Genomic DNA, 55099 nt, shown 5'->3' with positions numbered 1-55099 from the left:
TCAGCTTACAGGTCAAGGAGCTGGAGTCGGTGCTGGGTCTCGCGCTGTTTTTGCGCCGCCCCCGGCGCTTGATCCTGACCGCGGCTGGTGAGGAGTACTTCGCGACCTTGCGCACGGCCTTTCGGATGATGCGCGAGGCCACGGCGCAGATGGTCGGGCGTGGGCGTCTGGAGGTATTGGTGCTCAGTTGCACGCCGAGTTTCGCCACACAGTGGCTGGTGCCACGGCTCTCGGGATTCGAAGCGCAGGCACCTGGGGTGGATGTGCGGATCAGCGCCTGCAACCGCCAGGTAGACCTGGCCCGCGATGGCGTCGATCTGGCGGTGCGCCACGGCTTTGGCCGCTATGAGGGGCTGCTCAGCGAACGCTTGCTCGATGACCAGTTGACCCCGGTGTGCAGCCCGCAGTTGCTGGGGCAGGACGCCGGCCTGACGGTCGCCGAGCTGGCAGGGCTGCCGTTGTTGCATGATGAGCATCGTCACGACTGGGCGCTGTGGCTGGCGGCGGCCGGGGCCGGGCAGATCGACGGCGGCCGGGGCCGGGTGTTCGTCGACAGCAATGGCGCCATAGAAGCTGCCAAGGCGGGTCTGGGGGTTGCCCTGGTGCGCCGCTCGCTGGTCCGCCGGGAACTGGCCGAGGGCTCCCTGCTGGCGCCGCTTGCCCAGGGTGTGGCCAGTGATCTGGCTTACTATCTGGTCTATCCGGCAGCGGCCCTGGAGCGACCCAATGTCGCGCTGTTGCGCCAGTGGTTGCTGGCCGAAGCCGGGCGCGGCGAGCCGCTGGCATAGTGCGTTGCGCCTGTACCGCATGACTGGCCAGCAGTGGCAGGCACTTTGCCTTGATCGATAAGGCAATCTGCTGGCCCCGCACTGGCCAAGGTGTCGGCAAAATCACTTTATTTTCAGGTGGTTAGGTGACCGATAAATGCGCCATGTGTTGATAACGCTGACTTCCTGCGCCCTGCTGGGCGGGGCCGGGATGGCCCAGGCCAGAGAGCTGCAGGCCAATGACCGTTATGTTTGCAGTTGGGGCGCAGGCACTGCTGCCCGGGCTCAGGAGCTGAAGTTGTCCGGGGTGTCGCTGTACGCGGCGCGGCAGAAGATCCAGACCTACAAGTTCAGCAAGGGCTGGATGCGCATGATGGCCCTGGGGATCACCGAGCAGACCTACGACAGCCCGTCGCGGATCAGGCCCGAAGCCTTGCGCAAAAGCTTTTACGACGACTGTGTGCGGTATAAGTTGGCCCGTCGATAGTCCACCGAGGCCTTTATGTCCACCCCCGTTTACTTCATGCAACAGGCCCTGCTTGCCGGGCGCCAGGCCTTGCCCGGCTGCCTGCCCAACCCGCCTGTGGGCTGTGTGCTGGTCAAGGACCGGCACATCGTCGGCCAGGGCTTCACCCAGCGCCCGGGCGAGCCTCACGCCGAGGCCATGGCACTCGCCCAGTGGCCCGGCGACTGCATCGGGCTCACGGCCTACGTCACCCTTGAACCCTGTTCCTTCCAGGGCCGCACGCCATCCTGTGCGCGAACCCTGGTGCAACGGGGCGTGGGCCGCGTCGTGGTGGCAATGCTCGACCCCGATTCGCGCAACGCCGGGGCCGGTGTGCAGATCCTGCGGCAGGCGGGGATCGAGGTGCAGGTCGGGCTGCTGGCTGAAGAGGCCGCGCAGGACCTGTCGGCTTATCTGCTGGCGGACGGGTATTGAGCCCGGCTGAGGTCCGCCCGTCCCGGGAGCCGCAGGAGCAACAGGCGGGCCGGGTCGGGGCGATCATCGCTGCCGATCCGCTGCGCTGGCAGTTGCTGCAGCAGGTGCAGGCCCTGGGGCTTGACGATTGCTGGATCGGCGCCGGTTTTGTCCGCAATGCGGTGTGGGATCACCTGCACGGCCGGGCCTGTTCGCCCCTGGACAGCGACGTGGATGTCATCTGGTTCGATCGCCAGCGCTGTTCTGCCGAGCTCGATCGACAACTGGAAGAGCAACTGCGGGCGAGCCATCCGGGGGTCGACTGGTCGGTGAAGAACCAGGCCCGGATGCACTTGAAGAACGGCGACCGGCCCTACCTGTCCAGCGCCGATGCCATGACCTACTGGCCGGAAACCGCCACCGCGGTCGCCGTCAGGCTGGGGGCCGAAGGGGCCTGTGAAGTGTGCGCGCCGTTGGGCCTCGATGATCTCTTGCGCTTGTTGATTCGGCCGACGACAGGTTTTGTCGAATCCAAGCGCCCGGTCTTCCTGGAACGGCTGCGGTCGAAGAACTGGCAGGGCAAATGGCCGTTGCTTAGGCTGGAGCAGGGCTGATCACTCCCGTCGTGTACTGGGTCCTTCCAGGGTGTTGAACCCGGCGGCCCTGGTGGTGAGGAGTAGGCCGCGATTCCCCGGGCAGTGCTTCTGATCCGTATTTTTCTCGCGTAACTGCGTCTGTTATCAGAACAGCCGAGGTTTGAAAATGGCGCGCCCGTCCGGCCTCCCGGCTGGAAACCGGGCCCGCTGCACCGCACACCTACTGTTCAGGAGGCCTGATGACTAAGATGGCGTTTTTCTTGTTTGGATTTTTAGCCTTGACCATCGCGATCGGTGCGCTTGCCACTATCTCTCCGACCTAGACCCCAAGCCGTTTGCAGCACCCGTCGCCAGGTAAGGCGCAAGCAGTGGCAGGCCTCTTGAGCCTGCCACTGTCGTTTCTGTCACTTGGCCCAACGCTTCGCTCCGGCCACGCACAGGATCACTGCCACTGTGACCCCGAGCATGCCCAGGCTGACCTGTTCATGCAGCAGGCCGGCGGCCAGGGCCAGGCCGAAGAATGGCTGCAACAACTGCAGCTGGCCGACGGCAGCGATCCCGCCTTGAGCCAGGCCGCGGTACCAGAAGACAAACCCGATCAGCATGCTGAACAGCGAGACGTAGCCCAGGCTGAACCAGGCCGGCAGGCTGATGCCGCTAAAGGAGGCCGGAGCGCTGAACAGGGTCAGGACCGCCATGACCGGCAACGATAAAACCAGGGCCCAGGAAATCACCTGCCAGCCTCCCAGGGTCCGGGACAGTTGCGCGCCCTCGGCGTAACCCAAGCCGCACACCAGCACCGCCAGGAGCATGAGCAAATCGCCCTGGGGCGACGCCGACAGTCCCTGGGACAGGGCATAACCCATTACCAGCAGGCTGCCCAGCACCGAGAACAGCCAGAACACCGGACGTGGCCGTTCACCGCCGCGCAATACGCCGAATACCGCGGTGGCCAGGGGTAGCAGGCCGAGAAACACGATGGAGTGAGCCGAGGTCACGTACTGCAGGGCCAGGGCGGTCAGCAAGGGAAAGCCCAGCACTACGCCCAGGGCGACGATGGTCAGGGGCAGCAATTGCTGCCTGCTGGGGCGTCGTTCCTTGAACAGCAACAGGATGCACAGGGCCAGGACCGCAGCGAGGGTGGCGCGGGCAACGGTAAGGAACAGCGGATCGAACTCCAGCACCGCGACCCGGGTCGCCGGTAGTGAGCCGCTGAAGATCAGTACCCCGATAAAGCCGTTCAGCCAGCCGCCGGCGGTATTTTCCAGCGGGGGGGATTGCAGGTGCGATGTCCGTTGCATTCAACAAGTGCTCACTACGGTTGGCAGGGGCAGGCCCGGGGTGGGGCTTGCGTCCAGCTCATCCTAGGATTGAAAATCAGCACAATCAAAAAATTGTCATGGATACAGCGCCAATGGCCCGCGCCCGCTACAAGCAGTTAGTCGATGTGTTTGCCGCCGATATCCGTCGCGGCGTGCTGGCCCCTGGCACCCGCCTGCCCACCCATCGAGAGCTGGCGGCCAGGGAAGGGCTGGCGTTGGTAACCGCCTCGCGGGTGTATGCCGAGCTGGAAGCCATGGGCTTGATCAGCGGCGAAACCGGGCGTGGCACCTTTGTCCGTGAAACCGCGCTACCGCCCGGACAGGGTGTAGATCAGCAGGCCACGGCGGCCGGAACCCTGGACTTGAACTTCAACTACCCGTCCTTGCCCGGGCAGGCAGAGTTACTGCGCGCAGCCTTGCGTCAGTTGGCGTCCTGCGGCGATCTGGAGGCCCTGCTGCGTTATCAACCCCACGCCGGCCGCAGCCATGAGCGGGCCACGGTGGCGCAGCATTTGGCGGGTCGCGGTCTGGCAGTGAAGGGCGAGCAGGTGCTGATTGTCAGTGGGGCCCAGCACGGCCTGGCGACCACGGTCATGGCCCTGCTCAAGCCCGGCGACGTGGTGGCCACCGATGCCCTGACCTACCCGGGGTTCAAGGTGGTGGCGGATGCGCACGGATTGGAGTTGCTGGCCATCCCATTGACGGCAGAAGGTCCGGACCTCGATGCCTTCGAGCGCTTGTGCCAGCGTCGGCGGGTAAGGGCGGTGTACGCCATGCCGACTTTGCACAACCCCATGGGCTGGGTGCTTGACCTGACCTGGCGCCAGCGTCTGGTGGCCCTGGCCCGCCAGCATGGGTTGCTGATCATTGAGGACGCGGCCTACGCCTATCTGGCGGACGATCCACCTGCACCCCTGGCGGCCCTGGCTCCGGAAAGCACGGTGTACATCTCGGGTTTTTCCAAGAGTGTGGCCGCCGGGCTGCGGGTCGGCTACGTGGTGGCTTCCGCAGACCGAGCGCCCTTGCTCGAACGCGCGATCCGCGCCACCACCTGGAACACCCCCGGGGTGATGACCGCCATGGCCTGTGCCTGGATCGAGGACGGCACCGTGGCGCGCCTGGAGCAGGAAAAACGTCAGGACGCCCAGGCCCGTCAGCATCTGGCTCGGGAGCTGTTGGCAGGGCTGGAGCATATCGGCCACCCCAACTCGTACTTCCTCTGGCTGCCTTTGCCCGAGGAAGTACGCGCCGATCAGGTGGCCATGGCGTTGCTGCGCGAGAACGTCTCGGTGTCTACCGCCGAGCCCTTTGTCTGCGCCGGGCCGGTGCCCCACGCCATTCGCCTAGCCCTGGGCTCGGTGGACCTGGCCGATTTGCCCGAGGCGCTGGCCAAGGTCCGGCAGGTGATCGCCCGTTACGCGTTCTGAAGCGGCACGTTCGACGCTTCGAACGTGCCGCTGACAACTGCTTTTTTAGAGCTTGAACTGGGTCACCAGCCCGTTCAGGTCCACCGCCAGCCGCGACAGTTCCTGGCTGGCGGCGTTGCTCTGGTTGGCCCCGGCCGAGGTCTGGGTCGACAGGTCGCGGATGTTGATCAGGTTGCGATCCACTTCCCGGGCCACCTGGGCCTGTTCTTCGCTGGCGCTGGCGATCACCAGGTTGCGCTCGTTGATCATGGTGATGGCCTGGGTGATCTGGTCCAGGGCCAGCCCCGAGGCGCGGGCCGCCTCCAGGGTCAGGTGTGCCCGCTCGTTGCTGTTGCGCATGGCGCTGACCGCACCTTCGGTGCCTTCTTCGATGGTGTTGATCATGCTTTCGATTTCCTGGGTCGACTGCTGGGTGCGATGGGCCAGGGCCCGCACTTCGTCGGCGACTACGGCAAACCCCCGTCCGGCATCCCCGGCCCGGGCCGCTTCGATGGCCGCATTCAGGGCCAGCAGGTTGGTCTGTTCGGCAATCGAACGGATCACTTCCAGCACCTGGCCGATATTGCGCACGTCCACTGCCAGGTGCTCGACCTGTTCGCAGGTCTGGGTCACGTCTGCCGCCAGTTGGCCGATGGAGTCCACGGTGTGTTGCACCTGCTCGCGTCCGTGGTGGGCGGTGCGGTCGGTTTCCTGGGAGGCTTCGGAGGTGCTCACCGCATTGCGCGCTACTTCCTCCACGGCGGCGGTCATCTCGTTGACTGCCGTGGCAGCCTGCTCCACTTCATTGCTTTGCTGGTGCAGGGTTTGACTGGAGTGTTCGGTGACCGCATGCAGTTCCTCGGCGGCGGAGGCCAGTTGGTTGGAGGAATCGGCGATCCGCTGCAGGGTGCCCCGCAGGCTGGCCTGCATGGTTTGCAGGGCTTGCAGCAGGCGTGCCGGTTCGTCCTTGCCGCTGACCGTGATGCTCTGGCCGAGGTCGCCGCTGGCGATGGTTTCCGCCACGGCCACGGCCTGGCCCAGTGGGCGCACGATGCTGCGGGTCAGCAGCAGGGCGAGGGCGATGGTCAGGGCCACCACGATCAGCATGATCAGCACGACCATGGCAATGGCGCCCTGGAACACCTCACTGCTCAGCTGCGCGGCGGCGACGCCACCCCGAGTGTTGGTGTCGATGATGTCCAGCAGCTCCTTGAGCATGGCGTCGGCCTGGGTCAGGAACGAACCGCCGTCGACGACATCGATGGCCGCTTCCTTGTGCCCCTGGCGCACCAGTTCCACCACCCGGTGCTGATCCTTGATGTAGGCCGCCTTGGCGCTGAGAAAGCGTTCATAGGCCGAGCGCTCCTCGGCCTCGGTGATCAGTTTCTCGTAAACGCCTTGCTGGCGATTGAGTTGCTCGTCGAGTTCGCCGACGCGCTTGAGCAGGGCCTGTACATCGTCGTGGTCACGGACCACCAGCATGCGCAGGGTGATGGTACGGATCTGGGTGCTGGTCAGGGCCAGGGCGTTGGCGGCGACAATCGATGGCTGCCAGTTCTGGTCGACCTCAAGGGATTGCTGGTTCATGCGCCGCATTTCCAGCAACGAGAAGCCCCCCAGGCCCAGTGCCAGCAGGGCGATCAGGGCGAAGCTGAACCCTGCGCGGCGGGAAATATTCATCGTTCTCAAGAGCATGACTGTGTTCCTTGTGGCGGCAAAAAGTACAACCGGCGAAGCGAGTCGCGGTTTGCATCTGTGCGGTGCGCTGTGGAGCGAGGCTTCACGGCACCGTCGGTTTTTGCACACAAGGTCGGCGGTAGGCGCATCTGATCGGCGCCTTTGCCAGGGTTTTCCAGGGGGGACAGGAGGCACGGCCGGCCTGGAAAACCCGCCGATGATATCACGATGACATCTATTTGCGGGCGCCCGGCCCGCAGCTTTCAATGGGCTTCGGTGTGCAGGAAGCCTGCGATGGAGCGGGCACTGGTCACTGGGTCGACTTGCATGAAACAGTGCTGGCCGTCGATCACCTGGGTGCTCAGGTGCCGGTTGAGGGCGGCCCAGCGTTTGATCGAGCGGGCGACGTAGGGGTAGCTGTCGCGCCCGTGGATCACCAGGGTCGGGGTCTGCACCCGGCGCAGGGATCGCCACAGGCGCCGCGGGAAGCTGCTGAAAATGTCCACCTCGCGTTCAGGGGAGCATTTGAGCGCTACGCCTTGACCGTCGTCTTTCAGACCGTGCTCGACATAGGCGTTCAGGGCCTCGTCGCTCCAGCCCTTGAAGATCCCCCGGTTGGCCAGGGCGGCCTTGGCCGAGGCGCGGTCCGGCCAATGCTGGCGGCGGGCAGCGGCCTTGCGAGCCAGGGTATGGCGACGGTTGAGGCCCAGGGCCGAGAGCAGCCTCAGGGAGCTGATCATCGACGGGCTGAAAATCACCGGGTCGAGCATCACTGCCTTGGCAAACAGCTGGGGGCGTTCGGCCACGATCAGACTGGTGAGCACGCCGCCAAAGCTGTGGCCGACGGCGTAGCGGGGCACGTCACCGTAGGCCTTGAGCCCGGCCTCGAAGGCTTCGGCCGCCAGTTCTGCGGTGCGGTTCCAACCCACAAACGGGCCGCCATGATCGCTATCGCCATGGCCCTGGACGTCGCTGAGCCACAGGTCGAAGGATTCGGCCAGCAAGGCCAGCAGCGGACGATAGGCCATGGAGCAGAAGCCGTTGCCGTGGAGGAAGTGCAGCAACGGTTTGCCCGAAGGTTCGGAGCGCAGGCCGCGCAGGGTGAAGCCTTCGGGGCAGGGGTAGGACCAGGGGAGCAACTGCATGGGGCCTCTATTCGAGCGGTGATCACAGCCGGGCATTGTCGATGGCGCGGCCCTTGAGTCAAGGGCCGATCCTGACCGAGTCCAGCACTACGCGGTCTTGAGCTGGCGAAACGACAGGCTGATGCGTTCACCGGCATTCGGGGCCTTGGGGATCGCGTGCAGCCAGTGTTTCTGCAGTTCGTCCGACATGTGCAGCAGCGAGCCGCTGGCCAGGCTGTAGTCGAAGGTGGCGCCGCTTTCCTTGTGGCGAAAGACCATGGCCCGGGCGTGACCCAGGGAGACGATCACCACCCCGGTACCTTCCACCAGTTGCTCGTTGGCATCGGAGTGGAAGCCCATGGAGGATTGGCCGTCCGGATAGAAGTTGAGCAGGCAGTTGTTGGGGCGAAAGCCCAGCAACTGCTCGATCGGCCCGCACAGCTGCTCCAGCGCCTGGGGCATCGGCACCGCCGGGTAGGTGATCTGCGAGTAGTCGTAGGGCGCGCCGAAGCTGGCGGTCTTGCGTGCGCGCATGCGTTCATCCCAGAGCACGCTGTCCTTGAGGTGGTTGAACAGGGCGTCGGGGGCCGGGATGAAGTCAGGGAACAGATCGATTGCAGGTGGCGTCATGGGGCGGCTTCAAGTGCTAGAGGGACGAGCAGCGAGTCTAACCCGGTTACGGGCGCCCTCGCTGATCGGCATTGCGCCACCGAGCAATCAGCCGCCGTTGCTGCTCAGGATGCTCGCCACCTGACGCGGCTGGCAATTGAGGTAGGCCGAGGATTTCAGCCAGCGCTGGTCCGGATACCAGGAAAACATGAACTGGCCATCCTTGAGCTTGTCTATCACCTGGCGCGCCACTTGCGGGCGTACCGCCGGGCAGCCCTGGCTGCGGCCGATGCGGCCCTGGCGCTGGCTCCACAAGGGGTTCACGTAGTCGGCGGCATGGATCACGATGGCCCGGTCCCGGGCCCGATCATTGAAGCCGGGCTCCAGGCCGTCCATGCGCAAGGAGTAGCCGTGGCTGCCTTCGTAGCTCTCCTGGGTGCGGAACAGGCCCAGGCTGGATTGATAGCTGCCCAGGCGGTTGGAGAACTGGGTGGCAAAGTTTTCCCCGGACTTCTGTCCGTGGGCAACCAGGTCGCGCAGCACCAGTTTTTTGCTGCGCAGGTCGAAGATCCACAGGCGCCGCGCGGTGGACGGTTGCGAGTAGTCGATCACCGCCAGGTGCCGGGCCTGTCGGGCACCACTGTTGACCGCGCATTGCATGGCGTTCAGGGCACTTTTCAGGGCCTGGGGATTGAGTTCCGGTGCGGCGTGAGCGAGGCTGCTGTACAGCGCGGGAGCGGGTTTGCTGGCGGCGAAGGAAGGACTGCAAAAGGCGCCCAGGGCGATAGTCGCCAGGCAGATTCGGCACAAGAAGTTCAACATGTTTAGAGCATCCCCATGATCACTTTGGCTCCTGACGTCCTGTCGTTCCCCCGGCAGTCTGGTCTATATGTTTAGATCCCAGGCCTGATTGTTCCCCATCTGCCGTAACGGTTGGCCAACGCACTGAAGGCCACGGATTGGAGTAAAGCAGTTGTTCAAAAAAACCGCATGTTACTTGAGCCTGTGCCTGCTCGCTGCGCCATTGGTCGCGCTGGCCGAGGACCCTGCGCTGGCGCCGCCCAGTGCGCTGCAACTGACGTTGACCCAGGTGGGGGTGGCTTGCCCGGCACTGAGTCCACGCCTGGATGCTTCCGCGCAACTGCTGTTGCAGGCGTTCTACCGCCAGAACGGCGAGCAGCCGGTGTGGTCCGCCGAGCATCGGCTGGCCAGCTTGCAGGCGCAATTGGCCCAGGTGATCGATGACGGCCTGGATCCGGAGCACTATCGGCTGCCGGTGAGCAGCGCAGCAGGGGATGAGCTGTGCACCGATATCGCGATCAGTCATCAGTACCTGCAAGCCTTGCAGGACCTGCACTACGGTCGCCTGTCACAGAGCCGCTTCGAGCCCTTGTGGCGGGCCCAGCCGCTGGCGGACGATCGCCAGGCGGCGTTGCTGGCGATGGCCGTGCCCGGCCTGGAAAACCTCGCCGGCGCCTTCGATCAGGCCCGTCCGGATCTTGAGCAATATCGCAACCTGCGCCAGGTTTATGCCCGTGAACGCCAGCAACCATTACCCCGTTGGCAGGCGGTAGCCGGTGGCCCGCTGTTGCGTCCGGACATGCAGGACAAGCGAGTCCCGGAACTGGCCCAGCGCCTGTACCTGGGCGGCTTTCTGCCAAGCCCCGAGGTCAGTGACGATAATACCTACAGCAGTGACCTGGTAAACGCGGTGAAAAATTTCCAGCTCAGTCATTCGCTGCAGGCTGATGGCGTGATGGGGGCGGGCACCCTCAAGGAGCTGAATATCAGCCCGGCCCAGCGCCGTGAGCAACTGCGCATCAACCTTGAACGCCTGCGCTGGCTGGCCCAGGATTTCGAACCCAATATCGTGTTGGTCAACGTTGCGGCCGCGCAACTGACCTTCTATCAGGACGATGCGGTGGTGTGGCAGACCCGCACCCAGGTCGGCCGTGCCGAGCGTCAGACCCCGCTGTTGAAGTCCCAGGTCACGCGCTTGACCCTGAACCCCACCTGGACGGTGCCGCCGACCATTCTCAAGGAAGACAAACTGCCGGAAATCCGCCGTGACCAGGGCTTCCTCAATCGTCAGAACCTGCAGGTGCTGGACGCCAATGGCCAGCCCCTGGCGCCCGAGGATGTCGATTGGGAGCGTCCCGGCAATATTCTTCTGCGCCAGGGGGCGGGCCCGCGCAACCCCTTGGGGCGCATCGCCATCCGTTTTCCCAATCCGTTCTCCGTGTACCTGCACGACACCCCGAGCCAGGCGCTGTTCAGCAAGGGGCCCCGTGCCTTCAGTTCCGGCTGCGTGCGGGTCGAACAGGCGCTGCAACTGCGCGACTGGTTGCTGAGCCCGGCAGAGCGACTGCGCACCAACGAACTGCTGGCCACCGGCCTGACCCATGAATTCCGCCTGGCCAGGCCGGTGCCGATTCTGCTCAGCTACTGGACGGTGCAGGCCGACAGCCATGGGCAACTGCTGTATGCGCCGGACATATATGGGCACGACGACGTCCTGTCCAGCGCCTTGGGTAGCAAGCTTCTGTAGGTGCTAGCCCAGGTGCAACGCGCCGCCGCGAGTGGCGGGTTTGAGGTATCTTGTGCGGCCTTTTTTCCCTTGCTCAAGGTCCTTCATGCCACTCGACAAACGCCGGCAAGCCGCCATGGAACGCCAGCTGGCCGCCACCCTGACCGAAGCCTGCGAGGCCGCCAAGGCAGAGATCGTCGGCTTTTCCTGGTTGACCCACGAAGTGAATTACGCCGCCTTTCCGGCAAGCCTGGTGGTGGCCTGGATCTTCGACACCCAGGCCCACAAGGAGCAGGCCCTGGCGGCGGGCCAGGGCTCACGGATGATTGAACTGACAGCCCGCGCCTTGGGCGAGGCCGATGTGCGCCTTGAGTCATTGGCGGCCCATGTGTTCTTCGACAGCGAGGAACAATGCCGGCGGATCAATGGCGGCGATTGGGCGCAACGCCTCAAGCGCCTGCGTCCGGGGCGGGGTTGAGCCATGGCCAAGGAAATCGACAACCCCTGCATCGCCCTGTGCCAGCTCAGCGGCGACCTGTGCGTGAGTTGCGGAAGGACCAAGGACGACATCCGCAAATGGAAGCGCATGAAGCGCCCGGAAAAGATGGCCGCCGTGCAGCGGGCCAGTGCGCGGCTCAAGGCCTTGCAGAAAAAGAAGGGTTGAAGGCCGCTTCACTCCCCGCAAGGCAGATCAGGTGCCCGGTCAGGCGTCTGATCAGACCGTTTGCCGACGCATCGCCAGGATGGTGGTGCCGAAGAAGATGAAGGTCGAACCCACCACGCGATTGACCCACTTTGACAGCGTCGGCCGGGTCAGCACGCCCTTGGCTCGGGAAGCGAGCACGGCATAGACGCTGAGGGAGATCAGCGACAGGGCCATGAAGATCAGGGTCAGGATGAAGAACTGCGGCAGCAGCGCGGCGTGCTGGTCGATGAACTGCGGGAACAGCGCGGTGAAGAAGATCGTCGCCTTGGGGTTGGTGGCGGCGGTCAGGAAGGCCGACTTGAACAACTTCAGACGCGGCGGGGGCGCGAGCTTGCCGTTGTCGGCGCTGCTGGCGCTCAGTAGCTGGCTTTTACTGAACAGCTGCTTGGCACCGAGGTAGAACAGATAGCCGGCGCCGACGATCTTCACCGCATTGAAAACCCACTCGGAACTGGCGATCAGCGCGCCGAGGCCGAGCATGGCCGCGGCAGACATGCAGAACAGCCCGCTGATATTGCCCAGTGACGACCACAGGGTCGACTTGGCACCGTAGGCCACACTGTTGTGCAGCGCCACCAGGGTGGCAGGGCCGGGGCTGGCGATGGCGATCGCCGCCACCAGGGTGTAGGTCAATATCGAGTGAGCATCCATGGTTCGGACTCGTGTTGCAGAAAAAGGGGGCTTGATTCTATAGCGGCGGTGGCCAGCTGTATGCCAGAAAATGAGGGTCTTGCAGGTCGTGGCGGGTGATCGAGGTTGCACCTTCGCAGGCGAATCGGTGCCTATTGTCAACCATTGCTGCAATCGATAGTTATCATCAAAAAGTGCAGGTTCCGTTTTTCCAGCAAAGGAGGAAGATGGCGCTTACACCGTGCTGGCTGCAGAAGGAAACACCCGATGAGAATCTCGACTCTATTGACCCTTGTGGTTGTCTTGATCGCGGGAACCGGTGCTTCTGCGACAGCCTTCGCCGCCGATGACATGTCCTGCCACTTCTTGCCCATGGCCGACAGCAGCGCCGATCTGCGGCACGCCCAGTCGGTAGGGTTGCTGTACAGCGAAAACACCCTCAATACCCTTGAATACCTGGAGCACTACCACTCGGTGGCGCTGAACGGGGCGAAAAATGCCGGGCTCGACCCGCGCATCAGTGCCGCCTTTGTCGACAGCTCCGACCCGCAACGGGCGATCAACTGGTTGACGGCGTCGTTGCAGAAACACTTTGGTAGCGTGACCCTGTATGACAGCCTCGATGCCGTGGTCCAGGCCCGGCCTGACGTGGTGGTCATGCTCGATACCTACAACCAACTGGTGACCAAGGCCAACCGCAAGGTGGAGGCGCGGTTCATCGCCAAGTTCTATGACGCCAACCTGCAATACATCGGCAAGGCCGAAGGCATTCAGGCCAAGGAGCTGCCTTCGGTCTGGGTCCGGGGCAAGGCGGCACCGGAAATTGCCGCGCAGATCAACCAGCAGACCGAGCTGCAGGTCAATGCGCTGAAGCAGTTCGACGCATCCCTCAAGGCGCTGGTGAGCCAGGGTGATGCTGGGCAGGTGGCGACCAACCAGTAAGGTCACCATTGGCTGAAAAAAAACGCCCCGGTTGATCGGGGCGTTTGCGTTCATGGCCGGGCTCGAACCCTGCCCAGGGGTTGCCGGCAGCTGTGGTTGGCAGGTCACATCTGGAGCCGGCGCCTCAAGGCGCGCCGAACATTGCAGTCCAGTAGATGCCCGCATCGCTTTTCGGGTCCACTGCATAAGCTGCACCCAGCTCGCGGTAGGCCGGATTCATCAGGTTGGCGCAGTGCCCGGGGCTGGCCAGCCAGCCGTCCAGCACCTTGCGCGCGCTGTCCTGGCCGGCGGCGATGTTCTCGCCCACTTGTTGCCCGGCATAACCGGCCAGTTCGGCGCGATCGCCCGGGGTGCGGCCGTCATGGTCCTTGTGATCGAAATAGTTCTGGTTGGCCATGGCCCGGCTGTGTGCTTCGGCGGTGCTGCCCAGGGTGGCGTTCCAGGCCAGCGGCGCGCTGGCGGCGAAGCTCTGGCCACCGCACTGCCGGGGCTGGCTGCGGGCGCTGTTGATCTGTGCCAGCAATTGCTGGCCCTCGGCTTGCCAATCCCCGAGGCGGGCGGCCAGCAACGGCCGGGCGAGGACGATGCGCCACTGGTTGGCCTGGCGATTGACGCCGATATCGACGAACTGCGGGTCCAGCACCACCTGGCAGAAGCTCTCGCGCACCGCTTGCATCGCCGCCTGGGCGTCCCGGGGGCCGGAGAGGCTGATGGCCTGCACATTGACCATGGGATAGGCCGCCCGTGCCAAGGCCTGTTGCAGGTCACCGACGTTGTCCACGGGCAGGATCAGCCGCGGATCGCTGGCCAGCGGTGGCAGCTCCGAGGAGGCCTGGTTGGCGCAACGTTGCGGCTGGCTGCGGTAGGCGTTGATCGATTCGATCAACTGCGACCGATCATCGGCCATGGCGCTGGCCGAACCCAGCAGGCCCAGCGCCAGAGCGGCGGCGGGCAAGAGCAATGGACGCAGGGGCATGAAGGTCTCCCGAGAAATGACAGCGCTCATGATGCACCCGGCGTCCGGGCTTTTCATCCGTTGGAGCATGAAATCGCTATTCACAGGCCGGTCTCAATAGAAGTCGAAGTACAGCGCCCATTCGCCCGTGTCGCGATGCTTCCAGAACATCAACTTGCCGCCGTCCACCACGTTGAGTCCGATCTTGGCGTCGGAGGCAATCTGCATCACGAATTCGAAACCGTCTCCGACATCGATCCCTGATTGGCAGTAGGACGGATAGCCCCCCAGCTTGTGTTCATAGCAGTGGCTGATCAGGTCGTAGTAACACTCGATGCGGCCGCTGCGTTCCAGGTCGAGAATGGCCTGCTCCACCTCATCGGGGATGCCGCCACCGTCCCACAGCGGAAAGTCCTCGGCCACGGCTTCGGCTTTGATCGGCATGGGTTTAAGGAAGGCTCCGGGAGCCACCAGCTCCTTGCGCACCAGCACCTCGTCGTCGCGGTATTCGCGGATCAGCCAACGTTCGCCCATGGGCTCCAGGGGTTCGGGAAAGGGGTTGGCGACAAACACGCTCAGCACCCGCACGCCTTCCAGCAGCGGGCTGTGAAAGGGCAGGGCCGGGAGATAGAGCTGTGCGAAGGGCAACAGGGTTTCACCGGCGCCGTTGCGCGGCCACTCTTCGTCTTCGCGAAACAGAAAGACTCGGCCCAGCCAGCTTTCATCCATGGCCTGGGTGGGGCGAAAGCCGCCGGCGACGAGTTTTAGCGCGGGTCTTGCCAGGCTGCGCTGGATGTCTTGAATGTCCATGCTCAAATGAAACGTCCTCAGGAAGGGGCGGGGCGAGGGCGGATCATACAAAAGCCCGGCGCTGTCTGCAGCGCCCGCAGGGGGGGGCGCTGCGACAAGGCCGATTCAGAACTGCGGTGTGTACTTCACGCTGAGCATGAAGTTGCGTGGATCACCGAAGTTGTTGTTGCCATTCAACTGGTTGTAGCCAGAGATGTAGTAGTGCTTGTCGAACAGGTTGTAGGCGTTCAGTGCCAGGCTCACCTCGTCGTTCAACTGATAGGCGATGCGGGCGTTCCAGACGGTGTAGCCCGGCACCTTGTAGCTGCGTTCATAGCCCAGGGTGTGGCTCTGGCTGGTGAAGCCCAGGCCGGTGCTGACCCGGCTCAAGGCACCGTCCAGCTGGTAGTCGCTCCACACCCGCAGCATGTGCTTGGGGGTCCATTGGCTGAATGTCCGACCCTGATCCTGCGGATCTTCAAGGAAGGTGGTGGTGTTGTAGGTGTAGCCGGCGAACAACTGCAGACGATCCACCACTTCGCCGCTGACTTCGGCTTCCAGCCCCTGGCTGCGCACCTTGCCCGAGGCGGTGGAGCAGTACCAGCCGTCACAGGCGTAGCCCGAGGCGGTGTCCTGTACGGCACGGTTTTTCTGGTCGTAGCGGAACAGTGCCAGGGAGGTGTTGACCCGGCCTTCGAGCAGCTCGCCCTTGAGGCCGACTTCATAGTTGCTGCCAATCACCGGTTGCAGTATCGAGCCGCTGGCGGTGCGCGCGGTCTGCGGCTCGAACACATCGGTGTAGCTGGCATACACCGACCATTCGCGACTCAGGTCGTAGACGATGCCGGCGTAAGGCGTGACTTCGCCGCTGTCGGTCATGGTGGACGGATCGTCCGCGGTACCCTTGTAGCTGATGGCCTGGTAGTTGGTAGCGTCGTAGCGGTAGTCATACCAGCTGACCCGGGAACCCAGCACCAGGGTCAGGTCGTCCATGGGCTTGATCCGCCAACTGCCATACAGGCCTTTCTGGCGGACATCGTACTGACTGTGGGTGCCGCGTCCGCCGGGAGTGTTGAGCAGGCTGTCGTAGCTGACCTTCGGCCGGTCGTGATCGATGGCGAAGATGTTGCCGCCATTGTTGAAGGTGCGGGCGAAGACATCGTCAGTGGTCAGTTTCGAATAGTTGCCGCCCAGGGTGATTTCCTGATCCATGGACAGGCCCTCGAAGCGCCCGGTGAGGTTCATGTCGAGGCCGATCTTGGTGTTGTCGAAGTCGGTGACCCAGTCGGCGTACTGCAGGCCGCTGCCGTCGGCGTTGACGCCCTGGAGGGTGGTCTGGATGCGTTGCTGGATCGAGTCGTTGCTTTCGCTCATGCGCACTGCACCGAGCTTGAAGGTCCAATCCTGGTTGAAGCGGTGCTCCAGGTCGGCGTAGAGCGTGGTGACGTTGATCTGCGAATGATTCCAGCGCGCGCCGCTGTAGGTCGAGCGCGGCAGATTCACCGTGCTGCCGTCGGTATAGCGCGGCAGGCCGCGGAGCATCGGCCGCGATTCGGCCTCGGAGCGACTGGCGGCCAGGCCCAGGGTGGTGTCGTCGCTCAGATCGAAGTCCAGGGACCCGTACAGCGAGTGGGTCTTGCTCCATTGCTTGTCGATGAACGAATCGCTCTGGTCCTCGTCGGCCACCATGCGCCCGCGTACCGTACCGGCGGCATTCAGTGGGCCGCCGGCGTCCAGTTGCAGGCCATAGTGGTCCCACGAGCCGGCCTTGCCGGTCAGGGTCACGGTCGGGGTGTTCTGGCCGCGCTTGCGCACCAGGTTGATCGCGCCCCCCGGGCTGCCGGTGCCCTGCAGCAGCCCCGAGGCACCGCGCAGCACTTCCAGGCGGTCGAAGAAGATCAGGTCCTGGGTCGCCCAGTTGCCCAGAGAGTAGGTGTTGCGCGGGATCGGCACGCCATCGTATTGCCAATCGTCGATCTGGAAGCCGCGGGAGGAGAGGATCATGCCTTTGCCCACCCCTTGCACCCCCACCAGGCCGGTGGTCTGGTTGGCGGCGGCCTTGAGGTCGGTCAGGCCCTGATCATCCATCTGCTTACGGGTCATGACCGTGATCGATTGGGGAATCTCCCGCAGGCTGTGGGTGCCCTTGCCGATGGTCACTGCACGTGCGGCGTAGGAGCCGGAGCCTTCAGTGGTGGTGTCGAGCCCGCTCTCGATGATGCTGGTCATGCCCAGTTGCACGGGGGCACCGTCGGCCGGGAGCGGCTCGACGCTGTAGTGGCCGCTGACGGTGAGCTTCAATTGCAGGCCGCTGCCGACCAGCGCGCTGTGCATGGCCTGCAGCGCAGTCATCCGGCCAATCACCGCCGGGGCCTGCTTGCCCTGGACCAGCGCCGGTTCCAGGGCCAGCACGGCGCCGCTCTGGCCAGCGATGGCGTTGAGCGTCACGGCCAGGGGGGCCGCCGGCAAGTTGAACGACTGGAGCTGCTCCTGGGCCTGAGCCTGGCTGTTCAGGGCAGCCACGGCGAAGGCAGCGGGAAGGACATGGAACCAAGGGTTGCGCACGGAATTCTCCTGATTGTGTTGGCGTGTCAGGAGATAGGTGGGACAAGAAATGAAAACCGGACACAAATAAGAGTGATTTTCAAAAAATATTCATTCTTGGTTGCGGGGGCGGATCAGTGTGAGCCAGGGGCTGTAGCGATCGATCCTGATCGGCAGGGTCTCCGCCAGGGCGCTGAGGGCCCGTTCCGGCTGATCCAGAGGGAACACGCCCTGCACCCGTAGATGGCTGACCGAAGGGGCTACCCGCACGTAGCCCCGACAGTAAGGGCGTAGGGCTGCGACCACCTGCTCCAGGGAGTCATTCAGCACGTTGAGGCGACCGTTGAGCCAATCGCCGCGATACCGCTGATCCTGCTCCAGCAGTTCGATACGTTCGGGGTGCAGCAGGGCGGCCTGCCCCTGTTGCAGATCGCGTTCATCGCCCGTCAGCAGGCGCAGCCGCACCGAGTGCTCCAGCACGACGACCCGGGTGGCGCTGGCTTCCTGGCTCACCAGGAAACGGGTGCCCAGGGCCTGGACCTGGCCCTGGGCGCTGCGCACTCGCAGTGGTCGCCGCGGGTCGGCGGCAACCTGAATCAGCAACTGGCCATGGCGCAGGATCACCAGCCGTTGCTGGTCGTCGAAGCGCAGGTCCACGGCGCTGTCGGCGTTCAGGCTCAGGTGGCTGCCGTCGGCCAGGGTGACGTCCCGACGCTGGCCGCGGCCGGTGCTGACATCCGCCAGCAGGGTTTCGCCATACCGAGTCTGGGCGCCCAGCCACAGGCCGCCGCCCAGCAGGCCGAGTCCGGCCAGGCCGCGCAACAGTTGGCGCCGAGAGCGGCGGGGGCTGAGCAGCAGTTGTCGGGCTTCGCCAGCCTGCCCGGGCACGCGTCGATCAAGAGCACGCAAGGTATTGAATGATGTGCCAAGCCGTTCTTGCAGGTGATTCCAGGCCTGGGCGTGGGCCGGATCGCTGGCCAGCCAGGTGGCCAGGGCTTGTTCCAGGCGCGGGTCCGGATCACCGGCGCGCAGCCGCACCATCCAGTCGATGGCCTGCTCGGTCAACGGGTCCAGGGGTTGCCGGCTCACAGGGCCAGCTCACTCAGGTAGCACTGGCGCAAGGCCTGCTTCATGTAGCGGCTGACGGTGCGTTCGGACAACTCCAGCTTGCGGGCGATGGCCACGTAGCTCAGGCCATCGAGCTGGCTGTAGAGAAACGCGGTCTTAACGATCAGTGGCAGGCCGTCCAGCGCCCGGTCGATGGCCACCAGGGCCTCGACCAGCAGCAACTGCTCTTCGGGGGAGGGTGCCAGCAGTTCCGGCAGGGCAGACAAGCGCTGCAGGTAGGCCTGCTCCAACTGGCGTCGGCGATGGCGATCGAACATCAAACGCCTGGCGATGGTGGACAAGTAGGCCCGTGGCTGCTCGATGCTGTCCGGGTCGACCTCTGCCGCGAGCAACTGGCAGAAGGTGTCGGCGGCGGTGTCTTCGGCGTCGGCGCGATTGCCCAGGCGCCTGTGAATATGCTGCAGCAGCCAACGGTGATGGTCGCTGAAAAAGAAGCCCAGCTTGTTGCTCGAAGATGAATGCACCGTTGCCTGCCGAGATGTGAGTGTGAATCGTTCTCAATACTACAGGGGCGCGCCGGAGGATCGCAATCGTTGTATGTGAGTGCTGAAGTCCTCGCCGGTCATGGCGCTCTGGAGGGGCAGGAGTGGCGGGGCACGCCTGCCAATTTCAGGGGCGAGGCTGCTGTCCGATCAGCTTTCACGACCATGAGCGGCGGCGGCCAGCTGTCCGGTATCGACCCGAACAAACACCGAGTCGCCAATGGCGGTCAGTACATCGCCGGCATACACCTCACAGATCACCCGGCTCTTGCGGCCCACGTCGCCGTCGACCCGGGCCCGCAGGGTCAGCGGCACGCCCATGGGCGTGGGCTTGATGAACTTGATGCCCAGGTTGCCGGTGACGCAGTCGATGCGCGGCAGGCTGCCCGGTTCCCGTTGTTCGTTACGGTAGTGGTAGGCCATGGCGGTCCAGTTGGAGTGGCAGTCCACCAGCATGGCGATCAGGCCGCCGTAGACCAGGTCCGGCCAGCCGCAGTACTGGGATTGCGGCAGGTGCTCGGCGATCACATGCACGCCGTCTTCATGCCAGTGGCTCTTGATCTGCAGGCCGTGGTGGTTGCTGCTGCCGCAGCCGAAACAGACGCCCTCGGGGGCGGTGGTGTCTTGCAGGGAAGTCTCGTGCATGGTTGTTCTTCTTGTCCTTGACGATGGTCTGGCAGGTCTTGCGGCCGGTCATGATGCCTGTGCCATTGCTGACCGCCAAGGCTCAGTGCAGTGCCGAGGCGTAGCGACCGGCCAGCGGCTTTGTGACGCATTGATTGTGGCGAGTGTCGTAGTGCGTCGCGGTTTTTTCGAGGGCCAGGGCAGCCGCTCCGGCCAAGACAGGCTGATGCCGTAATGATATTCTTGCGCTGAATCGGTTCATCGTTTGTGCAGAAATACCTCCCCTATGCTTTGCTTCAAGTGGCCTGTTCGGGTCCTTGCAAGCGCGTGGGAGTGTCTGGGCAAACTCGCCGAATGCAATGTCAGGCAGTGTTCGTCTACCTCCTTTGGTTGACCCCGACCCTTCTTTGTCCTGCTGGCCCCGTGTAGACGGGTGTCAGTGTTGTGCGTCGAATCGAGTCCGGTGTCGGTGAAAGGAGTGGGGCGTCATTGCCCGTTGGTCTACGTCCCGTGACGTGTCCTGAGAAACAAGTGTCACTCAAGTAGCTGAAGCCAAAAACGACAAGAAGTCAGCGCCGGAGCGATATAAAACTGAGGTCGAGCCAGTCTCGTCGGCCTTGTGTGCCCACCCTCCAGTTCTTTTGAATGCGCTCATCCAGGGCCTGCGAAATGCCTGTTTCGCAATGCACTGAGTTCGCAGGATCGAGGATGGGGCGGCGGATGGCGTTCTATCGTAGGTACTACAGAATGTTGAAGAAAGTGAACACGGCCCTGATCGGGCTGGCGATGTCGATAGGCCTCACGTCCGCGCACGCGGCTGAGCCGAAGAAAGTGGATGTGCTGCTGATCGGTGGCGGCATCATGAGTTCGACCCTCGGGGTCTGGCTCAATGAGCTGCAGCCCGATTGGTCCATGGAGATGGTCGAGCGCCTGGATGGCGTGGCTGAAGAAAGCTCCAACGGCTGGAACAACGCCGGTACCGGTCACTCCGCCCTGGCTGAGCTGAACTACACCCCGGAAGGCAAGGACGGCAAGATCGAGATCGCCAAGGCCATCGAGATCAACGAAGCGTTCCAGATTTCCCGCCAGTTCTGGTCGTGGCAGGTCAAGAACGGTGTGCTGAAGAACCCGCGTTCGTTCATCAACTCCACGCCGCACATGAGCTTTGTCTGGGGCGATGACAACATCAAGTTCCTCAAGGCACGCTACGAGGCCCTGCAGGCCAGCCCGCTGTTCAGCGGCATGCAGTACTCCGAAGACGCCGAGCAGATCAAGAAGTGGGTGCCACTGATGATGGAAGGTCGTGATCCGGCGCAGAAGATCGCTGCGACCTGGAGCCCGATCGGCACCGACGTCAACTTCGGCGAGATCACTCGCCAGTTCGTCGCTCACCTGCAAGCCCAGCCGAACTTTGCCCTCAAGCTGTCCAGCGAAGTGCAGGACATCGAGCGCAATGAAGACGGTTCGTGGCGCGTGACCTACAAGAACCTCAAGGACGGTTCGAAAACCGAAACCGACGCCAAATTCGTGTTCATCGGCGCCGGCGGCGGTGCCCTGCACCTGCTGCAGAAGTCGGGCATTCCTGAGGCCAACGAATACGCCGGCTTCCCGGTGGGTGGCTCGTTCCTGGTGACCGAGAACGCCAGCGTTGCCGAGCAGCATCTGGCCAAGGCCTACGGCAAGGCTTCGGTGGGCGCTCCGCCGATGTCGGTTCCGCACCTGGACACTCGCGTACTGGACGGCAAGCGGGTCATCCTGTTTGGCCCATTCGCTACCTTCTCCACCAAGTTCCTCAAGGAAGGTTCGTACTTCGACCTGCTGACCAGCACCACCACCCACAACTTCTGGCCGATGACCAAAGTCGGTATCGAACAGTACCCGTTGGTGGAATACCTGGCCGGCCAACTGATGCTGTCGGATGACGACCGCTTCAACGCCCTGAAGGAATACTTCCCCAACGCCAAGCAAGAAGACTGGCGCCTGTGGCAGGCCGGTCAGCGCGTGCAGATCATCAAGCGTGACGAAGAGAAGGGCGGCGTGCTGAAACTGGGCACCGAGATCGTCGCTTCCCAGGACGGCAGCATCGCCGGTCTGCTGGGCGCCTCCCCAGGTGCCTCGACCGCCGCGCCGATCATGCTCAGCGTGCTGCAGAAAGTCTTCAAGGACCAGGTCGCGACGCCAGCCTGGCAAGAGAAGCTGAAGCAGATCGTACCGAGCTACGGCACCGCCCTGAACGACAGCCCCGAGCGTGTGGCCAAAGAGTGGGCCTACACCGCCGAAGTGCTGCAACTGACCCCGCCACCAGCGGTCAAGGGCGCTGCACCTCAGGCTCCGGCCAGCATGGCCAAGCCAGAGAGCAACCCAGCGGCCGACATGGCGCTGTAAGCCTCGGCCCCGTCCGCGTTCGTCGGATGGGGCGCAGCGGCTGCCACCGTGCAGCCGTATCTTGCATGGGTTGCGGCGATATCCCTGATGTCGTCGCAACTGGCCGGTCTTGCCGGTACCTCTGAAACAGCATCTCCGTATCTTTCTCAACGAGGCTTGAGCCCGACTCAAGCATCTTGTTGGCTGCCTGTGCCTTGCCGTGACGCGGTATGATTGCCGCGCCCGCCGTTGCGGGCACGCCTCAACCCTCGGAGTCACTGTCTCGATGTCCAGCATCACCCTGTTCCAAGCCCCGCCGCCCGAAGCCATCCAGAGCCAGATCCAGCAAATGGTCGTGGACTACATCACCGACATCAGCGCGGTGGCCATTGCCCCGAGCAATCCGCTGTACAACCTGTACCAGTACGGCGTCGGCTACGAAGTGCACCTGTACCTGCAGGCCATGGACGGTTCCCGGGGGATCGCGGTAGAGCTGGTGGTGGCCACCGACACTCAGGACCCTGAGCAGGTGCTGGGCTTCACCCTGTACCTGCCGCTCAAGGACGATCCCCAGGCCTGTGCCGTGGCCTATATGGCGGTGCGGCAAAACCATCGGCGCCAGGGCATTGCCCGGCAGATGCTGGAGGCGCTGCGTGCCCGCTATCCCCATGCCGAGCTGGCCTGTCACGTGACCAAAGTGGAGTGTTTCGAGGCCCTGGGCTTTCAGCTGCTGGGCGCCCGCGGTCCGCAAGTGCTGATGAATACCCGAGACCATGGCAGCGATGGCCTGCTGGCGGTACTGGACGTGGCGCCGATCTACCAATCGGTGGAAGTGCGGCAGATTCACAGCTACCTGCTGGCCCAGCACGGGCGCAAGGCCATGCTGGAAGCGGAGAAGAAGCGCGACCGGCACCTGGACCAGATGACCCGGCAGGCCCAGGCCCTGGTGCGCGAGCGCCTGGGTGAGGCGGCGCTGTACAACGCACGGCCCCCACAATTGATCTCCTGAGCGCGGCTGCTTGTTTTCGCGAGAGGGCTTGGCTAATCTCGCGAAAACACGCAAAAACGGGCAAGAACATGCAAAACCTGCACCCGGCAGCCGAACTGCCCTCCCTGCGTCGACAAAAGATCCTTCTACTGCTGGAGCGCGACGGCAAGGTCATGGCCGCTGAGCTGAGCCGGCACTTCGCGGTTTCAGAAGACACCATCCGCCGCGACCTCGCCGAGCTGGATGCCAATGGCCTGGTGCAGCGGGTGCATGGCGGTGCGCTGCCGCGACCCAAGGACAGCGGCAAGGACTACTTCACGCGGGTCGGCGAAACCAACGAGGCGAAACTGCGTCTGGCGCAGTTTGCCGTGCAATGGGTGCGGGACGGCCAGACGGTGCTGTTCGATTCCGGCTCTACCACCTTGCATATCGCCCAGTCCCTGCCGGCCGATATCCGCCTGACCGCAGTCACCGCTTCGCCAATGATTGCCGTGGCCCTGGCCGAATACCCCGGGGTCAAGGTGATTCTCGTGGGCGGCCAGCTCAACCCGGCCACCCTGTCCGCCAGCGGCCATGAAGCACTGCGGATGATCCAGGGGATCAAGGCCGACCTGATGTTCACCGGGGTCTGTGCGATTCATCCGGAGATCGGCATCAGCTCCCTGCATTTCGATGAAGTGCCGATCAAGCAGGCGATGTTCGACAGCGCCGCCGAAGTCATCGCCGTGACCACCGCCGACAAACTCGGCGCCATGGAGCCCTTTGTGGTCGCACCGTGCAACCGCCTGCAGCGGCTGGTGACCGAGCAGGAAGTGCCAGAGGTGGATATCGAAGGTTATCGCCAGTTGGGGATTGAGGTGCTGCTGGCCTGAGCCGCCCCTGGGTGACTCAACGGGTTGTCAGTTCTTGAACGCCGAGTGCTTGCGCCCCTGGTCGAAGAGGGCAAACACCATCACCAGCACGGCGGCGACCGCGAGGATGATCACCACGCCGTCGGTGGAGTGAGTGGTCGAGGCGGTCACCAGGGATAGGGCGCCCAGTGGCGCCAGGCCGCCGGCAATCGCGGTGCCGATCTCGCGCCCTGTGCCAAAGCCCGAGGAGCGGGTCGCGGTGGGGAACTGGCGGCTGAGGAATGAACCCTGAGGTGCGAACATCATCGGTGCCAGGATGCCGGTGCCGACACCGATGGCGATGTAGATCATCAGGCTCTCGCCGGTATTGAGCAGGGCCAGGAACGGGTAGGCGAACAGCAGCGAGAACACCCCGCCCAGAATCAGCACGGTCTTGCTGCTCCACTTGTCGCAGAGCCAGCCGAAGAAGGGCACGGCGACGATGGCAATCAGGCTGGCGATGGTCACCGACAGCGAAGTGACGTGCACATCGACGTTCTTGTACTGGGTCAGGTAGGCCAGGGAGAAGGTCTTGAAGATGTAGCTCAGGGCGTTGTAGCCGATGGCGACGAAGAACACCACCGCCAGGCCCTTGAGGTCGTTCTTGAACAGTGCCTTGAGGGGCGAGGCCTTGGCCTTCTGGCTTTCCTTGCTCAGCTCCTTGAACTCCGGGGTTTCCGGAATGCTGTTGCGCACCCACAGGCCCACCGCCACCAGGACGATGCTGCAGACGAACGGAATGCGCCAGCCGCCGGCCAGCAGGAACTCGTTGCCGTTGATGGTCAACAGGTAAATGGTCAGCGACGACAGCAGCAGGCCCAGGTTCAGCCCCAGCGCCGGCCAGGCACCTTGGCTGCCGCGTTTGCCTTCGCTGGCGTGTTCATAGGAGGTGACCGCCGCGCCCGACAGTTCGGCGCCGGCCCCCAGGCCTTGGATGATGCGGATCGCCACCAGCAGGATCGGTGCCCAGATGCCGATGGAGGCGTAGCTGGGGATCAGGCCAATCAGTGCGGTGCACACGCCCATCAGGCAGAAGGTCAGCACCAGCACCTGCTTGCGGCCGAACTTGTCCCCCAGGTAGCCGAACAGGATGCCGCCGAAGGGACGGGCGATAAAGCCGATGGCAAAGGTGGAGAAGGCCATCAGCGTGGCGCTTTTCGGGTTGCTGTTATCGAAGAAGATCTTCGAGAAGACGATGGCCGCCATGGTGGCGTAGAGGTAGAAGTCGTACCACTCCAGCATCGAGCCGAAGATGGTGGCCGCCGCGACCTTGCGCAGGCGTTTCTGGGTTTGTTGTGGGGTTTCCGCTGCAGTAATGCCGGTTTCAACTGCGGTCATTGTGTACATCCTCTTGGATCATTGTATTTATTGTCGAGTTGACGCGGGTCTTGCTCGGTGTGCCCCAAAGGGACTGCCGAGGGGTATTCCGGCGGCACGGGGCCCCGCAGACAGCGCAGCTGCGCTGTGCAACAAGGCGTGCCGCGCCTGTGTTTCAGTCGGCCTGGAAAATCTTGTCGGCAATCATCGAACCAATGGGAATCGCCGAGGTGGCGGCGGGCGAGGGCGCGTTGCATACGTGCAACATGCGTGGGGTCTGGGCGAACAGGAAGTCGTGCACCAGGCTGCCGTCACGCATCACTGCCTGGGCGCGAATCCCCGCCTCGTAGGGCAGCAGGTCGGAGACTTCCAGGGACGGGCAGTACTTGCGGCACTGCTCCAGATAGCCGGACTTGAACAGCGAGTTCTTCATCTCCGTGGTGCCGGAACCCAGGTTCTGCCAGATGGTTTTCCAGAACCCGGGGAAGCTGGCGTACTGCGCCACGTCGCGCCAGTTGATGGAGAACTTCTTGTAGTTCTCCCGGCCCAGGCCCAGCACCGCATTGGGGCCGACGGTGACGCTGCCATCGATCATGCGGGTCAGGTGCACGCCGAGGAATGGCAGCTCCGGGTCGGGGATCGGGTAGATCAGGTGATTGACGATGTTGTTCTTCGAGGCCGGCAGGCGGAAGTATTCGCCGCGGAAGGGGATGATCTGGTGGTCGATCTTCACCCCGGCCAGGGTCGCCAGGCGATCCGATTGCAGGCCGGCACAGACCACCAGTTTCTTCGCCTGCCAGCTGCCGCCATGGCTGTTGACCGTGACGCTGTCGGCGTTTTCCTGGATCGCGGTCACGGTCTGGCTGAGGCAGATTTCTCCACCGTCGCGGCGGATCACCCGGGCCATGGTTTCGCAGACTTCGCGGTAGTCGACGATGCCGGTGGCGTCGAGGAACAGCCCGCCGAGGCCGACGATGTTCGGCTCACGCTGACGCAGTTGCTCGGCGTCCAGGCGCTCCACCTTCAGGCCGTTCTGTTGTGAGCGCTGGTACAGGGCTTCCATGCGCTGCATTTCCAGGGCGTTGGACGCTACCAGCACCTTGCCGCAGACCTCGAACTTGATTCCGTGCTCGCTGCAGAACTGCTTGGTGGCCTCGGCGCCGCGCTTGCACAGGTCGGCCTTGAGGCTGCCCGGCGCGTAGTAGATACCGGCGTGGATCACCCCGCTGTTGTGACCGGTCTGGTGCCGGGCCAGGACATTTTCCTTTTCCAGGATCACCAGCGAGGCGCCCGGCTGGCGCTTGAGGATTTCCATGGCCGTGGCCAGTCCGACGATGCCGCCGCCGATGATGCAAAAGTCATAAATCATGGTTCTGGGTACCTTGGATCAAACGGTTTCAAGTCTGGTTATCAGGTTGTCAGACTAAGTGTTCCGATAAAAAACCGCAGGCTAGCGCTTGCGGCTTGAAGCGTGTTGCAGGTGTCAGTCGAGGGTTGGCAGCTCCAGGTCCAGGCGCTTGGCCGCGGCACGCAAGTGAGCATCGGCACAAGCGGCGGCGGCCTGGCGATCACCGGCGGCAATGGCCTGGTACAGCGCCTGGTGTTCCTGGGTGGCATCGGCGGAACCGCCGACCTGGCGCCGCGCCGAGTTTTCCCAGGCGGCCTTGCGGGCGCTGGTTAGCTGGCTGCGGAGAAAATCATGGAAGGCCACGAAGTAGTCGTTCTTGCTGGCCTCGGCGATGGCCCGGTGAAACTCCACGTCCGCCAACCCCGCGGCTTCGAAATCGCTGCGCTTGTCGTGCATTTCCTGCAGGGCTTGCTGCATGCGCTGCAGATCGGCGGCATCGCGGCGCTGGGCGGCAATCGACGCAGCCTGGGTTTCGATCCACAGGCGCATCTCGAACATCTGCGCCAGATCCGGCAGGCGGCCATCGGCCTGGGGGAAGCGGAACACCGTGCCGGCCGGGGTCTTGGAAATGTACGACCCCAGGCCGCGCCGGGCGATCAGCACGCCATCGGCCTTGAGCTGGGCAATGGCTTCGCGCACCACCGAGCGGCTGACATTCAGCTGCTCGGCCAGTTGCTGTTCAGTGGGCAGGCGCGACTCGGGAGCCAGGCGGCCGGAGTCGATCTCGGTACGGATCGCATTGACCACACGCACAACGAGAGAGTCGGGACGCTGGAGTTCGAGCATGGAGAAACCTTGGTAGTCAGGTTGTCAGACAATAGCGGGTGGGATTTTTCACTGTCAAGAAAAAACCACGGTGCAGCGGCGCCGGTAACCGCTAGAGCCCAGGCGCCGCGTGCTCAGGCGTTGCCTGGGCTGCCACTCGCTGGCGCTGGGCAATGCCTCCGGGCGCCGGGCGGGCGGGGTCACACCGCGTCCTCGTTGCCGCGCAGCAGTGCTGCTTGCAACCACTCACAGAAGCTTCGGGTCAGTGCACTGCTCTCGCTGTCCCGATGAACCAGCCAGGCCCAGGTCGGGCCGCGCACGCTCTGTTCGCACAGGGGCACCAGCAGGGCCTGACGGCGGGCCTGTTGCGCCAGCAACTGGCTGACCAGGGCAATCCCATGGCCGGAGCAGGCGGCGTCCAGGAGCAACCCGGGATCGGAAAAATTCAGGCCGTTGCTGCGCTGGCCGATGTCTGTACCGCCTTCCACCACCCAGTGGCTCCAGTCCATTTCCCGTTCGCCATGCAAGGTGGTGCGTAGCTCCTGGGGCTGCTCCAGCAGGGACGGGTGACAGGCCGGGTACAGACGGTCGTGGTACAGCTCCAGGTAGCTGCACTCGGCCTGGGCGCTGAGGTCGTCGCGCAGGGTCAGGTCGATGGTCTGGGTGCTCATGTCCGGCGGTTCGAAGCTGGTGAACAGCCACAGGTCCACCTCGGGGTGCAGGCGATGGAACTCCCCCAGGCGTGGCAGCAACCAGTGACGGGCAAAGGCTGGGCTGGTATTGACCACCAACTGATTGGGCTTGCGGTACTGCTCGAGGCGACGGATGCCCACCGCCAGTTGTTGCAGCAGCGACTGGGTGGTGCTGCGCAGGTCATGCCCGGCATCGGTGAGGGTGACGCTGCGGCCGCTGCGGTGGAACAGCGGCTGTTCGAGGAAGGTTTCCAGGCTGCGGATCTGCTGGCTGATGGCCGACTGGGTGAGGTGCAGCTCTTGCGCGGCCTTGTGGAAACTGCCCAGGCGCGCGGCGGCTTCGAAACCGCGCAGGGCATTCAGGGGAGGCCAGTGTTTCAACATGATTGATAAGCCTTGCTGATCAGAATTGCGCTAAATCTATCGTTTGTTGAGGGTTTTTCAAAGTCATAGCATGGGCGCAATGGTTCGACCCTGTTGGTCGATTGATAAAAAAACCTTACTTCAGAGGTGCAGCGCCCATGTTCAGCAATCACCATCAAACCCAGGGTTGGAGGATGCCCGCCGAGTGGGCGCCCCAGGCCGCGACCTGGATGGTCTGGCCCCACAATCAGGCCCTGTGGGAGTCGGTCTGGGGCGTGACCCTGGCCGATGTGCAGGCGGATTTTGCGCGGGTGGCCAATGCCATTGCCCGTTTCGAGCCGGTGAAACTGGTGGTGGACCCGGTGGCTCTGGACAGTGCCCGCACGCTGTGTGGCGACAATGTCGAGCTGATTGCCCAGGCGGTGAATGACAGCTGGTGCCGCGACTCCGGACCGAGTTTTATCTGTCATCCGCAGCAAGGCCTGGCCGGGGTCAGTTGGCGCTTCAATGCCTGGGGTGAAAAATCGGCTCACGACCTGGATCGAAGCCTGGCTCGGCGCCTGCTCGACGAGCTGGGGCTGCCCAGTTTCGGTAGCCCGCTGGCCAACGAAGGCGGTGCCATCCATGTGGACGGCGAGGGCACCCTGATCACCACCGAGTCGGTGCTGCTCAACCCCAATCGCAACCCGGGCCTGAGCAAGGCCGAGATCGAGGACGTCTTCAGCCGTTTGCTGGGGGTGCAGAAAACCATCTGGCTGCCGGGTGACCCGGACCATGTCACCGGTGACATGACTGATGGCCATGTCGACGGGGTGTGCGCCTTCGCGCGCCCAGCGGTGTTGTTGGTGGATGCTACCCACGATCAGGAGTCGGTGTACGCCGAAGTGGTGCGCGAGAACCGCCGGGCCTTGGAGCTGGCCCGGGATGCCCAGGGGCGCAGCTTCGAACTGATCGAACTGTTCGAAGCCAGTGCTGCGGTGGATGCTCGGGCCGAGGTGTTCTGCGCGTCCTACACCAACTTCTACCTGGCCAATGGCGCGGTGATCATGCCGGCCTACGGCATCGCTGCCGATCAAGCGGCGGCCCAGGTGTTGTCCCGGGCTTTTCCCGGGCGGGAAGTGGTGCCGGTACGGATCAACCACCTGGCCCACGGCGGCGGTGGCGTGCACTGCATCACCCAGCAGCAGCCGCTGTGGCCGCTGGAGGTGCTGGCATGAGCCCGTTGATCGTCGCTACCGTCCAGATGCCCTGTACCTGGGACTTGCCAGGCAACCTCGATCGCGCCGAACAACGGGTGCGGGAAGCGGCGGCCCAAGGTGCCCAGGTCATCCTCCTGCAGGAACTGTTCGCCACGCCGTACTTCTGCATCGAGCAACAGCACCAGCACCTGGCCCTGGCCGAGGACTATGCCGGCAGCCAGGTACTCAAGCGCTTCGCCGCCCTGGCCCGGGAGCTGGGGGTGGTGCTGCCCCTGAGCTGGTTTGAGCGGGCCGGCACGGCCTACTTCAATTCCCTCAGCGTCGCCGACGCTGACGGACGCCTGTTGGGGGTGTACCGCAAGACCCATATCCCCAACGCGGTGGGTTATCAGGAGAAGGAATACTTCAGCCCAGGCGACACCGGTTTCCGGGTCTGGGATACGGCTTACGGACGCCTGGGGATCGGCATCTGCTGGGACCAGTGGTTTCCCGAGACCGCCCGCTGCCTGGCGTTGCAAGGGGCCGAGGTATTACTGTTTCCCACCGCCATCGGTTCTGAGCCGGGAGCGGCCGATCTTGATTCCCGGGACCACTGGCAGATGACCATGCGCGGCCATGCTGCGGCCAATCTGCTGCCCGTGGTAGCGGCCAACCGCATCGGCCGCGAAGTGGCCACCAGCGATCCGACGCTGCATATGGATTTCTATGGCTCGTCCTTTATCTGCGATCACAAGGGCAGCCTGCTGGCCGCGGCTGATCGCACGACCGACGGCGTGCTGTTGCACAGCCTGGACCTTGCGGCCATGGCCGAAGAGCGCCGCACCTGGGGCATCTTCCGTGACCGGCGCCCGGAGATGTACGGCCCCCTGCTGAGCCTCGATGGACAACGCATCCACCCCCACTGGAATACCCGGGAGGCATGATATGCAACCGACTGGCAAACCCCGCTTGCAGGCACTCGGCTGGTTGCTCGCCGCGACCCTGGTATCGACCCAGGCCCGGGCCGAAGCCGAGGACAAGACCCTGCGCCTGTACAACTGGGCCGACTATTTCGCCGCCGATACCCTGAGTCGCTTTACCGCCGAAACCGGGATCAAGGTGATCTACGACGTCATGGAAGGCAGCGAAGTGCTGGAAGCCAAGCTGATGACGGGCGGCAGCGGCTACGACCTGATCTTCCCCGGCGACACCGTGGCCGAACGGCTGATGCGCGCCGGCAGCCTGCAGACCCTGGCCCCGAGCAAGCTGAGCGGCCTGGACGACATCGAGCCCGGTCTGCAAAAACTGCGGACCCAGTACCCCCGCGCCAGCCAGGCGACGGTGCCCTACACCTGGGGCACCATCGGCTTGACCTACAACGCACAGCAGGTCGCCGAGCGCCTGCCCAATGCCCCGGTGAACAGCCTGGACCTGTTGTTCAAGCCGGAGCTGGCGAGCAAGTTTGCCGATTGCGGAATCTCGGTCATCGACTCGCCGGATGAAGTGCTGGCGGTGGCGCTCAACTACCTCGGGCGTGAACCGCGCAGCGCCAAGCCGGCGGATCTGCAGGCCGCCGGCGAACTGCTGGGGAAGCTGCGGCCCTACATCCGCAAGTTCCAGTCGCAGCCAGTGACCGACCTGGTCAACGGCAATCTGTGCCTGTCTCTGGGTTACAGCGGCGACATGACCCAGGCCCAGCGCGCTGCCGATGCCGCGGGGAAAAAGGTCGACTTCCAGTACCGCATCCCCCGTGAAGGCACCACGGTGTGGATGGACACCATGGCGATCCCCAAGGACGCCCGGCACCCGGAGTACGCCTATGCCTTTATCAACTTCGTCATGCGCCCGGAGAACATGGCGGCCATCAGCAACTCCACCGGCTATCCCACGGCCAATGCCAAGGCCCGGCCCGCTGTCGATCCGCAGATGCGCGACAACCCGGACATCTACCCGGATCAAGCCAGCTTCGAACGCCTGATCCCCGGCCGGGACATCCCACAGGCCGACATGCGCGCCCGAATGCGCGCCTGGACCAAGTTCAAGACCGCGACAGCACCAAGCCCCTGAACCCGGGCCGGCAGGCCGCGGTGCGGTTCGCCGGCAAGTCGGCTCCTACATTGTCCGGGTAGGAACAGGCTTGCCCGCGAAGGCGCCCGTGAGCACCTCGCCTGCTTTTGTACCCCCTTCAGCAAACCCCACCCAGAGAATTGCCCCATGCCCACCCGACGTGTACTTATCAAACAGGCCTCGCTGCTGGTCGCAATCACCGCCATGACCAGCCTGGGCCTGGGCTCCCGCCAAGCCCGAGCCCAGGAGCAGGACGACTGGTACCTGCCTGACGAAGGCGACCGCCAGCAGCGGGCCTTCATGGCCTTTGGCGCCCAGGACGCGATCTGGGAAGACTTCACCTCTGATGTCCAGCAAGCCCAGGGGCGCATCGCCCGCGCCATCGCCGTCCATCAACCCCTGACCCTGTTCTGTCGTGAAGAGGAGCGCGACCTGGCCGAAACACTGTGCGGGACGCACAACATCAGCTACGTGATCACCGAGCTGGACGATATCTGGATGCGCGATATCGGCGCCAACTTCGTCACCAACGCCCAGGGCCAACTGGGCGCGGTGGACTTCAACTTCAATGGCTGGGGCAACAAGCAGCGCCACGCCCGGGATGCCCGGCTGGCGAGGCAAATGGCCGACGCCGCCGATGCCCGGTACCTGCGCAGCGAGCTGGTAGGCGAGGGGGGCGGTATCGAGGTGGATGGCCACGGCACCGGGATCATGACCGAAAGCAGCTGGATCAACAGCAACCGCAACCCGGGTTGGAGCAAGGCCGAGGTGGAGGCTGAACTCAAGGCTTGTCTCGGCTTGCGCAAGATCATCTGGCTACCGGGGATCAAGGGCCGGGACATCACTGATGCCCATGTCGACTTCTATGCACGTTTCGTCAGGCCCGGGGTGGTGGTGGCCAACCTCGACAACGACCCGGACTCCTACGACCACCAGGTGACCCTCAAGCACCTGGAGATCCTGCGCAATGCCACCGATGCCGATGGCCGCAAGCTGCAGCTTCACACCCTGTCGCCGCCGCTGAACCCGCGCAAGACGCGCTTCAGCCGGGGCAACGACGATTTTGCCGCGGGCTACATCAACTACTTCGTGATCAATGGCGCGGTGATTGCCCCGCAGTTCGGCGATCCGGCGGCGGATACCAAGGCCCTGGCCCTGCTGGAGAGCCTGTACCCCGGGCGGCAAGTGGTGCAGTTGGACATTGACGCCATCGCGGCGGGAGGCGGGGGAATCCACTGCGTGACCCATCAGCAGCCCGAGGTGTGAGGTTCGAGGGCGCTGGCAAAAGTGGTCTGCTCCTTTCGATTGAACTGGACTGATCAAGCCCTCCACTCAAACCATAAGCTGGCGCTCCTCACCATCCAGGGGTTGACGTCTGGAGTGGGTTTTCAACAGGAGAGTGCAATGAGTGATCAACAACACGCAGTGACGATACGACCGATTCAGCCTGGCGATTATCAGCAGTGGTTGCAGTTGTGGCTGGCGTATCAGGATTTCTATCAGGTGACGCTGGATGAGCAGGTCAGTGTGGTTGCCTTCGAGCGTTTCTGCGATCCGCAAGAGCCGGTGTTTTCAGCGGTGGCGGTGCAGGGTGATGAGCTGATCGGTTTCGTCAACTCGGTGTTGCACCGTTCGACCTGGGCGGTAACCGACTTCTGTTATCTGGAGGACCTGTATGTCGCACCGGCAGTGCGGGGCAGTGGTGCGGGGAAACTGTTGATCGAGTGGGTGCAGGCCTTTGCCCGGGAACAGCGGTGTGGGCGCTTGTATTGGCATACCCAGGAGAGCAACAAGCGTGCGCAGAGGTTGTATGACTGGGTGGCGCACAAGCCTGGGGTTATTGAGTATCGGATGGGGTTGTGAGGAAGAGCGGGGGCTTTGGGGATTTTTTGGGGGGCATATCCGTTGCTGCGGGTGTGGCGGCTGGCGGTTTCGCCCTTACGGCGAGTCACTTTGGGGCCCCAAAGTAACCAAAGGGCTTTGCCCCTCCACTCGGTGCCTCGCCTAGGCTCGGCATGCCCTCACTCCGGCATTGATCCGTGGGCCGCCGCCACCGGCCATCCATGGCCGGGTGGCGGCTAACCCGGCATCCCTGTCGGGTTACCCACGGCTCAATGCCTGCGTTCGGCCATCGTGGTTAACGGGGCGTTCAGATCAAGATCAAAAGCCAGAGCAAGATCAACATCTGACGGCGGCCTGCCGGCCGGCCTGTTTCATCGCCGTTCGCGTTACATGTAGCCGCTGCCGCAGGCTGCGACCGCTCTGGGCGGCACTCCGTCGCAGGAGACGCTAAACCTGCCTCCCCAATGTTCCTGAACCACCGCGCCGCCTGGTTTTGCGAGCGCGAGCGCTCGTTCGCAGCCTTCGGCAGCGGCTACAAGGAGCCGGCCTGCGCACCTTGGCTTTGGCTTTTGATCTTCCGGCCCCTTCCCAGCAGCGATGGCCCCTCTATTCCCCCTGACGAAACACCAGCGCCTTGAGCCCACATTGCGGATCGGCATCGGGAAACTCCGGCGGGTTCTCCAGCCGCTGTTCAAAACGCAACCCCGGCGCTGCCTCGGCCATGCCCTCCAGCAGAAACTCCACGGTAAACGCCGGGTCGTTCATGCAGGCCAGCACGCAGCCGTTGGCTGTCAGCAACTCCGGCAAGCGCCGCAGGACCCGGGCATAGTCCTTGCCCAGGACAAAGCTGCCTTTCTGGAACGATGGCGGATCAATGATCACCAGGTCGTAAGGGCCACCTTGCTTGACCTTGCTCCAGGACTTGAACAGGTCATGGCCGAGAAAACTCACCCGGCTGGTGTCGTGGCCATTGAGCCGGTGGTTGTCGCGGCCACGGCTCAGGGCCGCTCGGGACATGTCGAGGTTGACCACTCGCTCGGCACCGCCAGCGATCGCTGCTACCGAGAAGCCGCAGGTGTAGGCGAACAGGTTGAGCACGTTCTGGCCCCGGGCATGGGCCCGGACCCAGTTGCGCCCGTAGCGCATGTCGAGGAACAGCCCGTTGTTCTGCTTGCTGCCCAGGTCCACCTGGTAGCGCAGGCCTTCCTCGGTGATGGTGCAGGAATCCACCGGCGGGCCCAGCAGCCATTCGCCATGGCTGTCGGGCAGGTAGCGGTGTTGCAGCATCAGGCTGCGGGCGCCGCTGGCGGCCCATTGCGCGGAGTCGCCCAGCTCCACCAGCAGCAGCTTCAGGGCCGCGAGTTGTTCAGGCTCCGGCGCCTTGAACAGGGACACCAGCAGTACCCCTTGCAGCCAGTCCACGGTCAGTTGCTCCAGCCCCGGCCAGCAGCGGCCGCGGCCATGGAACAGGCGCCGGGTTTCGGTGGGCGCGGTGGCCAGGGCGGTTAGCAAGTGCTGGTTGAGGGTGGCGAGGGCTTGAGGGGTCATCACGGTAACCGGCGATTTTCGGGGGCGGCATTTAACCACAATTGCCGGCGTCCGGCGCTCAGTCGATGTACTGCGCTCGCCCCGTGGCGCGCCAGTGTGCAAGTCGCTCGTCCATCACCGATGCCAGCCGGTCGTAGTTGCTCCAGCTGTTTTCCACCCGGTAGAGGGTGCCCGGCTCGGGAGCCAGGATCTGTTCGTAGTCGCTGGAAAACCGACCGCTGTCCCGCCCCTTGTAGTAGGCCAGGGCAAAGGCATTGCCTTCGTCGTTGAAATCGCCGTCGCTGAGCTTTTCATCCAGTATCCGCAACAGGAACTCGCGGCCATCGAGGGTGCGGGCCTGGACTTGGCGGATCTCCTCTTCGACATCGTCCAGCAGCTCCTCGCTGGCAAAGTCGTTGATCAGCATCCAGGCCAGGAACAGGCCGATGTGGGTGGCTCCGGCCGTGGTGGGCAGGTCGTCGGGAAAGTCGCCGCCGTAGTGCCAGGAGGCGTCGTCGTATTTCATGGGGACAGGTCCTGAAAGGTGAGAGGGGCGTGCAAGTTGCAGGGGCGTCACAGAATCGCGTTGGTCCATTTCGGGGTGCCGGCCAGGCGCCGCTTGACGCTGTCGATGCGCCATTGCCCCGCGACCCGTTTGACCAGGAAGCGATGCTCGTAGCACAGCGTCCGGGAGGCTGGATCACGCATCAGCACTTCGGCCTGGGCGGGCTTGAGCAGCTGGCAGCCCATTAGTTGGTCGGCCTCGGAGTAGGTTGTGGGGTAACCGTAGGAGGCTCGGGGGTAGGCCCGCGGCCGCAGGGTGCAGAAACGTTCGAGGAGCTGTTGCGGTTCGGCCCAGAAGGCCGCGTCGACAGCCTTGTGGCCCAGGGCATTGCCCCGTTGTTCCCAGGCCTCCAGCGCCAGGGTATAGGCCCGCACCTGGGTGACCGGATCGCCACTGTTGTCATCGCCTGGTGCCAGTGGCGGCCAGGGCAGGCAAGGGACCGCCGCGGACGCTGGCGGCGCTCCGGCACCGGCCTGCGCCAGCTGTTGCATGATCTGGGTATGGCCCTTCTCTTCGGCCAGGGACCAGGCATTGCGCTGCTGGAAGTCCAGGCGCTGGGGATCGGCGCCGGCTTTGAGCAGCAAGCTCAGCATTGCCTCGTGCCCGGCCTGGGCGGCGTTCATCAGGGCAGTGCGTTGCAGTTCGGGGCTGGCGTGTTCGAGCGCTGCGCCATGGGCTATCAGCAACTCGGCCATGGCGCTATCACCTTGGCTGGCGGCCCAGGCCAGGGGGCTGTAGCCCAGGGCCTTGCACGGTTGCTGGACATTCGCGCCGCGTGCCAGCAGCAGCGCCACGGCCGGCCGGTGCCCGGCGATAGTGGCGGCCAGCAGGGCCGTGCGGCCGGTGCCCTTGTGCTGCCATTCAAGGTCCGCGCCAGCATCAAGGAGGCGCTCGATGGCCGCGAGATCGCCGCGTGCGGCGGCTTTTTCCAGTAGGTGAGACAAGGTCGAGAATCCGTTCGGTCAGGGTAGAAACACCGCGGCATGGTAACGCTGCATGCTGCGTTTTTGCCACGCCCGATAGGCCCCTCATCGCCGTTCTGGCAGGCCAGTCGCGCTGGGCTTCGTTGCGATAGGGGACGCTGGGTGCGGCCCGGGCCATTGCGAGCGTCGCCGGCGGGGACTGGGGTGAGGGCGGATCAATGACCGGCAGCACCGGCCCGGCCAGCGGAGCAATTCTGCGGCGGGCGGGGGGTGTTCATGGACGCCTTCCTAAGGCTTGCGTAGGATGGCGCGTTCGCGTTCTACGCCGTTGCAGCCAGCGCTGCAGCCTCCCTTGCCAACAGGAGTCCGTGATGTTCAAGGCCATTGTGATCGACAAAGACACTGCAGGTTATCGCGCCCATCTGAGCCAACTGGAGGAGGTGCAACTGCCGGCAGGTGATGTCACGGTGCGGGTGGCCTACAGCACCCTGAACTACAAGGACGGCCTGGCGATCACTGGCAAAAGCCCGGTGGTGCGGCAGTTTCCCATGGTCCCCGGAATCGACCTGGCAGGCACCGTCGAAGCCAGCAGCCATCCGCGCTTTCGCCCGGGGGAGCAGGTGCTGCTCAATGGCTGGGGCGTGGGCGAGAGCCATTGGGGCGGGCTGGCGCAGAAGGCCCGGTTGCAGGGGGACTGGCTGATCCACCTGCCAGAAGCCTTCAGCGCGCGCCAGGCCATGGCCATCGGCACTGCCGGCTACACCGCCATGCTGTGCCTGATCGCCCTGGAGCGCAGCGGCCTGACCCCCGAGCACGGCGAAGTGCTGGTCACCGGTGCCAGCGGCGGCGTCGGCAGCTTTGCCATCAGCCTGCTGTCGCGCCTGGGCTACTCGGTGATTGCCGCCACCGGGCGGCCGGAAGAGGCCGACTACCTCAAGACGCTGGGGGCCAGCCGTATCATCGAGCGTGCCGAACTGTCCGAACCGGGACGCCCGCTGGCCAAGGAACGCTGGGCGGCGGCCATCGATTCGGTGGGCAGTCACACCCTGGCCAACGTCTGTGCCGGCACCGCCGCCGATGGTCTGGTGGCTGCCTGCGGGTTGGCCCAGGGCATGGATTTCCCGGCTTCGGTGGCGCCCTTCATTCTGCGGGGTGTGAGCTTGCTGGGGATCAACAGCGTGACCCGTCCCTACCACGAACGGGTGCATGCCTGGGAGCGCCTGGCTGCCGAGGTGGACCAGCAGCACCTGCAGCGGATCACCCGCGAAGTGGGCCTGGAAGAGGCGTTGACCGTCGCCCGCGAACTGCTCGAAGGCAAGGTCCGCGGGCGGGTGGTGGTGGACGTCAACCGCTGATACAAACCTCGGGCCGCTGCGCTGCCGGAGCGTCGCGTGCGGCCTTCATTGCTGCACCTTCCAGGACCGACGCGAGCCCCGTACCACGGACTGCTTCGCGGCCCTTCGTCCTCTTGATCCGAGGTTGCCTGCCCCATGTCGATTCCCGCCCAGCGCCCGCTCTGGCAGGTGTACCTGATCTTCCTCTTGCCCATGGTGCTGTCGAACTTCCTGCAGTCGTTCTCCGGCACGCTCAACGGCATCTACATCGGGCAGATGCTGGGGACCCAGGCGTTGGCCGCGGTGTCGGGGATGTTCCCCATCGTGTTCTTCTTCATTGCCCTGGTGATCGGCCTGGGCGCGGGGGCCTCGGTGCTGATCGGCCAGGCCTGGGGCGCCCGGGAGTTGGGCACGGTCAAGGCGGTGGCCGGCAGCACCCTGTTGCTCGGCGCATTGATCGGCCTGCTGGGGGCGCTGCTGGGCATGCTGTTTGCGCGGCCGGCATTGCAGGGGCTGGGGACCCCGCTGGATGTGTTGGACGATGCGGTGGGCTATGCCCGGGTGATGATGCTGATCATGCCGCTGCTGCTGGTGTTCGTGCTCTTTACCCAGTTGCTGCGGGGCGTCAGCGATACCCTGTCGCCGCTGCTGGCGCTGATCGTGTCGACCCTGGTGGGCCTGCTGCTGACTCCGGCGCTGATTCGTGGCTGGCTGGGCCTGCCGCCGATGGGCATCCAAAGTGCGGCCTTCGCCGGGCTGGTGGGCAATATCCTGGCCATGGGTTTCCTGGTCTGGCGCTTGAGTGGCCGGGCCCATCCCCTGGCGCCGGATCGGGCGCTGTTCGCGGCGATGAAGCTGGACCGGGCGATCCTCGCCAAGGTGCTGCGCATCGGCCTGCCCACCGGGGTGCAGATGGTGGTGATCTCGCTCTCCGAGCTGGTGATCCTGGCCCTGGTCAACCGCCACGGTTCCCAGGCCACGGCGGCCTACGGCGCGGTGACCCAGATCGTCAACTATGTGCAGTTCCCGGCGCTGTCGATCGCCATCACCGCGTCGATCCTCGGGGCCCAGGCCATCGGCGCCGGGCGCCTGGAGCGCATCACCCCGATCCTGCGCACGGGCCTGGCGATCAACCTGTGCCTGACCGGGGCCCTGGTGTTGCTCGGCTACCTGATTTCCCACTGGCTGTTGGGGCTGTTCATCATCGACCCCACAGCCCTGGTGCAGGCCGAACACCTGCTGCACATCATGCTCTGGAGCATCCTGGTGTTCGGCTTCCAGGCGGTGGTGGGTGGCATCATGCGCGCCAGCGGCACGGTGCTGATGCCGGTGGCGATCTCGATTTTCTGCATCCTCGGGGTGCAGCTGCCGATGGCCTATCTGTTGGACGCGCACTTCGGCCTGCAGGGGGTATGGATGGCGTTCCCGGTGGCCTACCTGAGCATGCTGGTGCTGCAGACCGGCTACTTCAAGCTGGTCTGGCGGCACAAGCAGATCCAGCGGCTGATCTGAGGCCGGTGCCGCTCAGGCGCTGCGGGGCGAGCCTCGGCCAAAGCCGTTGACCACGATGTACAGCAACGGGCCGATGGAGACGAAGACTGCCGTCAGCAGCAGGTAGGGCAGCACCGACAGCGCCGAGCGTCCGCGGGCCCGGGCGTCTCGCAGCATCCACAGTCCAGCCAGCAGCGCCATCAAGTACAGGTCGATGACCACCTGTGCAGTGTCGGGTTGCGACAGCAGTTGCATGCCGAATTGCAGCAGCGACTGCTGTGCCTGGAGCAGGGTGAACAGGGTGTAGGCGCTGAAGGCCAGCAGGGTCAGCAGCGCGAGGTAGGGACGGGGCATGGTGGGTTCCTTGAGCAGGGAGGTGATCAGTCGTTGCACGGGGAGCGTTGCCGGCCCAGGTCCAGCATCAGGTAGAGCAGGCCGGTGGCACCGCAGGCGAAGATCAGCGTTTGCGACAGCAGCGAGTCGAAGAGGTACAGCGGGTGCTGCTGAAGGTTGTAGTGCAGCCCGGCGTGAACCACGGCAAACGCGGCCAGCAGTTGCCGGCTGGTCCGGCGCATGGCCTGGCGCGGGTGCCCGATCAGCCACATCAGTGCGACGCACAGCGGTACATGCAGCGCAATGAACCACTGCTGACCCAGTGCCGGATCGAGGTCGCGCAAGCCATACAGCAGGCGCCACTCGGCTTGGGCCACGGCGTCCAGTTCATGGCCGGCGAACAAGGCCAGGCATAGGCGCCAGAGTGTTTTTCTCACTGTTAAACTCCTTGAACTACGGGGAGCGAACAGGCTAAGTGGCAACCCCCGGGTCACTCAATGACCTCCCAGGTCATAGACAGGCGTGGGGCACAAGCGCTCAGCTGGGCCGCACCGGACGACCAACACCCTCAAGGAATGAGTAGCGATGAGTGACAACCAACAGATTCCCCAGCCAGGTATCCCGCGGTTGATTCGTGAGGCTCGGCCTGAGGATGTGCCAGCCATGCTTGGCTTTGATGCTTACGCGCAAGCTCATGCCAGCCGAGGCCAGGCGCTTCGTGAGGCGGTCGGGCGGGGCCAGGTGTGGGTCGAGGTGGCGTGCGACAGGGTCGCCGGCTATGTGCTGCTCAAGCATGATTTTTTCGAGCAGGGGTTCGTTTCCCTGGTGGTTGTGGCGCCCGAGCAGCAACGTCAGGGGGTGGCACAACGGCTGCTCGCTGCCGCCGAGAGGGCTTGTCGGACGACCAAGTTGTTCACCTCCACCAACCGCTCCAATCTGGCGGCCCAGGGGTTGCTGGCCAAGGCGGGTTTTCGCCCCAGTGGGGTGGTCGAGAACCTGGACGAGGATGATCCCGAACTGATCCTTTTCAAGCCTGTTCGCTGAGCTGTCCGCCAACGGCTAACCCACCCAAAGGATGACGGAACCCGATGATTGAACCCCTTGGACGCGTTCCCGCGCCAGCGCTGCCGGTCGGCGCGCAACTGCGCCAGCTGCGGCGGCAAGCGCGCTTGAGCCAGCTGGATCTGGCGTTGCAGGTGGGCATGTCGCAACGGCACCTGAGCTGCGTCGAGACGGGCCGGGCCCAGCCCAGCCCGGCGCTGCTGCATGGCTTGCTGAGCACCCTGGATACCCCACTGGAAATACGCAACCGGGTGTATCTTGCCGCCGGCTATGCCCCCCGTTATGCCGCTTTGCCATTGGACGATCCGGGCCTGGAGCCGGTGCGCGCCGCGCTGATGCACCTGCTCCAGGCCAACAACCCGGCGCCGGCCATTGTCATCGACAGCGGCTGGCAGGTACTGGCCGCCAATCGCGCCACCACGGCCTTGTTCGGGCTTTTGGGACTGCCGGCGGCGGCGCTGGAGCAAGGTTTCAATCTGTTGGCGAGCCTGCTGCTGCCCGGTGGTTTTGGTGACTGCCTGATCAATGCCGAAGAGATCCGTCAGGTGGCTTGGCAGCGGGCGGCCCGGGAGGCGGCGCAACAGCCAGGGCTGGTGGCGCTGCTGGCGAGCCTGCCGTGTCCCGGCGAGGCGGCGGGTGCTGCAAGCCTGGCCACGCCGTTGCTGCTGACTCGGGTGCGCGGGCCCACGGGCGAACTGCGTTTTCTTTCCACCTTCACCACCTTTGGCATGCCCCAGGACATCACTGTGGCGTCATTGCGCATCGAGCACTTGATCCCTGTCGACCAGGCCACCTGGCAGGCGCTGACCCAGGCCTGCGAGGCCGATCCGTCCTAGAGCGCCAAGGTGCGGGCCAGTTCGCCGCTGCGGTCACAAGGGGGGAGGCTTCAGGCGTGGCGGGTACGGCTCCAGCGCCGTGCCAGGTAGCCGTAGACCGAGAGGTTGATCACTAGAACCAGGCTGCCCAGCCAGAGCTGGATGCCCGGGGTCAGGCCGGCGGGGTAGATCAGTGGGATCAGGTAGTGCTCGATGAACCCGGCCCCGTAGCCATCCTGGCCGGCGGCGTGGCGCAACAGGTTTTCCCAGCGGGTCAGCGGGCATTCCAGGTGCAGGACTTCCACCGCCACACCCCAGGCCGCGGCGGGCAGGTGCAGCAGCATCAGCCGCGGATGGCGCAGCACCAGCAGGCCTCCCAGCAGCACGAAGACGATGAATGACAGGTGAAACAGCACCAGGCTGTCAGCGGCGATGCGGTAGAGCATGAAGGTTCCTTGTAGGGGGGAGGCAGGTCCGTGGCGCAGGCGCCCCGGGCAATATACCGATGCCGTAACGATTGCACGAGCGCCTGGCAAAACGCCCCGGGCCTCGCAGTGGCGCTACCTATACTGCAAGTAGGCCAGGCCGGACAGTCGACTCTGGCCTGGCCTTGCCTTCAGGGAGGGACTTGCCTTGTGCTCACTGGCGCTGCGTTGCTGTCGCCCCAGGTCCTGGTTGTTCAGCCTGGGGCTGGCGGTGCTGGTACTGCTCCTTCCTGGCTGCGCCAGCCGTGTCGCCGAACCCGTCGCCCAGGCGCCGGTCAGTCCGGCCGTCTGGCGTCAGGTGGACGGGGAACTGCTGAACGCCTCACGCTCCGCCACCCAGCAGGCTGAGGTCTATGCCCAGGGCTCCATGGAGCATTGGCGCACACGGATCTATCAGCAGACCGACGAACACTTCATTCCCTGGTTCAGTGGCTACTGGACCCAGGAATGGCTGGCGCTCAAGGTCGGTTGGTATTCCCTGAACGACCGGGGCGATGACGCACAGGCTTCCAGGCGCCTGGCCGTTTACCTGCAGGAACAGTATCAGCAGCGGGTCCTGGCACCAGTGGCGCTGGAGATCGATGCCGATGGCATTACCGGCGAGGCCATGGAGTTCTATGTGCAGTTGCTGCGTCAGCAGGTGCAGCTCAGCACTGTGCGTCACCAGTTGCCCGTGCCGCAATTGGATCAGCATCTGGCGCGGATCATCGCCATCGATCTTGGGCCCCAGGCCGGGCAGCGCGCTTCGTTGCAGCAGCTGTTGCAGGTCGAGCCGGTGGCCCGTCTGCCGGCCTATGCGCCGCTGTTGCAGCAGATTCATGCCGGGCCGGCGACCGATCAGGGGGAGGCGGCGCCGGGCGTGTCCCAGGTGGCCCAGGTCACCAGCGAGAAACTTCAGGCCCAGTTCGCCAGTCGCGGTGTGGCCGGTGCCGTGGCCGCCGCGGTGGGGCGGGTGGCCGGAGCGCTGATTTCCGTGGGGGTGGCGGGCGTACGGGCCCTGGTCCAGAGCAATGAGCGCGAGGACCTGCAGGCGCAGACCCGGCGCGATCTGGGCGTGGCCTTCGATCAGGCCTGGCTCAAGCAGTTGCATGATCCTGAGCACGGGGTCATGGCCGGGGTGTATTACCTGGCGCGGCAGATCGAGGCGCAGTTGCAGGCGTCGCAGCCCCTGGTGGAGCAGGGCCCCGGCTGGAGCCCATGAACCCGCGGTGCCAGGTCAATGCATCGCAGCGCATTGTCCGGAACCTGCGCCAAGGGCCGGTTCGAGGATCACCTCATAGTCACTGACGCCTGCGGCATGGCGCCCGGCAATGTAGCCGAAGGTCATGGCCGGCCCCAGGTTGATGCCCCCGGACGGGTAGAAGCCGCCCATGACACTGGCCATGTCGGTGCCCGCGGCATACAGCCCCGGGATCACCGCCCCGGCCTGATCCAGTACTTGGGCCTGGGGGCTGGTCTTGAGCCCGGCAAAGGTGCCGAAACTGCCGGGCAGCACTTTGACCCCATAGAACGGCCCTTGCTGGATAGGCGCCACGCAGGGATTAGGCCCTGGGTGCAGGGCGTCACCCTGCTTGCGGTTGTAGGGCGTCGAGCCGCGACCGAACTCAGGGTCCTGACCCTGCCGGGCATGCTGGTTGAACGCTTGTACCGTGGCGGCCAGGCCTTGTGGGTCGATGCCGCAACGCCGTGCCAGCTCCTGGATGGAGTCGGCCCGTTGCAGGTAGCCGTTGCGCACCAGATGGCCCACCGGCAGGGGGAAGGGGCGGGCATAACCCAATCCGTAACGACGCTGGAAGCGGTGGTCGCAGATCAGCCAGGACGCCACTTCCTCGCCGGCCGGAACCGCTTCCACCATGGCCGCGGTGTAGTCGTAGTAACCGTCGGCCTCGTTGACGAAGCGTTTGCCATTGGCCAGCACCCCGATCACCCCGGGCTTGGCCCGATCGATGATATGGGGAAAGTGGCCGATGCTGCCGTCGGCGTGTTGCACCCGCGATACCGGGGCCCAGGCCACCGGGCTGGCCAGGTCGGTGGCCAGCACGGCACCGGCGGCCTCACCGAGACGAATGCCGTCTCCCGAGCAGCTCAAGGGGGGCAAGGCCAGATGCTCATCGGGGCCAGACGCCCGGGGAAACAGCGCCTGGCGTCGAACCGGGTCCTGGGCAAAACCGCCGGCCGCCAGGACCACGCCGCGACGGGCACGGATCTCCCGCGGCCCCTGAGGCGTGTCGACCAGGGCGCCGTGCACCCCTTGTTCGTCCTGTAGCAGCGAACGGGCCGGCGACGACTCCAGCAGATTCACTCCCAGGTCCTGGGCCGACTTCGCCAGCCGGCCGATCAGCGCCACGCCGTTCACCAGGTGCATGGCTCGGCCATGCAGCGCCAGGTCCCGCAGATGGCGGATAAAGCGCTTGCCCACATGCAACAGCGACTTGAACGAGCGCGTCATGCTGAGAAAGGCGCCCAGGTCGGCCCCGGCCATGATCGGCATGCCCAGGAACGAGGTCTCGCGCAGGGTCCGGCGCAGGCGCGCCAGCAAGGGACCGATGGCCCGGGCGTCATAGGGCGCGGCGATCACCTGATGACCCTCGATGCCAGCCCCGGGCACCTGGCCGTGGATGTCCGGAATGCCATTGCCGTCGACGAACTGCAGGGCGGTGTGCTGTTCGAAGAACGCCACCATTTGTGGGCCGTTATCAAGAAAGGCGTCGATGCGTCCGGCGTCGTAGCCTTCGCCCAGTTCATGCCTGAGGTAGGTGCGCGGTTGCTGCGGGTTTTCATGGATGCCGGCGCGGCGCGCCAGGGGATTGCCCGGCACCCACATCCAGCCACCGGACCAGGCACTGGCACCGCCGAAAGTGGAATCCTTTTCCACTACTACCACCTTCAGGCCATGCCAGGCGGCGGTCACGGCACAGGCCAGGCCGGCAGCGCCGGAGCCGATCACCAGCAGGTCACAATCCAGGGGCGGGAGGGTTGCGGCGGGAACTTCGCTCACGATGACAGGCCTTTTCGATGTAATTATAAAAAGTGGAATTATGTTCCATATTGTTGAAAAACTATTTCACGTGGCCGCGAGGCTGTCAAACCCGCTGCGTTTTGCAGGTGGCAACACCCTGTGCAGCGGCGTTGCCCGAGGATGGGAGGGGGGATAGGGCGGCGGCCTTGGTGGCGTCCGTCAGGGTTTGCGCAGGATCAGGTCGAACCTGTGGTTGTGCTTGGGACCGCGCAGGCTCTTGCCCAGCCCTTCGCTTTCCTCGAAATGCTCGATGTGCAGGCCGGCGCACAGTGCCTGTGCGGCGCTGCGGGAGTGAAAAGTCAGGTCTGGCGCCGTGGCCCATTGGTCCCGCTCACCGAACAGCTGGCCCACCAGCAACGCGCCGGGTTGCAAGGCCTCGACTTGCACCTGCCAGAACCGGGCGAAGGCGTCGGGGCGACAGAACGGCCAGGCCAGTCCGGCGTGAATCAGTTGGGCCGGCGCCAGTTCATTGAGGGTTTCGAACTGCCCCTGGACGGCACGTAGGCGACCTTCGGCGAGGGTTCCGGCGCGTTCTTTGAGGCGCTCGATGGCGCTCGCTTCCTGGTCGATGGCCAGCACTCTCCAGCCGCGCTCCAGCAATAAGCGGGTCTCGATGCCCGAGCCGCAACCCAGGTCGATGGCCAGAGGCTGGTCCATGTCGGGCAGGTTCAAGGCCAGGGCGCGGCACAACAGGGGCGAAGGTGGGCGTCCCTCGAAAGTCTTGTAGAAGGCTTCCCACCGGGCGGACGTCTCACTGTCTGGTGCTGGCATGAATCACTCCTTGATGGTTGGCGCCACATCCTACCGGAGCCCGGCCATCCTTTGCCGGGTTTCAGCTAGCACAAAGCCGAGGGGGCGGCCTGGCGCGGGAGGCCAATGCCGGGCAAGAAAAAGCCGCGCGCTCCCAGGGAACGCGCGGCGCTGTTCAACCACCGAAGGGGCTGGGGATCAACTCACTACGCGGTAGCACGGCACATAGGCCGCGCCGCCTGGCAGCTTCATGCGGTGCTGCTCGACGAAGGCTTTGAGCAGTTGGTCCAGGGGCTGCATGATCGCCGGGTCACCGTGAATGCTGTAGGGACCTTTCTGTTCGATCAGGCGGATGCCCTGGTCCTTGACGTTGCCGGCGACGATGCCGGAGAACGCCCGGCGCAGGTTGGCCGCCAGTTCGTGGGGCGCCAGGGCGTGGTTCAGTTGCAGGTTGGCCATGTTCTCGTGGGTCGGATCGAAGGGGCGCTGAAAGCCCTCGTCGATCTTCAGCAGCCAGTTGAAGTGGAAGGCGTCGTTGCGTTCGCGGCGGAACTGCTTGACGGTCTTCAGCCCTTCGGTCATCTGCCGGGCCACTTCTGCCGGGTTGTCGATGATGATCTGGTAGTGCTTCTGCGCCGCTTCGCCCAGGGTCGCCAGGACAAAGGCGTTGAGCTGCTCCAGATAGGGCGCTGCGCTCTTGGGACCGGTCAGGATCACCGGGAACGGCAGTTCACGGTTGTCCGGGTGCATCAGGATGCCCAGCAGGTAGAGGAATTCCTCGGCGGTGCCGGCGCCCCCCGGGAAGATGATGATGCCGTGGCCGACACGCACGAAGGCCTCCAGGCGCTTCTCGATGTCCGGCAGGATCACCAGCTCGTTGACGATGGGGTTCGGTGCTTCGGCGGCGATGATCCCCGGCTCGGTCAGGCCCAGGTAGCGGCCGCCGCTCATGCGCTGCTTGGCGTGGGCGATGGTGGCGCCTTTCATCGGGCCCTTCATCACGCCCGGACCGCAGCCGGTGCAGATGTCCAGCTTGCGCAGGCCCAGTTCGTGGCCGACCTTCTTGGTGTATTTGTATTCTTCGGTATTGATCGAGTGGCCGCCCCAGCACACCACCATCTTCGGCTCCACGCCGGGCCGCAGGGTGCGGGCGTTGCGCAGCAGGTGGAAGACGTAGTCGGTGATGCCCTGGGAGCTCTCCAGGTCGATGCGCTGGCTGTCCAGTTCGTTCTCGGTGTAGACGATGTCGCGCAGGGCGCTGAAGAGCATTTCCCGGGTGCTGGCAATCATCTCGCCATCGACGAAGGCGTCGGCCGGTGCGTTCAGCAGTTCCAGGCGCACGCCACGGTCCTGCTGGTGAATGCGCACTTCGAAATCGTGGTAGGCGTCGAGGATGGTCTTGGCGTTGTCGACGTGGGCGCCGGTGTTGAGGATCGCCAGGGCGCACTGGCGGAACAGCGTGTAGATGCTGCCGGAACCGGCGGCGCTGAGTTGTTGCACTTCACGTTGCGAGAGGGTCTCCAGGCTGCCTTTCGGGCTCACCGAAGCATTGATCACTTGTCTTTGCGGCATTAATCCATTTCCTGAAATCGGCGCCACCGCGCCATGTGCGGTCAGTGGCGAAAAAACGGCGGGGCAGTGAAAGAGCCACCGGTACGGGGCTTGGTTTCCAGCGGCAGGGCAAGAAAGCAAACGTCGTCGCGAGATTGTTCGCTGTCTGAATCTACCTCAAGCGGGCCCGCTGTGGCTGGAAAAATGACGATCCGTCACGGTCGCGGTGAATTTTCATCGAGCCTCAGCAGACGCTGGCCCGTGCCGGATCCATCACCGGCGAGGCTACGGCCTGGGTCAGGCGTTGCTGCAGGGCCGGATAACCCGCGCTCTGGCCCCAGGCGTGTTCGTCCAGGGTCAGACCGACGATCTGAAGGAATTCGAAGCGTCCGCTCAGCAATTGATGAGGCCCGGAAAAAGCCGGTGCGGGAACGAACAGCAATGCCCGCAACAAGCTGTCGCCGCCGTCGATGGGTTGCCCGGTACGCATGCGGTCCCATTCGCCCAGAGGCTGCTGCTCGCCGAAACGGCCGGCGGCCAGTAGCAGTTGATAGGCGCAAAATTTACGCAGCAGGTGCAGGGCCCAGGGCGCCTGCTCGCGGGTTTCCAGCAGCAGTTCCTGGCCCATCCCGGACCAGCCATCGGCTTCGGGTTGCGCATCTTCCCAGGCATTGGACAGCCCTGAAGTGACGTACAGCCAACTGCTGCGCGTGGTGGTAGGCGGAGATTCGAAGACTCCGTGGCTGAGCCAGCGCGGGTCGATTTCGGTCTGACCGAAGACCTCGCTGAACAGCGCCATGTCCAGGGGGTAGATGCCTGGGCCCAGGTCGCCGAACAGCGCCGGGTAGAGTTGTTCTTCACGTTGTGCCCAGGCGGCTTCAAACCATGAAGAGTCGGGGGATTGCAGCATGTGAAAGCGTCCTTGAACAGAAATGGTGGCTCGGCTTGAGCCGCCAGAAAATCAGGCAAAGGCCTGGCGCAGCAGTTGCGGCAGAATCTCTCCGGCCTTGCCCACCAGGCTGTATTCCTCAGGCTTCGTACAGGCCTGGGGCTGCGGGTTGATGTGCACCACGCAGGCACCTTGCTCCAGCGCCAGTTTGGGGATCTGCGCCGCCGGCTGCACCAGACCCGAGGTGCCTATCGACAACAGCAGGTCGCATTCGCCTGCCGCTTTGAATGCCTCCTTGAGGATGTGCGGTGGCAGGGCTTCGCCGAACCACACCACCCCGGGGCGGATCTTGCCGTTGCAGCCGGTGCAACGGGGGGGCTCCAGGCTGCAACCCTGCTCCGGCAACAGGGGTTCTGGCAGTTTGCCGCTGAAGGGGCGGTTGCAGGCGAAGCACTTGGGGTGATGCAGGCTGCCGTGCAGGTGCAGCACCGAGGGGCTGCCGGCGCGCTCGTGCAGGTCATCGACATTCTGGGTGATCAGGGTCAGGCGCGGTACGCGCCGGGCCAGTTCGGCAATCGCCAGGTGGGCCGGGTTGGGTCGGGCCTGGAGCACTTTCATGCGGCGCCATTCATACCAGCCCCAGACCAGCGCCGGGTCCTCGCGAAAGGCTTGGGGCGTGGCCAGCCGCGCCGGGTCGAAGTTCTCCCACAACCCGGTCAGGGCGTCGCGAAAGGTCGGGATGGCGCTTTCGGCCGAGACTCCGGCGCCACTGAACACCACCAGGTGTCGGGCCTGGGCCAGGCGTTGGGGATCGAACTCCATGGATGACCTGTCTCCCTTGTTACGCTGATATCGGGGTCGCATTATCGCCAGCCGGTTCGGACCTGTCCGAAAAAAACACTGCGGGCGCATCGGGAATGAATTTATCGTCAAGCCGCCGCTCATAACTCTTGTCAGCGGTCCTGTCCGTAGAGTCCTCAAACCTTCAGGGAGTGTTACCCCATGTGCCCAGCCTCGTCCGTCAACCCAGACGCCACCTCCCGTTTGATCCTGGTGGTGGAGGATGAACCGACGGTGCTGGAGTTCCTGTGCGAGATTCTGCAGGACGAGGGGTTTGCCACCGAGGCCATGGAGAGTGCCGACCGGGCCTGGGAATTCCTCCAGCAACATGCCGCGGACGTGGCCCTGCTGCTGACCGATATCACCATGCCCGGCCGGCTCAATGGCGCCAGCCTGAGCAACCTGTGCGGTGAGCACTGGCCGTCGCTGCCCATTGTGGTCATGTCGGGGTTCGAGACCCCCGAGAGTTCCGGGGTGCGTTATCCGGTGTCCTTCATTCGCAAGCCCTGGACCATCGGGCAGATCCTCGACTGTGTGGAAGGCGCGCTGAAATCGGCCCAGGGTTGAGGCGTTGCGCCTCACCCCGGCCCATCGCCGGTGTTACTCCTTGACGCTCATGAACTCCTTGGCCCAGACGATGTAGTCCTCGGGCTGGGTGTAGGTATGAGCCAGTTCGGTGGCACTCAGGTCCGAGGCCTGGGTGAAGATCTGCCGCTGTTCCCGCAGGCAGTCGTAAGTGGCCTTGATCGCGGCGAAGTAGGCGGCGTGGCCGTCCACCACGATTTTCACTCCCAGCTCCGCCAGGCGTGCGTCATCGCGCAGGGCCGGGTTGCCGTAGGTCACCAGCATCAGCGGCACACTCAGGTGCTCGGAGATCTGTTCCAGTTGCTCGAAATCACGGATGCCCACCATGCAGATGGCGTCGGCGCCGGCACGTTGATACTGCTGGGTGCGGCTGATGATTTCCTGCACCGGAAGAATCCCGGCGTTGGTCCGGGCGATGATCGCCAGTTCGTTATCGACCCGGGCTTCCAGGGCGGCGCGGATCTTGCCGACGCCTTCGGCAACGCCAATCAGGTCGGTGGATTTACGCCCGAATTGCGCGGGCAGCAGGGTGTCTTCGATGGTCAGCGCGGCGATGCCGGCACGCTCCAGTTCAACCACGGTGCGCATCACGTTGAGGGCGTTGCCATAACCATGGTCGGCATCGGCGATCACCGGCAACTGGGCCACGCGGCCGATGCGGGTGGCCTGTTCGGCGAATTCGCTGAGGGTGATCAGGGCGAAGTCAGGGGCCGCCAGCACTTGCAGCGAAGCCACGGAGCCACCCAGGATGCCCACTTCAAAACCCAGGTCGGCGGCGATACGGGCAGACATCGGGTCGAACACGGAAGCGGTGTGGTAGCAGGAGTTGGAAGCGATCAGTTCACGGAAACCGCGGCGCAAATCTTGATGGGAAAGCCTGGACATAACAGCTCCGAGATAGGATCGAGAGATCGACCTTGAGGTCGAGTCAGATTTTGCAATCAGTTCCCTTGGCGAGCCGATGATTGAAGGGCTCACAGCGAAACGTTAGTTGGGCAGATGAAGGTGAAGCAAAGGGGGGTAACAAGGCGTCTGGGTCTCACTCGGTTACGTGAACCGGCAAGTTTATTATGCGAAGCCGACATAGCGGGACGAGGCTAACACGCTCCAAGGCCCGAGTTGATGAGGAATTTGCATAGCATTATGCCGGACCGGCATTGGCATTTTTTTTCTAACCGAATATTACGACGCTTCGCCGAAGGCGGTTGAGGAGGCCGCCGCGGGCAACCGGGGGCTTGTCGATCCCTGGCAAATCCACCAAGCTGCCGCGCCTCGAATGGCAGCTTGGCAGCTGCGCAATGGCTTGGTTCAAGGATGCAGGTAATGACGCTCAGGGTGTTGGTGGTCGGTGGTTATGGCAATTTCGGCAGCATCGTCTGCCGCTATCTGATCCAGACGCCCGGGGTGCATCTGCTGATTTCCGGGCGTGACCCGCGCAAGCTCGCGGCCAAGGTTCAGGCGCTGCAAGCCGAGGCTGGACAGCCCTGCGAAGGCTGGTGCGGCGATGCCATGGGCCCGCAGTGGGTGCCGGCGCTCAAGGCCCTGGATGTGCATTGGGTGATCCACACCGCAGGGCCGTTCCAGGGCCAGTCCTACGCGGTGGCCCAGGGCTGCATCGAGGCTGGGGTCAACTACTGCGACCTGGCCGACTGCCGCCAGTTCGTGCGCGGTATCGGCACCCTGGATGAGGCGGCTCGGGCCGCCGGGGTGACCCTCCTCAGCGGGTGCAGTTCGGTGCCGACCCTGTCGACGGCGATCATCGATGAGCACCGTGAGCGTTTCTCCCGCATCGATCGGATCGAGCACGGCATTTCCTCCTCGGCGAAAATGCCCGGCCTGTCCACCATCCAGGGTGTACTGGCCTACGCCGGCCGGCCGATCCTGCAACTCAAGGACGGCCAGCCGCTCCCGGTGATCGGCTGGCAGGGCCTGACCTTGCGCAAGCTGCCCAGGCTGGGCACGCGGCTGGTGGCCAATGTCGATGTACCGGACCTGGACCTGTTCGCCGAGCGTTATGGCGCCCACACCTTGAGCTTCAAGGCGGGTGCCGGGCTGAAGGTCGCCGGGCTGGCCAACGCCCTGCTGGCCCAGGCGGTGAAGCTCGGGCTGATCGCCGACCCGGCGCCCTGGGCTGCGCGTCTGCATCGTTGCGGCACTTGGTTTGAAGGTTTCGGCGACGGCCTCAGTGCCCTGTACGTGGACGTGCATGGCCTGGGCCAGGACGGTCAGCCGCTGTCGATGTACGCGCAGTTGACCGCCACCCACGATCACGGCCCGGAGATCCCCAGCTGCGCTGCGGTGGCCCTGGTGCACAAGCTGCTGGCCGGCCATGTGCCGGTCTCGGGGGCGCGCTCCAGTGCTGGCGAGGTCAGTGTCGAGGAGTACCTGCGGGCGATCGATGATCCGGATCACCTGCAACTGCAGGTGAGTTTCTCGCGCCCGCCGGTTTAAAACCCACTCACCACAGCAGCGGCTTGGCGAAGTCCTTCCAGAACAGCCAGCGCCGCAGCTCATGGTGCTCGCCGGTGCCGATCTGCCAGTCCGGTCGTCCGCTATCCAGGGCGATCTGGACGATGATCCCGGCATAGGTCGCGGCCACCAGGGTCTTGCCGTCGACGCTGATGTCCATGGCGGTGAGGGTCGAGCCGATGTAGTGCTGCCAGCGTTCTTCGCCGGTTTCACTGATGGCCCGCAGGTAACCGTAGGCGTCGCCGATGATGAACTCGTCGCCCCGTGAAGCCGCGGCATACACCCGGGCGCCTTCTTGCAGCACCGGGGTGCGCGGGTCGTCGCTGTAGAAGTCGGTGGAGAGCCCCGGCAGGTCGGCTACCGCCACCCCCACGCTGGCGCCGCCATAGAAGTGGCAGGCATTGAGCAGCAGGCGGTCGCCGCGCTGGTTGAAGTGAGCGAAGTGCGGGTACTCGCTGGCGGGGCCGATCTGCGCGACCTGTTGCAACCTCGCATCGAACACCAGGTGCATCCCGCTTTGCTCGCCGATGGCGATCCACTGGCCATCGGGCGACACCGCGCCATGTTCCATGCTCAGGCCGATGCTCAGGTCTTCGGCGGCGACGCCGTCGGCCAGGTCCTGCTGGATGTCCTCAAGGCTGCGCAGCAGGCGGGTGGCGCCATCGGCAGCCAGGACGAAGATGCCGTCGGCACTCACCAGCAGCACCCGGCGCCCGTCGGGGAAAGGGATCAGGCTGGTGGCAGAGGGGCGTCCGCTGTCTTCAAGCTCCAGACCTGCCGGCAGGCCGGCGTGAGGGGCGGGCCAGGGAAAGCTGGCCACCTGAGGCCCATTCCAGCCGTCAGTGACCTGGATGCCGTCGGCCCGGCCCCAGGCGAAATAACGCCGCTGCGGGCACATGCCGAAGCACTCCACCTGCTCCAGGGGCTGGATCCGCGCATCGTCGATATGCACCACGAAGCCGGCCTCGTAGGGCGCGCCGATGCGTGCCAGCAGGCTACCGTCCGGCAACAGGGCCAGGGTCGGAATCATCCGCCCCTGGCTTTCCAGGCGTGGCGTCAGTGGGAAGTGTGCCGGTGGCCAGTCCTGGCGGAACGCCTGGCGCGCGGCCTCATCATGGGGGGCCTGATTGCTCGCTTCCAGGGCCGCTTGCCAGTCCTGCAACAGGTGCTCGGTGTCGGGCATGTTCGGTTCCTTCAAGCCCTTCCAGCCCTCGCGGGTGCCGGTTTCGACATAGTGGTTGATGTCGCGGGCATAGGTCAGCACGGCTTGCTGCCATTGCTGTTGCGGGGACAGGTTCGAATTCGACTGGGACATGCGCGCAGGACTCCTTGTGGCGCTGGAAAAGGCGTAGCAGACCGGGGGATGGACCGGAAAAGCGCGCAGTTTATCCCTTGGCGGCGGCTTTTTTTCAAGGGGCCTGAGTGCCCTTGTTCAAGGCGCCCGAGTCCTGCTGTTCAAGGCGCGTAGGTGCTGACCCGATTGCGCCCGGCGTGCTTGGAGGCGTACAGCGCCTGGTCGGCCCACTCGATCAGGCAACGGTGGTCCCGGGCCGGACGGTCGAGGCAGGCGATGCCCAGGCTGATGGTGAAGGCGATGGTTTGGCCGTTGTGGATCACCTGTTGTGCTTCCACCGACTGGCGCAGGCGCTCGGCCAGGGTGTGGGCACCGGCCAGATCGGTGTGGGGCAGGAGGATGGCGAACTCTTCGCCGCCATAGCGCCCGGCCACATCGCTGTCGCGCACATGCTCGTGGATCAGTTGCGACACGCGTCTGATCACTGCATCGCCGGCCTGGTGCCCGTAGCGATCGTTGATCGACTTGAAGTGGTCGATGTCCAGCATCAGCAGGGCAATGGCGTTGCCGTGGCGGCTGTATTCGAACGCCAGGCGCTGTTCCCAGTGGCCACGGTTGAACAGCTGGGTCAGGTGATCGACGCGTGACAGGTGCTGCAACTGCTGGTTGGCCTTCTGCAACGCCAGGCTGTTGATCGCCACGTCGGTGAGGTCGTAGATCACCAGGCAGACGTGATGGATCTCGCTGTTGGACGAACGCAGCGGCAGCAGCGTGGTGTTCTGGTACATGAACTCGCCCTGGCCGGTGATCGGCTGGTAGTTGTTGAAATGCACCAGGTATGGCCGTTGCTTCCAGATGGTGAAGGCCGGCGTGCCCAGGGCCACCACACGCCCGACCTTGCGGGTGAACCAGGGTCGCTCGACCTCGGGGAACAGCTCGAAAAAGGACTGGTCGATGGCCTGCTTGGACGGCACGCCAGAGCGGTTCTCCATGAAGCTGTTCCACACCTGGACCCGGCACTCCAGATCCAGCACCACGATCCCCACATCGATGCTCTGGACTACCGCCAGCAGCCAGTGCAGTTCACTGAAATCCATTCGTTTGGGCATGGCTCAATTCATCAGGTAGGCGAGCTTCTGTTCCAGCAAGGCCATGGAGCTCTCGGTGAACAGCAGCAACAGGTCGAAGTGGATGTTCTGTTCTTCCAGGCTGTAGCTGATCTCCACCGCTTGGGTCCTGTTCCAGCGTTGCTGGTTGAGCACGATCAATTCATCGATGGTGGTGTGTTCGCCGAGCACCTGGGGATGACCCACGGAAAAGAACACATCCAGCTGCTCGGCAATGCTGCTCAAGCAGGCACCGATCAACACGCTGGACAGGTCGATCAGCACTTCCATTTCCTGATAGGGATCGGTGCCCTGTTCCATCAGTTGGGCGATGTCGGCCACTTCCGAGTCGTAGAACATCAGCAGCGCTTCGCCGGCAATGCCGCTGCCGATATAGCTTTGGCAGATGGCAGTCAGTTGCCGGGCGCGATTGGCATCGG

The 55099-nt window shown here is 64.4% G+C and carries 55 protein-coding genes (2 of these 55 only partly in view); 24 read left to right on the top strand and 31 right to left on the bottom strand.

Going from position 1 to position 55099, the window contains the following annotated elements; translation table 11 throughout:
• From gcvA to J5M73_RS07750, 4 genes are all read left to right on the top strand, one after another.
• A protein-coding gene (gene gcvA, locus J5M73_RS07765; protein WP_243433707.1) for a transcriptional regulator GcvA crosses the window boundary here: on the top strand, positions 1-788 show its 3' portion. The gene continues 109 nt to the left of window position 1, outside the view; the window shows 788 of its 897 coding nt (coding positions 110-897); the start codon falls outside the window, past its left edge; it ends in the stop codon at positions 786-788.
• A gap of 136 nt (positions 789-924) precedes the next feature.
• A complete protein-coding gene (locus J5M73_RS07760; protein WP_102864253.1) occupies positions 925-1254 on the top strand; it encodes a hypothetical protein in 330 nt (109 codons plus the stop codon).
• A 15-nt stretch (positions 1255-1269) separates the two neighbouring features.
• A complete protein-coding gene (locus J5M73_RS07755; RefSeq protein ID WP_207815295.1) occupies positions 1270-1707 on the top strand; it encodes a bifunctional diaminohydroxyphosphoribosylaminopyrimidine deaminase/5-amino-6-(5-phosphoribosylamino)uracil reductase RibD in 438 nt (145 codons plus the stop codon).
• Positions 1704-2300: a nucleotidyltransferase family protein gene (locus J5M73_RS07750; RefSeq protein ID WP_243433706.1), complete on the top strand. Its 597-nt coding sequence runs from the start codon at positions 1704-1706 to the stop codon at positions 2298-2300. The genes J5M73_RS07755 and J5M73_RS07750 overlap by 4 nt, the downstream gene beginning before the upstream one ends.
• Positions 2301-2686: 386 nt before the next feature.
• On the opposite strand, the gene J5M73_RS07745 is transcribed toward J5M73_RS07750, so the two are convergent.
• Complete coding sequence (locus J5M73_RS07745) at positions 2687-3583, bottom strand: DMT family transporter (protein ID WP_115582160.1); 897 nt, start codon at positions 3581-3583, stop codon at positions 2687-2689.
• Between the two features lie 113 nt (positions 3584-3696).
• Between J5M73_RS07745 and J5M73_RS07740 the strand changes: the two genes are divergently transcribed.
• A complete protein-coding gene (locus J5M73_RS07740; RefSeq protein ID WP_207815293.1) occupies positions 3697-5031 on the top strand; it encodes a PLP-dependent aminotransferase family protein in 1335 nt (444 codons plus the stop codon).
• A 45-nt stretch (positions 5032-5076) separates the two neighbouring features.
• On the opposite strand, the gene J5M73_RS07735 is transcribed toward J5M73_RS07740, so the two are convergent.
• The 4 genes from J5M73_RS07735 to J5M73_RS07720 form a co-directional block, all read right to left on the bottom strand.
• A complete protein-coding gene (locus tag J5M73_RS07735; RefSeq protein ID WP_207815291.1) occupies positions 5077-6705 on the bottom strand; it encodes a methyl-accepting chemotaxis protein in 1629 nt (542 codons plus the stop codon).
• Positions 6706-6950: 245 nt separating this feature from the next.
• On the bottom strand, positions 6951-7832 hold the full coding sequence (locus J5M73_RS07730) for an alpha/beta hydrolase (RefSeq protein WP_102864259.1): 882 nt from the start codon (positions 7830-7832) through the stop codon (positions 6951-6953).
• An 87-nt stretch (positions 7833-7919) separates the two neighbouring features.
• Positions 7920-8441, bottom strand: coding sequence for an alpha-ketoglutarate-dependent dioxygenase AlkB (locus J5M73_RS07725; protein ID WP_207167494.1), 522 nt, complete (start codon positions 8439-8441; stop codon positions 7920-7922).
• Between the two features lie 87 nt (positions 8442-8528).
• Positions 8529-9242 (bottom strand): murein L,D-transpeptidase catalytic domain family protein, encoded by a 714-nt coding sequence (locus tag J5M73_RS07720; protein ID WP_102864261.1) that lies wholly within the window; start codon positions 9240-9242, stop codon positions 8529-8531.
• A gap of 151 nt (positions 9243-9393) precedes the next feature.
• Here J5M73_RS07720 and J5M73_RS07715 point away from each other — a divergent pair, with 151 nt between their 5' ends.
• From J5M73_RS07715 to J5M73_RS07705, 3 genes are all read left to right on the top strand, one after another.
• Positions 9394-10968 carry a L,D-transpeptidase family protein gene (locus J5M73_RS07715; protein ID WP_207815288.1) on the top strand — a complete coding sequence of 525 codons (1575 nt, stop codon included), beginning with the start codon at positions 9394-9396 and terminating at the stop codon, positions 10966-10968.
• Positions 10969-11053: 85 nt separating this feature from the next.
• Positions 11054-11425, top strand: coding sequence for a hypothetical protein (locus tag J5M73_RS07710; RefSeq protein WP_162884135.1), 372 nt, complete (start codon positions 11054-11056; stop codon positions 11423-11425).
• A gap of 3 nt (positions 11426-11428) precedes the next feature.
• On the top strand, positions 11429-11611 hold the full coding sequence (locus J5M73_RS07705) for a DUF1289 domain-containing protein (RefSeq protein WP_102864264.1): 183 nt from the start codon (positions 11429-11431) through the stop codon (positions 11609-11611).
• 51 nt (positions 11612-11662) lie between these two features.
• On the opposite strand, the gene J5M73_RS07700 is transcribed toward J5M73_RS07705, so the two are convergent.
• Entirely contained in the window at positions 11663-12304 is a 642-nt protein-coding gene (locus tag J5M73_RS07700) for a LysE family translocator (RefSeq protein WP_207167498.1), read from the bottom strand.
• Positions 12305-12550: 246 nt separating this feature from the next.
• On the opposite strand from J5M73_RS07700, the gene J5M73_RS07695 reads away from it, so the two are divergent.
• The gene (locus J5M73_RS07695) at positions 12551-13225 is read left to right on the top strand and encodes an ATPase (RefSeq protein ID WP_102864269.1); all 675 of its coding nucleotides are present in this window, start codon (positions 12551-12553) and stop codon (positions 13223-13225) included.
• Between the two features lie 124 nt (positions 13226-13349).
• Here J5M73_RS07695 and J5M73_RS07690 read toward each other — a convergent pair whose 3' ends face one another.
• The 6 genes from J5M73_RS07690 to J5M73_RS07665 form a co-directional block, all read right to left on the bottom strand.
• A complete protein-coding gene (locus J5M73_RS07690) occupies positions 13350-14201 on the bottom strand; it encodes a CAP domain-containing protein (protein WP_102880092.1) in 852 nt (283 codons plus the stop codon).
• A gap of 93 nt (positions 14202-14294) precedes the next feature.
• Positions 14295-14990, bottom strand: coding sequence for a DUF1963 domain-containing protein (locus J5M73_RS07685; RefSeq protein ID WP_207167502.1), 696 nt, complete (start codon positions 14988-14990; stop codon positions 14295-14297).
• Positions 14991-15095: 105 nt separating this feature from the next.
• Complete coding sequence (locus J5M73_RS07680) at positions 15096-17534, bottom strand: TonB-dependent siderophore receptor (RefSeq protein WP_207815287.1); 2439 nt, start codon at positions 17532-17534, stop codon at positions 15096-15098.
• Positions 17535-17624: 90 nt separating this feature from the next.
• A complete protein-coding gene (locus tag J5M73_RS07675; RefSeq protein WP_115582170.1) occupies positions 17625-18602 on the bottom strand; it encodes a FecR domain-containing protein in 978 nt (325 codons plus the stop codon).
• Positions 18599-19105, bottom strand: coding sequence for a sigma-70 family RNA polymerase sigma factor (locus J5M73_RS07670; protein WP_102864273.1), 507 nt, complete (start codon positions 19103-19105; stop codon positions 18599-18601). The genes J5M73_RS07675 and J5M73_RS07670 overlap by 4 nt, the downstream gene beginning before the upstream one ends.
• A gap of 168 nt (positions 19106-19273) precedes the next feature.
• A complete protein-coding gene (locus tag J5M73_RS07665) occupies positions 19274-19768 on the bottom strand; it encodes a thioesterase (protein ID WP_102864274.1) in 495 nt (164 codons plus the stop codon).
• A gap of 726 nt (positions 19769-20494) precedes the next feature.
• Between J5M73_RS07665 and mqo the strand changes: the two genes are divergently transcribed.
• From mqo to J5M73_RS07650, 3 genes are all read left to right on the top strand, one after another.
• Positions 20495-22132, top strand: coding sequence for a malate dehydrogenase (quinone) (gene mqo, locus J5M73_RS07660; protein WP_102864275.1), 1638 nt, complete (start codon positions 20495-20497; stop codon positions 22130-22132).
• 265 nt (positions 22133-22397) lie between these two features.
• Positions 22398-23120 carry a GNAT family N-acetyltransferase gene (locus J5M73_RS07655; RefSeq protein ID WP_207815285.1) on the top strand — a complete coding sequence of 241 codons (723 nt, stop codon included), beginning with the start codon at positions 22398-22400 and terminating at the stop codon, positions 23118-23120.
• 68 nt (positions 23121-23188) lie between these two features.
• Positions 23189-23971: a DeoR/GlpR family DNA-binding transcription regulator gene (locus tag J5M73_RS07650; RefSeq protein ID WP_102879901.1), complete on the top strand. Its 783-nt coding sequence runs from the start codon at positions 23189-23191 to the stop codon at positions 23969-23971.
• A 27-nt stretch (positions 23972-23998) separates the two neighbouring features.
• Here J5M73_RS07650 and J5M73_RS07645 read toward each other — a convergent pair whose 3' ends face one another.
• The 4 genes from J5M73_RS07645 to J5M73_RS07630 form a co-directional block, all read right to left on the bottom strand.
• The gene (locus tag J5M73_RS07645; RefSeq protein WP_207815284.1) at positions 23999-25327 is read right to left on the bottom strand and encodes an MFS transporter; all 1329 of its coding nucleotides are present in this window, start codon (positions 25325-25327) and stop codon (positions 23999-24001) included.
• 154 nt (positions 25328-25481) lie between these two features.
• Positions 25482-26675 (bottom strand): L-2-hydroxyglutarate oxidase, encoded by a 1194-nt coding sequence (gene lhgO, locus J5M73_RS07640; RefSeq protein ID WP_115582175.1) that lies wholly within the window; start codon positions 26673-26675, stop codon positions 25482-25484.
• Between the two features lie 114 nt (positions 26676-26789).
• Positions 26790-27500: a FadR/GntR family transcriptional regulator gene (locus tag J5M73_RS07635; RefSeq protein ID WP_102864280.1), complete on the bottom strand. Its 711-nt coding sequence runs from the start codon at positions 27498-27500 to the stop codon at positions 26790-26792.
• 179 nt (positions 27501-27679) lie between these two features.
• Entirely contained in the window at positions 27680-28555 is an 876-nt protein-coding gene (locus J5M73_RS07630; protein WP_207815283.1) for a LysR family transcriptional regulator, read from the bottom strand.
• Between the two features lie 137 nt (positions 28556-28692).
• Between J5M73_RS07630 and J5M73_RS07625 the strand changes: the two genes are divergently transcribed.
• The 5 genes from J5M73_RS07625 (at position 28693) to J5M73_RS07605 (ending at position 33642) form a co-directional block, all read left to right on the top strand.
• On the top strand, positions 28693-29751 hold the full coding sequence (locus J5M73_RS07625; protein WP_207815282.1) for an agmatine deiminase family protein: 1059 nt from the start codon (positions 28693-28695) through the stop codon (positions 29749-29751).
• Entirely contained in the window at positions 29748-30656 is a 909-nt protein-coding gene (aguB, locus tag J5M73_RS07620; RefSeq protein WP_207815281.1) for an N-carbamoylputrescine amidase, read from the top strand. The genes J5M73_RS07625 and aguB overlap by 4 nt, the downstream gene beginning before the upstream one ends.
• Position 30657: 1 nt before the next feature.
• Entirely contained in the window at positions 30658-31779 is a 1122-nt protein-coding gene (locus J5M73_RS07615) for an extracellular solute-binding protein (RefSeq protein ID WP_207815280.1), read from the top strand.
• A gap of 147 nt (positions 31780-31926) precedes the next feature.
• Positions 31927-33045: an agmatine deiminase family protein gene (locus J5M73_RS07610; RefSeq protein WP_207815278.1), complete on the top strand. Its 1119-nt coding sequence runs from the start codon at positions 31927-31929 to the stop codon at positions 33043-33045.
• Between the two features lie 138 nt (positions 33046-33183).
• Entirely contained in the window at positions 33184-33642 is a 459-nt protein-coding gene (locus tag J5M73_RS07605; RefSeq protein ID WP_102864286.1) for a GNAT family N-acetyltransferase, read from the top strand.
• Between the two features lie 585 nt (positions 33643-34227).
• On the opposite strand, the gene J5M73_RS07600 is transcribed toward J5M73_RS07605, so the two are convergent.
• From J5M73_RS07600 to J5M73_RS07590, 3 genes are read right to left on the bottom strand one after another with little or no spacing between them, the layout of a single operon-like run.
• The gene (locus J5M73_RS07600; RefSeq protein WP_102864287.1) at positions 34228-35169 is read right to left on the bottom strand and encodes a class I SAM-dependent methyltransferase; all 942 of its coding nucleotides are present in this window, start codon (positions 35167-35169) and stop codon (positions 34228-34230) included.
• A gap of 58 nt (positions 35170-35227) precedes the next feature.
• Positions 35228-35674: a hypothetical protein gene (locus J5M73_RS07595; RefSeq protein WP_102864288.1), complete on the bottom strand. Its 447-nt coding sequence runs from the start codon at positions 35672-35674 to the stop codon at positions 35228-35230.
• 47 nt (positions 35675-35721) lie between these two features.
• The gene (locus J5M73_RS07590; protein ID WP_207815277.1) at positions 35722-36657 is read right to left on the bottom strand and encodes an ankyrin repeat domain-containing protein; all 936 of its coding nucleotides are present in this window, start codon (positions 36655-36657) and stop codon (positions 35722-35724) included.
• A 350-nt stretch (positions 36658-37007) separates the two neighbouring features.
• Here J5M73_RS07590 and J5M73_RS07585 point away from each other — a divergent pair, with 350 nt between their 5' ends.
• Positions 37008-37991, top strand: a complete 984-nt coding sequence (locus J5M73_RS07585) for an MDR family oxidoreductase (protein ID WP_102864290.1) — start codon at positions 37008-37010, stop codon at positions 37989-37991.
• Between the two features lie 135 nt (positions 37992-38126).
• Positions 38127-39482 carry an MATE family efflux transporter gene (locus J5M73_RS07580; protein WP_207167532.1) on the top strand — a complete coding sequence of 452 codons (1356 nt, stop codon included), beginning with the start codon at positions 38127-38129 and terminating at the stop codon, positions 39480-39482.
• Positions 39483-39494: 12 nt separating this feature from the next.
• On the opposite strand, the gene J5M73_RS07575 is transcribed toward J5M73_RS07580, so the two are convergent.
• Positions 39495-39815: a DUF2834 domain-containing protein gene (locus J5M73_RS07575; protein WP_159897965.1), complete on the bottom strand. Its 321-nt coding sequence runs from the start codon at positions 39813-39815 to the stop codon at positions 39495-39497.
• A 26-nt stretch (positions 39816-39841) separates the two neighbouring features.
• Positions 39842-40231, bottom strand: coding sequence for a DUF6713 family protein (locus tag J5M73_RS07570; protein WP_102864293.1), 390 nt, complete (start codon positions 40229-40231; stop codon positions 39842-39844).
• A gap of 148 nt (positions 40232-40379) precedes the next feature.
• Between J5M73_RS07570 and J5M73_RS07565 the strand changes: the two genes are divergently transcribed.
• Entirely contained in the window at positions 40380-40838 is a 459-nt protein-coding gene (locus tag J5M73_RS07565) for a GNAT family N-acetyltransferase (RefSeq protein ID WP_207815276.1), read from the top strand.
• Between the two features lie 44 nt (positions 40839-40882).
• Positions 40883-41692 carry a helix-turn-helix domain-containing protein gene (locus J5M73_RS07560; protein WP_207815275.1) on the top strand — a complete coding sequence of 270 codons (810 nt, stop codon included), beginning with the start codon at positions 40883-40885 and terminating at the stop codon, positions 41690-41692.
• 50 nt (positions 41693-41742) lie between these two features.
• Here J5M73_RS07560 and J5M73_RS07555 read toward each other — a convergent pair whose 3' ends face one another.
• On the bottom strand, positions 41743-42117 hold the full coding sequence (locus J5M73_RS07555) for a DUF2784 domain-containing protein (protein WP_102864296.1): 375 nt from the start codon (positions 42115-42117) through the stop codon (positions 41743-41745).
• Positions 42118-42304: 187 nt separating this feature from the next.
• Between J5M73_RS07555 and J5M73_RS07550 the strand changes: the two genes are divergently transcribed.
• Complete coding sequence (locus tag J5M73_RS07550; protein WP_243433705.1) at positions 42305-43357, top strand: hypothetical protein; 1053 nt, start codon at positions 42305-42307, stop codon at positions 43355-43357.
• Positions 43358-43372: 15 nt separating this feature from the next.
• Here the strand turns inward: J5M73_RS07550 and J5M73_RS07545 are convergent, their stop codons facing one another.
• From J5M73_RS07545 to J5M73_RS07525, 5 genes are all read right to left on the bottom strand, one after another.
• Positions 43373-45154, bottom strand: coding sequence for an FAD-dependent oxidoreductase (locus tag J5M73_RS07545; protein ID WP_207815274.1), 1782 nt, complete (start codon positions 45152-45154; stop codon positions 43373-43375).
• Positions 45155-45334: 180 nt separating this feature from the next.
• Positions 45335-45946: a class I SAM-dependent methyltransferase gene (locus J5M73_RS07540; protein ID WP_207815273.1), complete on the bottom strand. Its 612-nt coding sequence runs from the start codon at positions 45944-45946 to the stop codon at positions 45335-45337.
• 177 nt (positions 45947-46123) lie between these two features.
• Positions 46124-47497, bottom strand: coding sequence for a nucleotide 5'-monophosphate nucleosidase PpnN (ppnN, locus tag J5M73_RS07535; protein ID WP_102879885.1), 1374 nt, complete (start codon positions 47495-47497; stop codon positions 46124-46126).
• 223 nt (positions 47498-47720) lie between these two features.
• The gene (locus tag J5M73_RS07530; protein ID WP_102864303.1) at positions 47721-48386 is read right to left on the bottom strand and encodes a suppressor of fused domain protein; all 666 of its coding nucleotides are present in this window, start codon (positions 48384-48386) and stop codon (positions 47721-47723) included.
• 51 nt (positions 48387-48437) lie between these two features.
• Positions 48438-49187: an NAD-dependent deacylase gene (locus tag J5M73_RS07525; RefSeq protein WP_207815270.1), complete on the bottom strand. Its 750-nt coding sequence runs from the start codon at positions 49185-49187 to the stop codon at positions 48438-48440.
• Positions 49188-49367: 180 nt separating this feature from the next.
• Between J5M73_RS07525 and J5M73_RS07520 the strand changes: the two genes are divergently transcribed.
• Entirely contained in the window at positions 49368-49772 is a 405-nt protein-coding gene (locus J5M73_RS07520; protein WP_102864305.1) for a response regulator, read from the top strand.
• A gap of 33 nt (positions 49773-49805) precedes the next feature.
• On the opposite strand, the gene J5M73_RS07515 is transcribed toward J5M73_RS07520, so the two are convergent.
• Positions 49806-50675 carry an oxaloacetate decarboxylase gene (locus J5M73_RS07515; protein ID WP_102864306.1) on the bottom strand — a complete coding sequence of 290 codons (870 nt, stop codon included), beginning with the start codon at positions 50673-50675 and terminating at the stop codon, positions 49806-49808.
• A 438-nt stretch (positions 50676-51113) separates the two neighbouring features.
• On the opposite strand from J5M73_RS07515, the gene J5M73_RS07510 reads away from it, so the two are divergent.
• Positions 51114-52241 (top strand): saccharopine dehydrogenase NADP-binding domain-containing protein, encoded by a 1128-nt coding sequence (locus tag J5M73_RS07510; protein WP_102864307.1) that lies wholly within the window; start codon positions 51114-51116, stop codon positions 52239-52241.
• A gap of 7 nt (positions 52242-52248) precedes the next feature.
• Here the strand turns inward: J5M73_RS07510 and J5M73_RS07505 are convergent, their stop codons facing one another.
• The 3 genes from J5M73_RS07505 to J5M73_RS07495 form a co-directional block, all read right to left on the bottom strand.
• Positions 52249-53574, bottom strand: a complete 1326-nt coding sequence (locus J5M73_RS07505) for a hypothetical protein (RefSeq protein WP_207815267.1) — start codon at positions 53572-53574, stop codon at positions 52249-52251.
• Between the two features lie 140 nt (positions 53575-53714).
• A complete protein-coding gene (locus J5M73_RS07500) occupies positions 53715-54662 on the bottom strand; it encodes a sensor domain-containing diguanylate cyclase (protein ID WP_207815264.1) in 948 nt (315 codons plus the stop codon).
• A 3-nt stretch (positions 54663-54665) separates the two neighbouring features.
• Positions 54666-55099, bottom strand: the 3' portion of a protein-coding gene (locus J5M73_RS07495; protein WP_102864310.1) for a response regulator. The gene runs 556 nt beyond the window's last position; the window shows 434 of its 990 coding nt (coding positions 557-990); its start codon lies off the right edge, out of view; it ends in the stop codon at positions 54666-54668.

Origin of the sequence: Pseudomonas sp. 50_B (assembly GCF_017491625.1) — a bacterium.
In the GTDB taxonomy this organism is placed as follows: domain Bacteria; phylum Pseudomonadota; class Gammaproteobacteria; order Pseudomonadales; family Pseudomonadaceae; genus Aquipseudomonas; species Aquipseudomonas danubii.
This window is presented reverse-complemented; position numbering and strand designations above follow the sequence as displayed.

Bases quoted from the DNA above. Each gene is read 5' to 3' on its own strand.
- J5M73_RS07585 (WP_102864290.1), top strand. From the start codon at position 37,008: ATGTTCAAGGCCATTGTGATCGACAAAGACACTGCAGGTTATCGCGCC.
- J5M73_RS07625 (WP_207815282.1), top strand. From the start codon at position 28,693: ATGTTCAGCAATCACCATCAAACCCAGGGTTGGAGGATGCCCGCCGAG.
- J5M73_RS07730 (WP_102864259.1), bottom strand. From the start codon at position 7,832: ATGCAGTTGCTCCCCTGGTCCTACCCCTGCCCCGAAGGCTTCACCCTG.
- J5M73_RS07565 (WP_207815276.1), top strand. From the start codon at position 40,380: ATGAGTGACAACCAACAGATTCCCCAGCCAGGTATCCCGCGGTTGATT.
- J5M73_RS07760 (WP_102864253.1), top strand. From the start codon at position 925: ATGCGCCATGTGTTGATAACGCTGACTTCCTGCGCCCTGCTGGGCGGG.
- J5M73_RS07580 (WP_207167532.1), top strand. From the start codon at position 38,127: ATGTCGATTCCCGCCCAGCGCCCGCTCTGGCAGGTGTACCTGATCTTC.
- J5M73_RS07635 (WP_102864280.1), bottom strand. From the start codon at position 27,500: ATGCTCGAACTCCAGCGTCCCGACTCTCTCGTTGTGCGTGTGGTCAAT.
- J5M73_RS07520 (WP_102864305.1), top strand. From the start codon at position 49,368: ATGTGCCCAGCCTCGTCCGTCAACCCAGACGCCACCTCCCGTTTGATC.
- J5M73_RS07595 (WP_102864288.1), bottom strand. From the start codon at position 35,674: ATGAAATACGACGACGCCTCCTGGCACTACGGCGGCGACTTTCCCGAC.
- J5M73_RS07540 (WP_207815273.1), bottom strand. From the start codon at position 45,946: ATGCCAGCACCAGACAGTGAGACGTCCGCCCGGTGGGAAGCCTTCTAC.
- J5M73_RS07630 (WP_207815283.1), bottom strand. From the start codon at position 28,555: ATGTTGAAACACTGGCCTCCCCTGAATGCCCTGCGCGGTTTCGAAGCC.
- J5M73_RS07725 (WP_207167494.1), bottom strand. From the start codon at position 8,441: ATGACGCCACCTGCAATCGATCTGTTCCCTGACTTCATCCCGGCCCCC.
- J5M73_RS07665 (WP_102864274.1), bottom strand. From the start codon at position 19,768: ATGCACGAGACTTCCCTGCAAGACACCACCGCCCCCGAGGGCGTCTGT.
- J5M73_RS07575 (WP_159897965.1), bottom strand. From the start codon at position 39,815: ATGCCCCGTCCCTACCTCGCGCTGCTGACCCTGCTGGCCTTCAGCGCC.
- J5M73_RS07615 (WP_207815280.1), top strand. From the start codon at position 30,658: ATGCAACCGACTGGCAAACCCCGCTTGCAGGCACTCGGCTGGTTGCTC.
- J5M73_RS07560 (WP_207815275.1), top strand. From the start codon at position 40,883: ATGATTGAACCCCTTGGACGCGTTCCCGCGCCAGCGCTGCCGGTCGGC.
- aguB (WP_207815281.1), top strand. From the start codon at position 29,748: ATGAGCCCGTTGATCGTCGCTACCGTCCAGATGCCCTGTACCTGGGAC.
- J5M73_RS07555 (WP_102864296.1), bottom strand. From the start codon at position 42,117: ATGCTCTACCGCATCGCCGCTGACAGCCTGGTGCTGTTTCACCTGTCA.
- J5M73_RS07745 (WP_115582160.1), bottom strand. From the start codon at position 3,583: ATGCAACGGACATCGCACCTGCAATCCCCCCCGCTGGAAAATACCGCC.
- J5M73_RS07500 (WP_207815264.1), bottom strand. From the start codon at position 54,662: ATGCCCAAACGAATGGATTTCAGTGAACTGCACTGGCTGCTGGCGGTA.
- J5M73_RS07650 (WP_102879901.1), top strand. From the start codon at position 23,189: ATGCAAAACCTGCACCCGGCAGCCGAACTGCCCTCCCTGCGTCGACAA.
- J5M73_RS07685 (WP_207167502.1), bottom strand. From the start codon at position 14,990: ATGGACATTCAAGACATCCAGCGCAGCCTGGCAAGACCCGCGCTAAAA.
- J5M73_RS07690 (WP_102880092.1), bottom strand. From the start codon at position 14,201: ATGCCCCTGCGTCCATTGCTCTTGCCCGCCGCCGCTCTGGCGCTGGGC.
- J5M73_RS07515 (WP_102864306.1), bottom strand. From the start codon at position 50,675: ATGTCCAGGCTTTCCCATCAAGATTTGCGCCGCGGTTTCCGTGAACTG.
- J5M73_RS07710 (WP_162884135.1), top strand. From the start codon at position 11,054: ATGCCACTCGACAAACGCCGGCAAGCCGCCATGGAACGCCAGCTGGCC.
- mqo (WP_102864275.1), top strand. From the start codon at position 20,495: ATGTTGAAGAAAGTGAACACGGCCCTGATCGGGCTGGCGATGTCGATA.
- J5M73_RS07530 (WP_102864303.1), bottom strand. From the start codon at position 48,386: ATGCTGCAATCCCCCGACTCTTCATGGTTTGAAGCCGCCTGGGCACAA.
- J5M73_RS07645 (WP_207815284.1), bottom strand. From the start codon at position 25,327: ATGACCGCAGTTGAAACCGGCATTACTGCAGCGGAAACCCCACAACAA.
- lhgO (WP_115582175.1), bottom strand. From the start codon at position 26,675: ATGATTTATGACTTTTGCATCATCGGCGGCGGCATCGTCGGACTGGCC.
- J5M73_RS07610 (WP_207815278.1), top strand. From the start codon at position 31,927: ATGCCCACCCGACGTGTACTTATCAAACAGGCCTCGCTGCTGGTCGCA.
- J5M73_RS07605 (WP_102864286.1), top strand. From the start codon at position 33,184: ATGAGTGATCAACAACACGCAGTGACGATACGACCGATTCAGCCTGGC.
- J5M73_RS07700 (WP_207167498.1), bottom strand. From the start codon at position 12,304: ATGGATGCTCACTCGATATTGACCTACACCCTGGTGGCGGCGATCGCC.
- J5M73_RS07600 (WP_102864287.1), bottom strand. From the start codon at position 35,169: ATGACCCCTCAAGCCCTCGCCACCCTCAACCAGCACTTGCTAACCGCC.
- J5M73_RS07705 (WP_102864264.1), top strand. From the start codon at position 11,429: ATGGCCAAGGAAATCGACAACCCCTGCATCGCCCTGTGCCAGCTCAGC.
- J5M73_RS07525 (WP_207815270.1), bottom strand. From the start codon at position 49,187: ATGGAGTTCGATCCCCAACGCCTGGCCCAGGCCCGACACCTGGTGGTG.
- J5M73_RS07740 (WP_207815293.1), top strand. From the start codon at position 3,697: ATGGCCCGCGCCCGCTACAAGCAGTTAGTCGATGTGTTTGCCGCCGAT.
- J5M73_RS07720 (WP_102864261.1), bottom strand. From the start codon at position 9,242: ATGTTGAACTTCTTGTGCCGAATCTGCCTGGCGACTATCGCCCTGGGC.
- J5M73_RS07655 (WP_207815285.1), top strand. From the start codon at position 22,398: ATGTCCAGCATCACCCTGTTCCAAGCCCCGCCGCCCGAAGCCATCCAG.
- J5M73_RS07695 (WP_102864269.1), top strand. From the start codon at position 12,551: ATGAGAATCTCGACTCTATTGACCCTTGTGGTTGTCTTGATCGCGGGA.
- J5M73_RS07755 (WP_207815295.1), top strand. From the start codon at position 1,270: ATGTCCACCCCCGTTTACTTCATGCAACAGGCCCTGCTTGCCGGGCGC.
- J5M73_RS07505 (WP_207815267.1), bottom strand. From the start codon at position 53,574: ATGTCCCAGTCGAATTCGAACCTGTCCCCGCAACAGCAATGGCAGCAA.
- J5M73_RS07510 (WP_102864307.1), top strand. From the start codon at position 51,114: ATGACGCTCAGGGTGTTGGTGGTCGGTGGTTATGGCAATTTCGGCAGC.
- ppnN (WP_102879885.1), bottom strand. From the start codon at position 47,497: ATGCCGCAAAGACAAGTGATCAATGCTTCGGTGAGCCCGAAAGGCAGC.
- J5M73_RS07735 (WP_207815291.1), bottom strand. From the start codon at position 6,705: ATGCTCTTGAGAACGATGAATATTTCCCGCCGCGCAGGGTTCAGCTTC.